This window comes from Actinoplanes sp. NPDC049118 (genome assembly GCF_040648555.1).
Classification (GTDB): domain Bacteria; phylum Actinomycetota; class Actinomycetes; order Mycobacteriales; family Micromonosporaceae; genus Actinoplanes.
In genome coordinates, this window is the sequence record NZ_JBEZDY010000009.1 from 197,033 (window position 1) to 254,703 (window position 57,671).

Here is a 57,671-nt window from a genome sequence, read left to right on the forward strand (position 1 = left end):
GAGGCCACCACCCATGCGCCGCAAGCGAACGCTCCTCCTCTCCGTTGCCGCCGTGACGGCGGCCGCGGGGACAGCCTGGATCGCCCTGCCGGCGTCGGCGGCCGCGAACACCGCGGCCTTCACCGTGACGTCCGACTGGGGCTCCGGCTGGCAGGGCGAGGTAACCATCAGCAACGGCGGCCCCGCCGCGATGAAGTCCTGGAAGGTCGAGTTCGACCTGCCGGCGGGCGCCACGATCGGCAGCTTCTGGGACGCCGGCATGGTCGCCGACGGCGGGCACCGTACCTTCACCAACCGCCCGTGGAACGGCGCCGTGCCGGCCGACGGCAAGGTCAGGTTCGGTCTGGTCGGCTCCGGCGGCACGCCGGTGAACTGCCGGCTCAACGGCCGCCCCTGCGGCGCCGGGCCGACCGCGCCGACCTCCGCGGCGCCCCTCGCGGCGCCGGCCGGGACCCGGCCCGCCACCCCGCCGCGGACCGCGCCGGCCACCCGGGCGACCACCACGCCGCCGGCCACCGCGCGCACCACGCCGCCGGCCGGGAAGCAGCCCGTGCCGCCGGCCGGCAGCCTGCTGCCGCTCACCGTCACCAACAGAACCGGCCGCTCGGACGCCGTCCACCTGTACGTCCTCGGCGTCAACCTGACGACCGGCAAGCTCGGCCACGTCGACTCCGGCGGCCGCTTCACCGCCTGGACCGGCGGCGGGGCCGTGCCGACGCGGGCTCCCGACGTCTCGATACCCGGCCCGGCCAACGGCGCCGCCACCACCCTCAAGCTGCCGAAGAACCTCTCCGGCCGCATCTACATGTCGTTCGGCCGCAAGCTGGACTTCCGGCTCGCCAACGGCGGCCTGGTGCAGCCCGCGCCGTGGTCCGACTCGGACCCGAACCGCAACACCCTGTTCGACTGGAGCGAGTTCACCCTCGACGGCTCCGGCCTGTTCCTGAACAGCTCGCAGGTCGACATGTTCGCCGTGCCGCACGTCGTCTCGGTGCTCGGCGGCGACGGCGTCACGAGCAGGACCGGCGAGCTGCGGGCCGGCGGGCGCAAGCGGGTCATCGAAGCGATCAAGGCGCAGCCGGGCTACGCCCGCACGGTGCAGACCCGCTCGGACGGGACCGTACTGCGGGTGCTCGCGCCCGGAAAGGCCGCGGACGGCGGCCGGTTCAGCGCGACCTACCTGGACCCGTTCATCAACTCGGCGTGGAACGCGTACAAGAGCAAGACGCTGACCGTCGTCCCGTTCGGCGACCGGCCGAACACCAGGTTCTTCGGCAGGACCTCCGGCAACGTCATGAACTTCACCGACGCCGCGGGCCGGACCGTGGCCTCGTTCACCAAGCCCAGCACCGCCAACGTCTGGGGCTGCGACGGGGCGCTCGGCGCGCCGAACGACCAGGTCGTCGGGCCGATCGCCCGTACGCTCTGCGCCTCGATGCACCGCACCACGCTCGGCAGGCTGGACACCCAGCCGGCCGGCAAGGCCGCCGACTTCTACCGCGGCGGGCTGACCAACCACTACTCGCGGATCATCCACGAGCAGATGGCCGACGGTAAGGCGTACGGCTTCGCCTTCGACGACGTGCAGAACCAGGAGTCGCTCGTGCACTCCGGCGACCCGCGCCGGGCCGGGATCGTGATGACGCCTTTCTGACCCAAGTAACAGCCTGCACCAGACCCGGCACGTCAACCGGATTTCCACAATTCGGTGCGACGTGCCGGGCTTTTGCCGGACCGCGATATCGCGATTCCGATAGGTGTGACGGGCGGCACCAAATTGCTTTTCGGGGAATTCCGCCCGCGGCCCGGAACTTGTCGTACCCGTGTCGGACGCTGTATCGCGACCGACCCGGACGACGGATGGGACCCACCATGACGCAGGCGCCCGAACGCACCGAGGCACGAGCGGCGCCGACGCCCGGGGAGCTCATGTCCCCCCGCGAGCGGCTGCGGCTCGTGCTGGTGCTCGGCTTCCTCATCGCCCTCGGCCCGCTCACCATCGACATGTATCTGCCGTCCCTGCCGACGATCACGGACGACCTGCACACCACCGCCGCCGCGGTCCAGCTCACCCTCACCGGCACCCTGGCCGGTCTCGCGCTGGGCCAGCTGCTGATCGGCCCGGTCTCCGACGCCGTCGGCCGCCGGGCGCCGCTGCTCGCCGGCGTCGCCGTGCACATCGCGGCGTCGATCCTCTGCGTCATCGCGCCGAACCTCGCCGTCCTCGGCACGCTGCGGGTCCTGCAGGGCCTGGGCGCCGCCGCGGCCGCGGTCGTCGCGATGGCCGTCGTCCGCGACCTGTTCACCGGGCTCGCCGCCGCGAAGCTCCTGTCCCGCCTCATGCTCGTCATGGGCGCCGCGCCGATCCTCGCGCCGACGCTCGGCGGCATCACGCTGAACTGGACGTCCTGGCGCGGCGTCTTCGTGGTGCTGGCGCTCTTCGGCATCGCGATCCTCACGGTGACCGCGCTGGGGCTGCCCGACACCCTGCCCGCCGAGCGACGACGCAACGGCGGCGTGGTCGGCACGATCCGCGACTACGGCCGGCTCTTCACCGACCGGACCTATCTCGGACTGATCCTGGTGGCCGGGCTCGCGATGGCCGCCCTGTTCGCCTACGTCTCGGGCTCGTCGTTCGTCTTCCAGGAGCAGTACGGCCTGACCGAGCAGCAGTTCGGCTTCGTGTTCGGCGCCGGCGCGGTCGGCCTGATCACGGCCACCCAGCTCAACGTGCGGCTGCTGCGCCGCTGGTCGCCGTCCCAGGTGCTGATCTCCGCGCTCGCGGGCGGCGCCGTCGCGGGCCTGGTCCTGCTGCTCTTCGCCGCCACCGGCTTCGGCGGCCTGCCGGGGGTGCTCGTGCCGCTCTGGGCGGTGCTCGCCTCGGCCGGCCTGGCGCTGCCGAACGCCCCGGCGCTCGCGCTCTCGCGGCACGGCGAGGCGGCCGGCACCGCGGCGGCCCTGCTCGGCGCGGTCCAGTTCGGCGTCGGCGCGCTGGCGGCCCCGCTGGTCGGCGTCCTCGGCACCGGCGCGATCGGCATGGCGCTGGTGATCGCCGGCGGCATGCTCGCGGCGAACGTGGTGCTGCTGCTGGTCGTGCGCCCGTGGCGTCTTCCCGTCGAGGCCGTCGAGCCCGCGGCGGCCGCGGCGCACTGAGCGGCGGGCCGCGCCCGCAGCGCCGGAGACGACCCACAGATCACCGAAAGGTCGGTCACTAGCGTGCTGACCGAGCTTGCGGCGCCCGCGTGTCCTGCGACGCCCACCTGATCTGAAGGAGAATCTCCATGAGGCCACGTACGATCGCCTCCGCCGCGGGTGTGCTCTCGGCAGGGGTCGCGATGGCGTGCCTGACGACGACCGCTTTCGCCGCGGAGAACGGCAGCACCGCCCGCGTCAACGTTTCACACAACGGCACCCAGCCCGGCGGCGCGACCGCCTCGGCGATGAGTGCCGACGGCCGCCACATCGCGTTCACCTCGAAGGCGGGGAATCTCGTCGCGGGCGACACCAACCAGGCCGAGGACGTGTTCGTGCGCGACCTGGTCGCCCGCACGACGACCCGGGTCAGCGTGTCCGGCGCCGGGACGCAGGCCGACGGCCGCAGCTACGCGCCGTCCATCAGCGACGACGGCCGTTACGTCAGCTTCGCGTCGGACGCCGCCAACCTGGTCGACGGCGACACCAACGGCAAGCGTGACGTGTTCGTGCGCGACCTGATTGCCGGGACCACCACCCGGGTCAGCCTCGCGCAGTCCGGCGCGCAGGGCGCCGACGACAGCTCGAAGCTGTCCAAGATCAGCGCCGACGGTCGTCACGTGACGTTCCAGTCGATCCTGCCCCTCGCCGACGACGGCGACGGCGGCGACCGGGAGAACGTGTTCGTCCGCGACCTGACCGCGGGCACCACGGTCCGGGTGAACGTGACCGCCGACGGCCGGCGGGCGACCGTCACCTCCGGCGACTCCTACGAGGACATCGACGGCGGACTATCGCCCGTGGTCGGCGGCCGCTACGTCCCGTTCGAGGCGCTGACGCCGCAGAGCGGCTCGAGCCTGACGGCGGACGTGTACCTGCGTGACCTGGCCACCGGCACCACCACCCTGGTCAGCGTCCACCGGGTCGGCCCGCGGGGCACCCTGCACAGCGTGCACGCCTCGATGAGCGCGGACGGCCGCTACGTGGTGTTCTCCTCGTGGGCGCCGGACCTGGTCGAGGGCGACACCAACAGCCGGGAGGACGTGTTCCTCCGCGACCTGGCCGCCGGCACCACCACCCGGATCAGCGTCTCCGGCACGGGCGCACAGGGCAACCTCGCCAGCAACCGCCCGGTGATCAGCTCGGACGGCCGCTACGTCGCGTTCCTGTCGTGGGCGCGCAACCTGGTCGACGGCGACACCAACCGCGCGGAGGACGTGTTCGTGCGCGACCTGGTCTCCGGCACCACCACCCGGGCCAGCGTCTCCACCGCCGGCGAGCAGAGCGACGGCCCCAGCGCCAACCCGTCGATCAGCACCTTCGGCCGCCGCGTCGCCTTCGAGTCGACGGCGTCCAACCTGGTCCCCGGCGACGCGAACCTGGCGCGGGACGTGTTCGTCCGCACCCTGAAGGACTGACCCACCACCACCGCCCGCCGCTCCACGACGGGCCCGCACCACCGAGGCTCCGGCCGGGACACCCCCGGCCGGAGCATCGCCCTTCCGGGACACCCACGTGCCCAAGGCCGGCGTTAGCCCGCTCGACGACACGGGTGACCGCGCTCGTAGATGCCGGCACCTGCCGGTTGCCCGCGCCGAGGCGGCAGCGGCGGCAGCAGCGGCGGCGACCGCGGCAGCGGCGGCAGCGGCGGCAGCAGCGGCGGCGGCGGCAGCAGCAGCGGCGGTGACGGCAGCGGCGGCGGTCACTTCGCACGGGCGCTGCGACAAGCGCATGGGCGCCCTCACCGGCCAATATCCACGACAGCAGCGGAAATTGGGGAAGGGTGAGTGTGAAGGTGGCTAGTTGGGTCGGGCGCGGCCCTTCTTCCAGTAGCCCATGAAGGCCACCGCGCGGCGATCCCACGCCGCGCTCAGCCACCACCATGTACCGGCGCAAGGACACCACAGCGACGGCGACGGCGACGGCGACGGCGACGGCGATCGTCACATCGCATGGGCGCTACGGCAGGCGCTGGGCGCCCTCACCCGCCGATATCCACGACGGCAGCGGAATTAGGGGAAGGGGTCAGTGCGGGAGGTGGCTGGTACTCCAGCCGGGAATTGTGATCACGGCTCGATGAGGGCTTGTCGCGCGTAGTGGCTGCTCATAGCGCGGGCTTGGTGGCGTCGGCGGATCGACCAGAGCAGGGGGTCGGCGTGCCGGCGGGCAGGTTCGATGATCAGCTTGTTGAACAGGTGGCGTAGCTCGTTGACGGTCAGCGGAATTGGCCCGGCCGGGTCGGGCCGGTTGTGGTGAGCGGTGGCGGCGGCAAGGAAGGCGTGGGCAAGGATCGCGCGGGTGGTCGAGCGGTGCCAGGACGTCCAGCGACGGTGCTGGTCCAGGCCGAGTCCGGTCTTCGCGACTTGAAACGATTCCTCGACCTTCCAGCGGCGCCCGGCGACCATGACCAGCATGTGCAGCGCGGCGGGTTGCGGTGACCAGCAGCGGTAGAAGGCTGCCTCCGCTCATGCACCACATCGCGCTCACAGTCGGACGAGGATGGTTCAGTGAGTGAAATTCCGGATCTCGGTCCTGTGCCGCAGCGCGTCACCGTCGACGCGGAGCAGGCGCGCCGGCTCGTCTCCAGCCAATTCCCGAAATTGGCCGACTTCGTGGTTGAGCCGGTAGCCAACGGCGGCTGGGACAACTGGACCTTCCACCTCGGCCCCGACCGGCTGGTGCGTCTACCCAGCGCTGCCGAGTACGCGTTAGCGGTCGACAAGGAACATCAGTGGCTCCCGGCCCTCGCCGGTCAGCTGCCGCTTCCCATCCCGGCCCCACTGGCGAAAGGTAAGCCAGGTGCGGGCTACCCCTATCCCTGGTCGATCTACCGATGGCTCGACGGCGAGCCTGCAAGCGCAGACCGCATCGCCGACTCGGTGCGATTCGCGCTCGATCTGGCCGAGTTCCTAGCGGCCCTGCAGAGCATCGACACCGCTGGCGGTCCGCAGCCGGGCATTCACAACTGGTTCCGGGGCGGCACCCTGCGCACCTACGACAAGAAAGTTCACGATGCGCTCACGGAGTTGGGCGGCCACGTCGATGCCGATCTGGTTCGGGAGATCTGGGCGCGGGCACTCGACGCCCGCTGGGACGGCGTAGACCGCTGGTTCCATGGCGACATCGCCCAGGGAAATCTACTGCTTGCTGACGGCCAGTTGGCGGCCGTCATTGACTTCGGGACATGCGGCATCGGCGACCCGGCCTGCGACCTGGCGATCGCCTGGACATTGCTGACCTCCGAGGGCCGGCAGGCATTCCGCAAGCGGCTGGCGGTCGATGATGCGACGTGGGCGCGCGGACGTGGCTGGGCACTCTGGAAAACCCTCGCCACGTGCCCCGACACCCTTGAAGGCCCTGAGGATGCGATGGAATTCGCGAACGCGCAGCGCATCCTCGGCGAGATCTTCTCGGAATACACGGCCAACGCTGTCATCAAGTCTCGCCCATGACGTTGACTACGCCGTGGCACGCCCTCGTCCAGCGTGATCACGATCCCCGGCTGGAGTACTAGTTGGGTTGGGCGCGGCCCTTCTTCCAGTAGCCCATGAAGGCCACCGCGCGTCGGTCCACGCCGCGCTCGGCCACCAGGTGACGGCGCAGGGACACGACGGTTCCCGCCTCGCCGGCCAGCCAGGCGTAGAAGCCGCCCGCCGCCTCCTCGGGCACGTCCCAGACGTCGCCGTCCTCCTGCTCGACAACGTCGCCCGGCGTGCCGGCGGGTGCGGAGCGGTCCAGTTGCTCGCGGACGACCGGCTCGAGCCGCTCGCCCTCGCTGCGGACCAGCCAGGTGATCTCCGCCGGGCCGGCGATGGTCAGCCGGTCGTCGGGGAACGGCACCTCGATGAAGGCCCGCGCCGGGCGGTGCAGGGCCTCCAGGATCGACGCGGCGGCCGGCAGGGCCGTCTCGTCCGCGGCGAGCAGCAGGCGGCTCGCGTCCGCGGGCGGGCGCCAGGCGACGTCCGTGATCGGGTGGCCGGGTGCGGCGCTGATCATGACGATCCCGTCGCCCGCCTTGGCCGTGCTCGCCCATCGCGAGGCCGGGCTGCCGACGCCGTGCAGCGCGAAGTCCACGTCGATCTCCCGCGCTTCCGGCCGGAAGGCGCGCACCGTGTACACGCGCAGCGGCGCCCACGACGACGGCGGCCCGGAGCGCCAGGCGGCCATCCAGTCGGGTTCCCGGGCGAACGCCTCGCAGTCGGTGCCCGGGGGCAGGAACAGCAGGCTCATCCGCTGGTCGAGGCCGTGATAGTCGAAGTCCACGAGGGACTCCCCCGCCAGCGTCACCCGGACGAAGGTGGTGCTCAGGCGCACGGAATTGGTGACCCGCAGCGCGAATGGCAGGTATGGCTCGGTGGCCGGACGGGTGGCGCGGACGGCGGCCGGGGCAGTCACGGTCATGACCGGGTGCACCGAGCGAAGCGAGGGCCAGGAGAGCATGCCAGAGGCGATGGAGTCATGACCGTCCGTTCGATGGGGGGCAACCTAGCTAAGGCTACCCTTACCTGAGCCTCGGCGCGAGACGGGGACGCCGCAGCCCAGAGGTTTCTCGCGGGCCATGGCACCGCAGGCGAGGCGGAAGCGCCGCAGGGCGAGGCGGAAGCTGGGCCCGGCGCGGGCCGCCATGACCCGCGCGACATCCTGCTGGCTGGTCGGATCAGGTGCTATGGGCGGGTCCGGCCGGCGAAGAGCGCGCGGGCCCGGGCCACCAGGGCCGGCGAGCCGCACTCCTGCGCCAGTTCCAGCCCGTCGCGCAGCACCCGGCGCGCCTGGGGCCGGCGGCGCGCGGCGTTGAGCAGGGCGCCGTAGTCGACCAGGGCCATCGCCAGTTCGAAGCGCCGCGGCGTGCCGCGCAGCACCCGGATCGACTCCTCGGCCGAGCAGGTGCCCTCGGCGCCGGGCCGCACCTGTCCCTGGATGCGCAGCGCCCGACCCAGGGCCGACGCCAGCCCGTGCCGCCGGGTCAGCGCCACCTCCTCGGCGACCAGCCGCTCCGCCGCCTCGCCGGCGCCGAGGCCGGCCAGCACGGCGGCGGCGGCCGAGCGCCACGGCAGCACGCCGGGATGGTCGGAGCGCCGCACGGCGAGGCGCTCGCCGCACCGGTACAGGTCGGCCAGGCCCTCGCCGGGCCGGGACGCCTCGGCATGCAGGCGGCCGCGGACGTAGCGGAGGAGCAGGAACTCGGGTTCGTCCGGCAGCACGCCGGCGAATCCGGACGGGGCGAGCAGTCCGTCGGCGCATTCGAGGTCGCCGAGGTCGAGCAGCACGGCGATGCGGCGCGACATCAGCAGCGCGGCGGCGGCTCCCGACGGGTCACCGCCGGTGACGGCGTGCAGCTCCGCGGCGGCGTCCGCGTCGCGGGCGGCCTCGGCCAGCCGGCCCAGGCGCCGGGCGACGGAACTGCGCTGCGAGTACGCCGTCACCAGGCCGGCCGCCGAGCCGTACCGACCGGCCACGTCGATGGCGAGGGTGCATCCCGAGTGCGCGGCCGCCAGGTCGTCGGCGTCGGCGAGCCGGCGCAGGGCATGGAGGTACCGCGGCAGGTCGTCGGCGTCGGCCGGCGGGGTCAGAGGCACCGGGCGGTGGTCCGGGAGAACGGTGCCGTTGCGAGGGGTGAGGTCCCGGTCGGGGTCCGCCAGTCCCGGCCGTTCGTCACTGACGGTCATGCAAGCGTGTCTACCCTTCCGGGCGCTCGAGACACCATCGGCCGGCGCTCGATCCTTCGTGGACCCTAAGGTTTTCGTAAGCGTGCGGGTTGCACAATGCGTCATGCGTAGTCCGACCCAACGCAACCTCGACAACTGCACGATCGACGCCCTGATCGCGCCGGCGCTGGGCGCGAATGTGGCCGATGCCGCCGAGTTGTCCGGTGGCGGATTCGCCGCCGGGTGGCAGGCTGCACCGGATCACCGGCGCGCATTCCGGCTACACCGGCGAGCGGCGCCCCGGCTCGGCCTCGATGCGCCGGGGAGACGAGGTCCGGCACGGATCGCCCCAGCGGTGACAGCGGGGCTACGCGCCGCGACCGGCCTGCGAGGCTGTGACGCAGATGCGAGGCCAGGCGGCTCGACGTCATCGCATCTGCGGTCCTAGGCTGGCCGGGTGACGACGTACCGGATCGGCGAGGCGGCGGAGCTGCTCGGCGTCAGCGTGGACACCGTGCGACGCTGGATCGACGCGGGCCGGCTCGCCGCCGAGCGCGACGACAACGGGCACCGCAGCGTGGCCGGCGCGGATCTGGCCGCCTTCGCCCGTTCCCTGGCCGACGAGCCCGACACGGGATCTCGCCGCTCGTCGGCCCGCAACCGGCTGCGGGGCATCGTCACCGCGATCGCCCGCGACTCGGTGATGGCGCAGGTCGACATCCAGGCCGGGCCGTTCCGGCTGGTGTCGCTGATGAGCCGCGAGGCCGTCGACGATCTCGGCCTCGAGGTCGGTTCGACGGCGCTGGCAGTGATCAAGTCGACCACGGTGGTCGTGGAGCGGGGGGACGACAGATGAGGGCACGGCGGACGCGCACCGACGCAGGGTCACCGAAGCCCTGAGCAGGGCACCGTCGCGGGCACCGCTGGCCCTGGTGATCCCGGCGCTCATCGCGCTCGCGTTCCTCGTGCTTCCGCTGGCCGGGCTGCTGATCCGGGCGCCCTGGTCGACGCTGCCGCAGCGGCTCACCGAGCCGGGTGTGCTGGCGGCGCTGCGGCTGTCCCTGCTGACCGCGACCCTGGCCACCGTCGCCTGCCTGCTGTTCGGCGTTCCGCTCGCCTGGCTGCTGGCCCGCAGCGACTTCCCGGGACGCCGTCTCCTCCGCGCGCTGGTGACCGTGCCGCTCGTGCTGCCGCCGGTCGTCGGCGGCGTGGCGCTGCTGCTGGTCTTCGGCCGGCGCGGCCTGATCGGCGGCTGGCTCGACGCCACGTTCGGCTTCAGCCTGCCGTTCACCACGGCCGGCGTGGTCGTGGCCGAGGCGTTCGTGGCGATGCCGTTCCTGGTGATCAGCGTGGAGGGGGCGTTGCGCGGCGCGGACGCCCGCTACGAGGAGGCCGCGGCGACGCTCGGCGCGAGCCGTTGGACGGCTTTCCGCCGGGTCACGCTGCCGCTCATCGGGCCCGGCATCGCGGCCGGCGCGGTGCTGTGCTGGGCCCGGGCGCTGGGCGAGTTCGGCGCGACGATCACCTTCGCGGGCAACTTTCCCGGGCGCACGCAGACCATGCCGCTCGCCGTCTACCTGGCACTGGAGCAGGACCTGGACGCGGCGATCGTCCTGAGCCTCGTGCTGCTCGTGGTCTCGGTGGGGATCCTGGTCGCGTTGCGCGACCGATGGCTGGGCGCGGCGTGAACGGGCCGGCGGGTCTCGACGCCCACCTGGTCGTCCGGCGACCCGGATTCACCCTCGACGCGGCGCTCTCCGCGGACGCCGGCGAGGTCGTCGCGCTGCTCGGCCCGAACGGTGCCGGCAAGACGACCGCGCTGCGCGCGCTGGCCGGGCTGATCGCCCTCGACGACGGGCGGATCCTGCTCGACGGGCGGCGGCTGGACGACGCCTCGACCCGGCGGTTCGTTCCGCCCGAGCAGCGGCGCATCGGCGTGGTCTTCCAGGACTATCTGCTCTTCCCGCACCTGTCGGCGCTGGAGAACGTCGCCTTCGGGCCGCGCTGCCGCGGGGTGCAGCGGGGCGCCGCCCGGGCGCGGGCCGCGGAGCTGCTCGACCGCGTCGGCCTCGCCGAACATGCCCGCAAGAAGCCCCGGCAGCTCTCCGGCGGCCAGGCGCAACGGGTCGCGCTGGCCCGGGCGCTGGCGACCGACCCCCAGCTGCTTCTGCTGGACGAGCCGCTCGCCGCGCTGGACGCCCGGACCCGCCTCGACACGCGGGCCCATCTGCGTGGGCACCTGAGCGGGCACCGCGGCCCGACCGTGCTGGTCACCCACGACCCGCTGGACGCGATGATGCTCGCCGACCGGCTCGTCATCCTGGAGGAGGGCCGGGTGGTGCAGACCGGCGACGCGGCCACGATCACCTCGCGTCCGCGCACCGACTACGTGGCCCGGCTGGTGGGGCTCAACCTCTACCGCGGCCACGCCGACGGCGACCTGGTCCGGCTCACCGACGACTTCGCCCTGACCACGGCGTCGCCGCAGCGGGGCGACGTGTTCGTGGCGTTCCCGCCCGCCGCGGTGGCGCTGTACGCCGCGCGGCCCGACGGAAGCCCGCGCAACACGTGGCGGGCGACGGTCGCCGCGGTGTCCCGCCACGGGGACGCGGTCCGGATCGAGCTGACCGGGCCGATAACGGCGGCGGCCGACGTCACCCAGGGCGCCGCCGCGCAGCTTGGGCTGGAACCCGGACGGCAGGTCTGGGCCAGCCTCAAGGCCACGGAGGCGACGAGCTACCCGGCCTGAGCCGGAACCGGGGACGGGGCCCGGCCGCCGAACGCGACGGCCGGGCCCCGGGCCGGGCTCAGCCGGCGGTGAACGTGTAGCTGCCCGACGCGAGGGCGTAGGACGCGACGCCGTTCGCGTAGCCCTGCGGCACCGCCTCCGCCGGCGGGGTCACCGCCGCGGCGGAGGAGGCCGGCACCCGTACGGTGGCCGTCGCGTTCGGCGGCACCACGACCCTCAGCGTCAGCGTGGAGCCGGCGCGGGTCCACTCCGAGCGCGTCTGCCCGTACGCGGTGAGCAGCGACGCGGTCGCGGCCGTGAGCGTGCCGCCGGGTTTCGGGGCGATCAGCACCTGCTTGTAGCCCGGTGCGGCCGGGCCGACGCCGCCGACCGTGCGGTAGAGCCAGTCGCCCACGGAGCCGAGGCCGTAGTGGTTGAACGAGTTCATGCCGACGTCCTGCAGCGTGCCGTCCGTCCTGATCCCGTCCCAGCGCTCCCAGATCGTGGTCGCGCCGCGCGAGTTCATGTAGCCCCAGCCGGGGTAGTCCGGCTGCTGCAGGATCTGGTACGCGGTGGCCGCGTGCCCGTGCTCGGCGAGCACCGGCAGGAGGTTCTCCACGCCCATGAAGCCGACGGAGAGGTGACCGCCGCGCGACGCGACCTTGGCGGCGAGCCGGTCCGCGACCGCCTGCGTGCGGTTCGCCGGCACGAGGCCGAACGCGAGCGCGAGCACGTACCCGGTCTGGCTGTTGCCGGACACGGTCCCGTCGGCGGCGACGAACCGGCCGGCGAAGGCGGCCGCGATCTGGTCCGCGAGCGTCCCGTACCTGCCGGCCTCGGCCGTACGCCCGGTCGCCGCGGCCATCCGCGAGAGCAGCCGGGCCGACCAGCCGAAGAACGCCGTGCTGGTCAGGTCGTTGGCGGTGTTGTCATCGACGTTGAGCCAGTCGCCGAAGGTCTCGTGGTTGCGGATCAGGTCCGCGCCCGAGGTCGACCGGAGGTAGTCGACATACCTGGCCATTGCCGCGAAGTTGCGGTCCACGACGGACAGGTCGCCGTAGCGCTGCCAGATCGTGTACGGCACGATGACGCCGGCGTCAGCCCAGCCAGCCTTGCCCGCGCCGTCGATGACGGCCGGCGCGACGTCGGTGAACGCCCCGTCGGCGCGCTGCGCGTCCACCAGGTCGTCGGCGAACTTGGCGAGCAGCCCGTGCGTGTCGAAGTTGAACGTCGACGTCGCCCCGAAGGCGGCGATGTCCCCGGTCCAGCCGAGCCGCTCGTCGCGCTGCGGGCAGTCGGTCGGTATCGACAGCATGTTCGAGCGCGCGCCCCAGACGATGTTGTGCTGCAGCTGGTTGACGAGCGCGTCGCTGCTGCTGAAGGTGCCGGTCTCGGCGCCGTCGGTCCAGGCCGCGAGCCCGGTGAGGCTGTCCGCGGTCGGCGTGCCCGGGAAGCCGGTCAGCTCGACGTAGCGGTAGCCGTGCACGGTGAAGTGCGGCTCGAAGACCTCCGTCGCGCCGGTGCCGGCGAGCGTGAACGTGTCGGTGGCCTGCGCGGCGCGCAGATTCGCGGTGTACAGGGTGCCGTCGGCGTTCAGGATCTCGCCGTGCCGCAGCGTGATGCGGGTGCCGGCCGGCCCGGTCGCCCGCAGCCGGTTCCAGCCCGCGAAGTTCTGCCCCAGGTCGGCGATCCACACCCCGGGCCGGGGCTGCGTGATCGACCTCGGCCGCAGCTCCTGCCGCACGGTCACGCCGGGGTCCACCTGCGCGACCAGCCGCGGCTTCGCGGCGGTCCGTACCGTCACTGCCGTGCCGGCCTCGGACGAGATCCGGGCGTCCTGATCCTCGCCGTGGTACAGGTCGTCGGCGACGATCACGCTGGGTGCCGCGGACCACGAGCCGTCGGTACGGATGTCGGCACGCGTCCCGTCGGTGTACTCGATGGCGAGCTGCGCGGAGTACCACGGCGAGGTTCCGTACCGCTGGCTGCCGGCGAAGCCGATGTTGCCCGCGTACCAGCCGTTGCCGAGGAGGGCGCCGAGCGTGTTGGCGCCCTGCTTGATGCCCGCCGTCACGTCGTAGCCGCGGTACTGCAGGCGCTTGTTGTAGTCGGTCCAGCCCGGTGCCAGCCGCTCGGCGCCGACCTTCGCGCCGTTGAGGTAGGTGTCGTGCAGCCCCAGCGCGGTGGCGAAGAGCCGGGCGCGCGCGACCGGCTTCCCGACGGTGAAACCCTTGCTCAGGTACGGCGTGGGGTTGGGCACCGTGACCTGCGTGCCCCACGGGCCCGAGCCGTACGCGGCCGTCGCCCGGGCGGCGGGCCAGGCGCCGTCGTCGAAGCCCGGCTGCTGCCAGCCCGACGGCGCGCTCTGTGCCGCCTTCCACGCGCCGCCGGTGGCCACGGTCGTCGTGCCGACGGTCAGCTTCGCGATCATGCCGGCCGGGCCGGCGCTCGTGTTAACCGCGGCGACGGCGATCGTGTTCGCGCCGGTGCGCACCTGCGCGGAGACGTCCACAGTGGTGGCGCGCTTCCAGGCGTCGGTGACCCGCCGCGAGGAGCTCACCCGCGCGCCGTTGAGCCAGACGTCGGCGGTGTCGTCGCCGGTGACGACGAGCGTCGCCTTGCCGGTGGCCGCCAGGTCGAAGGTGCGGCGGAAGAACCGCTCGGCGGCCGGTGCGGTGCTCGCCGGGTCTCCCTCGGGGTACCAGATCCACTCGGCGCCGGCGAGGCTCGCGCCGCCGGGTGCGCCGATGAAGCCGGCCTGCCACTCGGTGCCCGGGTCGAGGTACCCGGTGTCGAAGCGGGCCGACGGGCTCCACGGGCTGGGCCGGCCCTGCGCGTCCCAGACCCGCACCCGCCAGTGGTAGGTCCGGTTGCTGGCCAGCGCGGGTCCGCCGTACGCGACGTCGACGCTGGCCGCCGACGCGACCTCGCCGCTGTCCCAGACGTCCGCGCCGCCCGGCGTGGTGCCCACGGCGACCTGGTAGCGGCCCTGTACCTGGCCGTTGGCGGTGGCGACCAGCCGCCAGCCGAAGCGCGGCCTGCGCGCGTCGATGCCGACCGGGTCCGTGCGGCGCTCGGTGGTCAGGCCGGCGGGCGTCACCGGCGAGGCGGCGGCGTTGTCGGCGGCGGCGACGTCCTGGCGCCAGGGCCCGGCGCCGTACGCGCCGAGGTCCAGGGCCGCGGCCCAGCTCTCGGGCACGGAGTTCGCGGCCTGCCAGGAGCCGTCGGTGACGAGGTCGACCGTGCCGGCGGGGGCGGCGACGCGGACGCGGCCGAGGACGCCGGCCGGCCCGGCGCTGGTGTTGCGCGCGGCGATCTGGAGGGTGTTGGCGCCGGGCCGCAGCGCCGCGGCCAGGTCGACGTACCGGGCCTGCTTCCAGGCGTCGGCGACGCGGGGCGAGCCGGCCAGGTAGGTGCCGTTGAGCCAGACGTCGACGGTGTCGTCGCCGGCGACGACGAGCTGGGCGTCGGTGTACGGGCCGGCCGGCGCGGTGAACGTGCGGCGCAGGTAGCGGGTGGCGGCCGGGGCGCTCTGCACGGGGTCGCCCTCGGGATACCAGATCCAGTGCGCGGCGGCGAGGCTGACCGGGGTCGTCACCAGGGCCTGCCGCTGGGGCGGCGGTGCGGCGCTCGCCGGATTGCCGACGGTGACGAGGGCGGTGACGACCGAGGTAGCCAGGACGACTACCCGCCGGACGTGTTTCCGGGCAGCAGGGGGTACGGACGGGGCCATGCGGTTCTCCTCGGTGGGGGGAGGTGCGCGGGGCGGGGATCCAGGCATTTAAACGTTTCAATGTCTGGCCCTTATGACTGTAGGACGAACTGCAAGATCCACTCAAGGCCCGCGGGATACGGTGATCGTTGTGCAGGCACTCCAACTCGCCGACTACCGCGCCGCGGTGGCCCGCATCTACCTGACCGCGACCGACCTCGCCGACTTCCGCGACCGGCGCGACCGGCTCTTCTCGAGCCACCCGCAGTCGCCGATCCCGCGCCTGGACGACTTCACGGGCATCCGCTACTTCCCTCCGAGCGAGGAGTTCATCGCCGAGGTGACCCTGCGGGAGGCGCCGGGCGAGATCGAGATCGACACGGCCGGCCCGGACGGCGTCTGCCGCTACGACCGTGTCGGCATCCTGGACACCCCGTGGGGCGAGCTGTCCCTGTGGTGGCTGGCCGCGTACGGCGGCGGGCTCTTCCTGCCGGTGCGCGACACGACCTGCGGCAACCAGTCGTACGGCGGCGGCCGGTACCTGACGGACACGGTGAAGGGCACGCACGGCCGCGGCGTGGAGATGCTGTCGCCGACCCGGGTCCGGCTGGACTTCAACTACCTCTACAACCCGAGCTGCGCGTACGACGACCGGTGGCTGTGCCCGCTCGCGCCACCGGAGAACCGCCTGGACGTACCCGTGCACGCGGGTGAGCTCCGCTACCGCTGAATTGCAACGTTCCAGATCAGCGGTCGCGGTGCCGTCCGATTCCTTCAAGACGGCGGGGTGCCGGAGTTCCTAGCCTGAGGCCATGAGCGAATCCTTCTCCGCCGCGGTGCGGTTCCTGCGGTCCGAGGCCCGCCTGCTGGAGCAGCGCCTCTTCGCGACGCTGTTCCTCGGCGAGTCCCCGGCCGGCGTCGTCGCCGCCCTGCGCGGCTACCAGAACGACGACGGCGGTTTCGGGCACGGGCTCGAACCGGACAAGCGCTGCCCCGCCAGCCTGCCGATCGACGTCGAGATCGCGCTGCAGGCGTACGCGTCGGCCGAGGCCGACGACCCGGAGCTGCTGCGCCGGGCCTGCGACTTCCTGGGCCGCAACTCGGTCGGCGGCGCCGTCGCGCTGGCCTGCGACGTCATCGAGGCGTACCCGCGCGCCGAGCACTGGTCCGACTGGACCTACGCGCCGGGCCTGAACCCGACCGCCGGGCTGGCCGGCCTGCTGCACCGGATCGGTTTCGCGCACCCGTGGCGCGACGAGGCCACCCGGTACTGCTGGCGTGCCCTCGAGTCCGGCCCGCTGCCCGACGAGGTGCACGCGCTCGCCGAGGTCCTGGCGTTCCTGGAGCACGTCGGCGACGCCGACCGCGCCGGGCGGCATGCCGCGGCCGTGGTCGAGCGGCTGACCTCCTCGGCGATGTTCCACCTGGATCCCGCGGCCGAGGGCTACGGGCTGACGCCGCTGACCGTGGCGCCGTTCGCGGACTCGCGCTGGCGCTCGCTGTTCACCGAGGCGCAGATCGACGGGCACCTCGACCACCTCGCCCGGGCACAGGAGGCGGACGGCGGCTGGCCGATCACCTGGGAGCCGCCGAGCGCCGCCTCCCGCCTCGAATGGCGCGGCGTCGTCACCCTGGCCGCGCTGCGGACCCTCACCTCGTACGGCCGCCTGGCACCATCGGCGGATGCGCGCGGTGAGCTACGAACGGTTCGGTGAACTGCCCCGGGTCCGTGACCTGCCCGACCCGGAGCCACCGGAGGGCGGCGTCGTGGTCGCCGTGCGGGCGACGGGGCTGTGCCGCAGCGACTGGCACGGCTGGCGCGGCCACGATCCGGACATCCGCCTGCCGCACGTGCCGGGCCACGAGTTCGCGGGGGTGATCGCCGCGGTCGGGCCGGGCGTCGAGGGCTGGCGCCCGGGCGACCGGGTGACCGCGCCGTTCGTCTGCGCCTGCGGCACGTGCCCGGCCTGCCGCACCGGCGACCAGCAGGTGTGCCACCGGCAGCGGCAACCCGGCTTCACCGACTGGGGCTCGTTCGCCGAACTCGTCGTGGTGCCGCACGCCATGACCAACCTCGTCCGCCTGGGCGACCTCGACTTCCGCACGGCGGCCGTGCTGGGCTGCCGGTTCGCCACCTCGTTCCGGGCGGTGGCGCACCAGGGCCGGGTCCGCGCCGGCGAGTGGGTGGCGGTGCACGGCTGCGGCGGCGTCGGCCTCTCAGCGGTGATGATCGCGGCTGCGGCGGGCGCCCGGGTGGTCGCGATCGACGTGTCCGCCGCCGCCCTGGAGCTGGCCGCGAGGTGCGGCGCCGCGGTGACGCTCGACGCCGCGCGGGCCGCCGAGCTCCGGGAGGTCACCGGGGGCGGCGCGCACGTCTCCATCGACGCGCTGGGCAGCCAGGCCACGCTGACGGCGTCGATCGAGGGGCTGCGGCGGCGGGGCCGGCACGTCCAGGTCGGGCTGTTGCCGGCCGCGACCGGGCGCGGAAGCGTGCCGATGGACCTGGTGGTCGCGCACGAGCTGGAGATCCTGGGCAGCCATGGGATGCCGGCGCACGCGTATGCCGGGCTGCTGCCCCTGGTGGAGTCCGGCCGGCTGCGCCCCGCGGAACTGATCACCGGAGAGCTCACCCTGGAGGCCGCACCGGCGGCGCTGGCGACGATGGACGGCCCGGTTCCGCCGGGCATCCGGGTCATCGTGCCCTGACCCGGCCGGTACCTGGCATTTCGCCTCGTACTTTGGGTCGATCTGGCGGGGATGCCGCTCTCGTACCATCAGCAGGTGCACGAACTTCTACGCTCCGTATGGGACGAACCCGCTCCCCCGCATCCGCCGGCGCGGGTGTGGCGGGACTGGGCGCTCGTCGGCGCGCTCGTGCCCCTCGCGGTGATCGAGGGCGTGCTCCGGCCCGGCCTGCCGTGGCGGGTGCTGTCGGTCGTGATCGTCGTCGCCGTGGTGCCGACCCTGCTGTGGCGGCGCACCCGGCCGCTGCCGATGCTCGCGATCGCCTTCGGTGTCACGGGACTCGCGCCGCTGGTGATGGGCGGCACCGAGCTGAAGACGTACACCGTCGCCTTTGTCTTGATCTTGCTATATGCCCTGATCCGGTGGGGATCCGGGCGCGCGATCCTGCTCGGCCTGGCCATCGTGTCCGGCAAGATCGGCGTGGCCGCGGCCGTCGGGGAGCTCAGCCTGGGCGACATGCTCTCCGGGTTCGTGGTGACGTCGTCGGCGATCGCGCCGGGCGTGGCCCTGCGCTACCGGGCCCGGGCCCGGCTCCGCGAGCTCGAGGGCGCCCGGCTGCTCGAACGCGAGCGGCTGGCCCGGGACCTGCACGACACCGTCGCGCACCACGTGTCGGCGATGGCGATCCGGGCGCAGGCCGGCCTCGCCACCGCCGCGTCGCATCCGGACGCCGCGACCGACGCGCTCCGGGTGATCGAGGCCGAGGCGTCCCGGGCCCTCGCCGAGATGCGCGGCATGGTCCGGATCCTGCGCCGGGACGAGCCGGCCGAGCTCGCGCCCGGCCCGCGCATCGCCGACCTGGAGAGCCTCGCCGGCCGCGCCCGCTCCGGCCCGGCCGTGGACGTCGGCATCGCCGGCGACCTCGACGACATTCCCCCGGCGATCGGCTCCGCGATCTTCCGGCTCGCCCAGGAGTCGGTCACCAACGCCCGGCGGCACGCGCGGCACGCGACCCGGATCCAGGTCCGCGTCTCGGCGGACCCCGATTCGATACGCCTGCAGGTGAGCGACGACGGCGAGCCCGGCACCGGCACACCGTCCGCCGGGTACGGGCTGATCGGCATGAGCGAGCGCGCCGTCCTGCTCGGCGGCACCTGCGACGCCGGCCCCGCGCCCGGCCGCGGCTGGACCGTGACCGCGGTGCTTCCCCGCGGCGAGGGCACGCCGAAGGTTGGCGCCGCGTGACGGTCCGGGTGGTGGTCGCCGACGATCAGGAGATCGTCCGCACCGGCCTCACGATGATCCTCAACTCGCAGCCGGACATCCAGGTCGTCGGCGAGGCCGCCAACGGGCACCGCGCCGTCGAGCTGGCCCGGCACCTCCGCCCCGACGTGTGCCTCTTCGACATCCGGATGCCCGGCCTCGACGGCATCGAGGCCACCCGCGCGCTGGCCGGACCCGAGGTGCGGGATCCGCTCGCCGTGGTGGTCATCACGACCTTCGACCTCGACGAGTACGTCTACGCCGCGCTGCGCGCCGGCGCCCGCGGTTTCCTGCTCAAGGACGCCGGCACCGCCATGCTCGCCCAGGCGATGCACGCCGCCGCCGAGGGGGACGCGCTGATCGCGCCGAGCGTGACCGCGCGGCTGCTCAAGACCTTCGCCGCGGGCGGCCCGGCCGGCACGGTGCAGCCCGTCGATCCGCTGACCGACCGCGAGGAGCAGGTGCTCGCCGCGGTGGCGAGCGGGCGGACCAACAACGAGATCGCCGCGGAGCTCTTCATCACGCTCAGCACCGTGAAGACGCACATCACCAGCCTGATGACGAAGATTCCGGCACGCAACCGCGTCGAGATCGCCATGTGGGCCTACGAGACCAACCGCGTCCGTCGCTGAGTCTCGCCGCCCGGCGCCGAAAGTACGGCTCGCGTGCCGTACCTCGGTACGAGCCGGCCCCGGCCTGATTTCCGATGAGCCGGTGCCGCCCCGATCGGCACGATCGAAGCCATGACGATCTCCCCAACCTGGACCGCCCGGCTCTCGACCGCGGGGCTGCTCCTGCTCAGCGCCGTGCCGGTCGTGGCCGGCGCCTCCCGCGTGGCTGGCCTGGCCGCGGGCGCGCAGAGCACGCCGGACACCGCGCGCTTCGTCGAGGCACCGGCGCCCGTGGTGGCGCACATCATCGGCGCGACGCTGTTCTGCGTCCTCGGTGCCTTCCAGTTCCACCGCGGCTTCCGGCGCCGCCGGCCCGGATGGCACCGCATCACGGGGCGGGTGCTGGTCCCCTGTGGACTGGCGGCGGCGCTCTCGGGCATCTGGATGACCCTCTTCTACCCGCTGCCCGAGCACGACGGCGCGCGTTTCGGCATCCTCGGCATCGAGCGGCTGGTCCTCGGCGCGGTCATGGCCGCGGCGATCGTCATCAGCTTGCGGGCGATCCTGCGCCGCGACATCGTCCGGCACCGCGCCTGGATGATCCGCGGTTACGCCATCGGCTTGGGCGCGGGCACCCAGGTGCTGACCCTCATGCCGTGGATGCTGACGGTCGGCGAGCCGGGCGCCTTCGGCCGGTCGATGCTGATGGGCGCCGGCTGGTTGATCAACATCGTGGTGGCCGAGTGGATCATCCGCAGGCCCGCCGCGGCGAGGGCGCGGCGGGCGCGCCCGGTCCTCACCGGTGGGACAGCGGGGGCCAGTCCGGGGCGATGAGCGACCAGACCTCGGTGTCGTAGCGGACCCCCTTGTAGAGGTACTCCCCGCGCAGCACGCCGTCGACCCGCATGCCCAGCCGGCGGGCGACGTTCGCGCTCGCCGTGTTGTCCGGGCGGCAGTGCCACTGCACGCGGTAGATGCCGCGCTCCACGATCGCCCAGTCGATCAGCCGGGCCACCGCCTTGGTGATCAGGCCACGGCCGGTGCCCGCCGGCTCCAGCCAGCAGCCGATCTCGCAGTTGCCGCCCTCGACGTTGAAGTCGACGAACATCGTGCCGCCGACCAGCGTGCCGCCGAGCCAGATGCCGTAGAGCCGGCCGGCGTCGCGGGCCATCATGTCGGCGTAGCGCTGCAGAGTGGCGGACGCGGTCGTCAGGTCGGTGCTCACGCCCGCCCACGGGATCCACGGGTCGACGCTTTCCCGCGCGCGGTCCATGTGTGCGAGGAACTCGGGCCCCTGCCACGGCTCCAGCGGGCGCAGTTCGGCGCCTTCACCAAGATCAATAGCGAACATGACCGGCAGCCTATCGAGATTCGGCCGTCGGGCCGGGCCCCGCGCACCGATCTCCCCCGCGTACCCCGGGACCCGGCGGCGCGCTCAGGCGTACTTGCAGCCGTCACCCAGCCAATTCACATCCGAAGGCCGCATAGTTAGTAGCGCCCCGTTCGACTCTGGAGGTCTTCATGGGTCTGGTCCTGGCCATCGTGAGCCTGGTGCTGCTGCTGGTGCAGGTGTTGCTGATCGCCCGTGCGGTGCTCGACTGGAGCGTGGCGCTCGCCGGACCCGCCGCGTACGGGTCCGTCCGGTCGCGGCTGACGGCCGGCGTGCACGCGGTCACCGAACCGCTGCTCGCGCCGGTCCGCCGCGTCCTGCCTCCGCTGCGAATGGGGGGCGTCGCCATCGACCTGGCGTTCATCGTGGTGTTCCTGGCGATCGTGATCATCCGCTACCTGATCGGCTGACCCACCCCGCCCCACACCTAGGCCGGTTCGGGGACGTTGCCCGGGTCGTCCGGGCCCGGCATCGGTTCCACCGGGGGCGGCGGCAGCGTCTCCGGGGTGTCCGGGGAGAGCTCGCCCGGGTCGTCGGGTACCGGCTCGTTCGGATCGATCGGCGGGTAGTTGTCCGGGTCGGGACCTGGCAGCACCATGGCTTTCAGTCTGCCCGACCGACGGGCCCAGCCGAGGACCCCGGGGATTCCCGGCGCGGCGGAAAGCCGTCAGGCGCCGACGGTGCCGTCGATGCCCTCGCGGAGGAAGTCGGCGTGGCCGTTGTGCCGGGCGTACTCGTGGATCAGGTGCAGCATCACCAGGCGCAGCGAGACGTTCTCGCCCCACCGCGCCTGGTATCCCGTCACGTCGAGTGACTCCGCCTCCCGCTCGATGCGGCGCGCGTGCTCGACCTCCGCATGCCACGCGGCGAACGCCTCCGCGCGGGTGGACCCCGAGGCGTCGTACGCGGCCTGGTAGTCGCCCTCGCCCGACCAGAGCAGCGGGATGTCCTCGCCGGCGATCACCCGGCGGAACCAGGTCCGCTCGACCTCGGCCATGTGCCGCACCAGGCCGAGCAGCGTCAGCGTCGACGGCGGCATCGAGCGCCGCCGCAGCTCCTCGTCGGACAGCCCCGCGCACTTCATCGCCAGTGTGGCCCGGTGGTAGTCGAGGAACGCGCGCACTGTCTCGCGTTCCCCGCCGAGCAGGGGCGGTCCGATCCGATCGTCTGTCACGGCATCCTCGAATGTTCCGGGCCGCCCCCGGGCGGAGGCGACGACGCCGCGCGGCGCCGCGATCCCGGCCACCACGATGACACAGGGTGACGCATACAACTGTTTGGTTGTGCAACTGTCTAGTTGTGGATAGGGTCGTCCCATGCCCGTCGCCGAGGATGAACTGAGCCTGGTGTTCGCCGCGCTCGCCGATCCCACCCGGCGGGCGATCCTGGCGCGGCTCGCCCGCGGCGACGCGACCGTCAACCAGCTCGCCGAGCCGTTCGCCATGAGCCAGCAGGCGGTCTCCAAGCACCTCAAGGTCCTGGAACACGCCCGCCTCATCTCGCGGACCCGGACCGCCCAGTCGCGCCCCTGCGTCCTGGAGACCGTGCGCCTCGACGCCGCGGTCGACTGGGTCGCCGAGCACCGGCAGATCTGGGCCGACCGTCACGACCGACTCGAGCAGCACCTGGCCGCTCTGCGAGTGGAGGAGAAACCCCGATGACCGAGACCGGCGAGCTCGTCTTCCGGCGCGTGCACCGGGGCTCACCCGAGCTGCTCTTCGACTGCATGACCCGGCCCGAGCATCTCACCCACTTCTGGGGCCCCGAGGGCACGACGACACCGATCGCGAACATCGTCGTCGACCTGCGCCCGGGCGGCGCCTTCGAGACCACGATGGTCAACGACGCCGACGGCGGCACCTACACGATGCGCGCGGTCTACGTCGAGGTCAGCCGGCCGGACCTGCTGGTGTGGGTCGACGGCGGCATGCGCACCACGATCACCTTCGTCGACCTGGGTGACGGTCACACCGAGGTCGTCACCCGGCAGCGCAACGTGCCGGCCGCCTACCTCAGCCCGCAGGCGCAGGCGGGCTTCGTCACCAGCCTCGACCGCTGCGCGAAATACGTGGCCGGCCTAGCCTAGGGAGCACCGCGATGCCCACGATCACCTCCGGAGACGGCACCCGGATCGCGTACGAGCGCGCCGGCGACGGGCCGGCGCTCATCCTCATCGACGGCGCGATGTGCCACCGCGCCGCGGGTCCCATGCGACCGCTGGCCGCCCTGCTGCGGGAGAGCTTCACGGTCTACGCCTACGACCGGCGCGGCCGCGGGGAAAGCTCGGACACGAAGCCTTACGCGGTCGCCCGCGAGGTCGAGGACCTGCGGGCGCTCATCGCCGCCGCCGGCGGCACCGCCTACCTCTACGCGATGTCCTCGGGCGGCGCCCTCGCCCTGGCCACCGCGGCGGCCGACCCGGGCGTGGCCGGGATCGCGCTGTACGAGCCGCCGTTCCTGCACGGCTCGCCCGAATACAGCGCCGAGCTGCGGAAATTGCTCGACGCCGGCCGAAACGGCGACGCCGTGGCGCTGTTCATGACCTACGTCGGCATCCCCGCGCCGGTCGTGGCGGGCATGCGGAGCGGGCCGGGCTTCGCGGCCCTGGAGGCGATCGCGCCGACCCTCGCGTACGACGACGAGCTGCTCGGCGACGGCGAGGTGCCGAAGGAGCTGGAGATCACCGCGGGAATGCTGGTGCTCTCGGGCGGCGCCAGCCCCGAGGGCCTGCGGGCCGCCGCGCGGGCCACCGCGGACGCGTTCGCGACCGCCGGGCACCGCGAGCTCGACGGCGAGACCCACGACGTGCGGCCCGAGGCCCTCGCGGCGGCGCTGGAGGGGTTCTTCGCGAAGGCGTGACAAAAATCAGTGGCTGAGTGAGTGCTCGCTCAGTACTGTCGCCGTGTGAACTCCCCAGAGCAGGCCGAGCGGCGCCGCCGGGTGCCCGCCATGGCCCCCGAGGATCGGCGGGCGGCACTCATCGCCGCCACCGTTCCGCTGCTGCACGAGCACGGCCTCGATGTCAGCACGCGGCAGATCGCCCAGGCCGCCGGCGTCGCCGAGGGCACCATCTTCGGCGTCTTCAGCGACAAGAACTCGCTGATCATCGCGGCGCTCGGGCAGGCGCTCGACCCGCGGCCGACCCTCGACGCCCTGGCCGCGATCGACCCCGGCACCGGCCTGCGTGACCGGCTGACCGCCGCCGCCACGCTGATCAACGAGCGGTTCACCGGCAACGCGCACCTCATGTCGGCCGCACGCGTTCTCATGCTCGCGTCCGATGCCCCTCCGGAGGCGGCCGAGCGGATGGCCCGGTCCCGCCAGTCGCTGCTCGAGGCCCTCACCGCGGTCATCGAGCCCGACGCCGGCCTGCTGCGCCGCTCCCCCGGCGCCGTCGCCCGGCTGCTCCTGCTCTTCTGCGGAGCCAACACGTTCGGTCCGTTCGGCGACCCGCGGCGCTTCGACGGCGGGGAGATCGTCTCGCTGCTGCTCGACGGGCTGCTGGTCATCCCGGCCGGCCACGATCCGCCGGCGGTCCCGCTGATCGCCGCACACCAAGACCACACTCACGGGGGTGCCTGAACGGTGCTTGTCCGACTCCTACGTGCGCAGCTGCGGCCGTACGGGAGGTCGATCCTTCTGGTCGTGCTCTTCCAGTTCGTCGCCACGCTCGCCACCCTCTACCTGCCCGCCATGAACGCCGACATCATCGACAACGGCGTCGTGCCCGGCGACACCGGCTACGTGATGCGGGTCGGCGTGGAGATGCTCGGCGTCTCGCTGGTCCAGATCGCCGCGCAGATCGCGGCGGTCTACTTCGGCGCGCGGACCGCCATGGCCGTCGGCCGCGACATCCGGGCCGGCATCTTCGCCAAGGTGCTCTCCTACTCGGCCCGCGAGGTCGAGCAGTTCGGGGCGCCGTCGCTGATCACCCGGACCACCAACGACGTCCAGCAGGTACAGATGCTGGTCCTGATGACGTTCCTGTTGATGGTCGCCGCGCCGATCATGTGCGTCGGCGGCATCCTGCTCGCGCTGCGCCAGGACGTGCCGCTGTCGTCCCTGCTGCTCGTGATCGTGCCCGCGCTCGTCGCCGTGGTCGCGCTGATCATCGTCCGGATGCGGCCGCTTTTCCGGATCATGCAGGTGCGCATCGACAAGGTCAACCAGGTGATGCGCGAGCAGATCACCGGCATCCGGGTGATCCGCGCCTTCGTGCGCGACGACCGCGAGCGGGCCCGGTACACCGTCGCCAACGACGAACTCACCGACGTCTCGCTGCGCGTCGGCCGGCTGATGGCGCTGATGTTCCCGACCGTGATGCTGCTGGTGAACATCTCCAGCGTGGCCGTGTTGTGGTTCGGCGGGCACCGCATCGCCGACGACAGCATGCAGATCGGCGCGCTGACCGCGTTCCTCAGCTATCTCATGCAGATCCTGATGGCGATCATGATGGCGACGTTCATGTTCGTGATGATCCCCCGAGCCGAGGTCTGCGCCGAACGGATCGAGGAGGTGCTGGACACGCCGTCGAGCGTCGAGATCGATCCGGAGCCGGTGCGCGAGCTCAGCCGGCACGGCTTCCTGGAACTGCGGGACGTCGACTTCCGCTACCCGGGCGCCGAGGCGCCCGTGCTCTCCCGGATCAACCTGTCGGCCCGGCCGGGCGAGATCACCGCGGTCATCGGCAGCACGGGTGCCGGCAAGACCACGCTGCTCAATCTCGTACCCCGGCTGTTCGACGCGACCGGCGGCAGCGTGCTGGTCGACGGCGTTGACGTCCGCGCGCTCGACCCGGCGCTGCTGGCGAAGACGGTCGGCCTGGTGCCGCAGAAGCCCTACCTGTTCAGCGGCACGGTCGCCTCGAACCTGCGGTACGGCAACCCGGACGCGACGGACGCGGAGTTGTGGGCCGCGCTCGAGATCGCGCAGGCGCGCGACTTCGTCGAGCGGATGGACGGCGGCCTGGAGGCGCCGATCGCACAGGGCGGCACGAACGTCTCCGGCGGCCAGCGGCAGCGGCTCGCGATCGCCCGGCTGCTCGTGCACCGCCCGGAGATCTACCTCTTCGACGACTCGTTCTCGGCGCTCGACTACGCCACCGACGCGGCGCTGCGCGCCGCGCTGACCCAGCACATCGCGGACGCGACGGTGGTCATCGTCGCGCAGCGGGTCAGCACGATCCGCGAGGCCGACCGGATCGTCGTGCTCGACGAGGGCCTGGTGGTCGGCACCGGAACCCACACCGAACTCATGGACACGAACCCCACCTACCGGGAGATCGTCTTGTCGCAGCTCACCGAGCAGGAGGCAGCCGCGTGATCGACCGCACCGCAGCGAAGCGCAGGGCCGGGAGAGAACGCATCGGAGGCGCGGCATGACCGCGCCCGCACGCGGACCGGCCGGGCCGCCGATGGCCGGGCCGGGCCGGATGATGGCCGCCGGCATGCCGGCCGAGAAGTTGCAGGACTTCAAGGGCTCCACCAAGCGCCTGCTGGGCATGCTGCGCCCGCACCGGGTGCTGGTCGGGCTGGTGCTGCTGCTCGGCATCGCCAGCGTGACCCTGTCGGTGATCGGGCCGCGCCTGCTCGGCCACGCCACCGACATCATCTTCGCCGGCTTCATCGGCAAGCCGCTGCCCGCGGACCAGAGCCAGGCGGACATCGTCGCCCAGCTGCGCGCGCAGGGCGACACCAACCAGGCCGACATGCTCGCCTCGATGGACTTCGTCCCCGGCCAGGGCATCGACTTCACCCGGCTCGGGCACGTGCTGCTCTGGGTGCTGGCGATCTACCTGGCCGCCTGGGTGTTCGGGGTGCTACAGGGGCGGCTGACCGCGACGGTCGTGCAGGCGGCGGTGTTCCGGCTGCGCGAACAGGTCGAGGCGAAGCTGGCCCGGCTGCCGCTGTCCTACTTCGACCAGCAGCCCCGCGGCGAGGTGCTGAGCAGGGCGACCAACGACACCGACAACATCGCACAGACGCTGCAGCAGACCTTCGCCCAGCTGGTCACGGCCCTACTGACGATCGTGGGCGTCCTGGCGATGATGTTCTGGATCTCGCCGCTGCTGGCGATCATCGCGCTGGTCACCGTGCCGCTGTCGGTGCTCGTCACGACCGCGATCGGCAAGCGGTCGCAGCCTCAGTTCGTCGCGCAGTGGGCGACGACCGGCAAGCTGAACGGCCACATCGAGGAGATGTTCACCGGCCACTCGCTGGTCAAGGTCTTCGGCCGGCAGGGCGAGGCGGCCGAGACCTTCCGGACCCACAACGACCGGCTGTACGCGTCGAGCTTCCGCGCGCAGTTCATCTCGGGGCTGATCCAGCCGGCGATGATGTTCATCAGCAACGTCAACTACGTGCTGGTCGCCGTCGTCGGCGGCCTGCGGGTGGCGTCGGGCTCGCTGTCGCTCGGCGACGTGCAGGCCTTCATCCAGTACTCGCGGCAGTTCAGTCAGCCGCTGACCCAGGTCGCGAGCATGGCCAACCTGGTGCAGTCGGGGGTGGCGTCGGCCGAGCGGGTGTTCGCGCTGCTGGACGCGCCGGAGCAGTCCGCGGATCCGGCCGGGTCGCCGCGCACCGCGCCCGTGCGGGGACGGGTCGCGTTCGAGAACGTGTCCTTCCGGTACCTGCCGGACAAGCCGCTGATCGACGGCCTGTCGCTGGCGGTGGAGCCGGGCCAGACGGTGGCCATCGTGGGTCCGACCGGCGCGGGCAAGACGACGCTTGTCAACCTGCTGATGCGCTTCTACGACGCGACGGCCGGGCGGATCACCCTGGACGGGGTGGCCATCGCGGAGATGCCCCGCGAGGAGCTGCGCGAGCACATGGGCATGGTGCTGCAGGACACCTGGCTGTTCGGGGGCACGATCTACGACAACATCGCGTACGGTGCCGACGACCCCACGCCGGAGTCCGTGGCGGCGGCCGCGGAGGCGGCGCACGTGGACCGCTTCGTGCGCTCGCTGCCGGACGGCATGGACACGGTCATCGACGACGAGGGTTCGAACGTGTCGGCGGGCGAGAAGCAGCTGATCACGATCGCCCGGGCGTTCCTCGCGGAGCCGAGCATCCTGATCCTGGACGAGGCCACGAGCTCGGTGGACACCCGTACCGAGGTACTGATCCAGCGGGCGATGAACACGCTGCGGGTGGGCCGGACGTCGTTCGTGATCGCGCACCGGCTGTCGACGATCCGGGACGCGGACGTGATCCTGGTGATGGAGTCGGGGACGATCGTCGAGCAGGGCACCCACGACGACCTGATCGCGGCGGACGGCGCCTACGCCCGGCTGTACTCCGCGCAGTTCGCGCAGGCCGCGGTCGAGGTGGACTGACGGGTAGACCTCGGACAGCAGCGGGGGCGGTCCGCAATGGACCGCCCCCGCCTACCTTCGATCGATTACTTGACCACTACGCGCTTCGTGTACGCCGAGTAGCCGGTCAGGATGCCACGTGAGCCGTTGCCGACCACGTAGGCCTTGTAGGTGTACGCCGTGCCGGACTTCAGACCCGTGAGGGTCTTGGTGAAGGTGCCGGCCGCGGTCAGCCGGCCGGAGCCGACGCTGGTCCAGGTGCCGTTCGGGTTGGCCCGGAAGACCCGGGCCTCCAGCCCGGCGACCTTCGGGTCACCGGTGACCATGAGCCGGACGCTGCCCTTGCTGGGCGAGCTGGCGGCCAGGTCGGGGTCCTGCCGGATGAAGACCCGAACCGCGGCCGACTCCATGTCGCCGTCGCCGACCTTGAAGTACATGCCGTCGGTGCTCAGCGTCGGCTTGAACAGGAAGGCCCCGTTCGAGCCGGCCGTGGCCGTGCTGATCACCGCGTAGTCGGACTCCTCGGAGTTGACCGTCCGGCCCCACAGCGTGACCGTCGAGCCCGCCGTGGCCGTACCGCTGAGGTTGACCGGGCCGGCGCCGGGCCGCTCGGTGGCCTGGGCCGTCAGCGTGGGAGCGCCGACCTCCGGCCCGGTGCCGCCGTCGCTGGCCACGATGGTCAGCACGCCGTCCTTGACCGTGCCGGTGCCGCCGAACCCGGTGCCCGAGACGAGGATCCGCTCGGCCGGCTCCGCGGCCGTGTCGTCGGCGATGGTGACGTTGCCGACGGTGATCGTGGATCCCGAGGGCGTTCCGCCCGGGATCTCGACCTGGAACGCCGCGGGGCTGAAGTCGTTGGACGAGGCGGCCGCCACCCCGTCGCCGGCCTTGCCGGTGAGGGTGATGTTCAGGATCGTGCCGTTCTCCGCCTCACCGGTCACCACGCCCTCGATGGCGGCGGTCTCGCCCTCGGTCACCTCGTCGGAGGTGATCTCCAGCTCCGGCGCATCGTCGTCGTTGGTGATGGTGAACGCCGCCGTCAGCGGGCCGCCGGTCGCGGCGGTGTCGCCGGGGTCGCGCTCGATCGTGTAGCGGGCGGTCTCGTTGGTCTCGTAGACCTCGTCGCCGTTGACGACGAAGAGCACGTAGCCCGACGTCTGTCCCGCGGGGATGGTGCCGGTGCCCGGCGGGATGGCCGGGGCCAGCACGTCGAAGTCGACACCCTCGGTCGCCGTGCCGGGGTTCGCCCCCGCCCGGCTGACGACCCAGTCGACGGGGTCGGCGCTCGGGTTGGAGAGCTTCAGCTCGAACAAAACGGGAATGGGAGCGTCGGACTCCGACACGGTGATGTCGGACTTGACGAGGCTCAGCACCGGCTTGGCGTCGTCATCGGTGATGGTCACCGTGGTGACGCCCAGCGACAGGCCACCCTCGAGGCCACCGGCCGGCGTCCCGACGTCGCTGAGGGTGACGTCGATGGTCTCGCCGTCGCCCTCGTCGGTGTTGTCGCCGGTGATGTTGACCATGAAGGTCTTCTTCGTCTCGCCCGGCGCGAACGTGAGCGTGCCCGGCGTCGGCGTCGTGAAGTCCTCACCGGCGACGGCGGTGCCGCCGGCGACGGAGTAACCGACCTTCTGCTCGCGGCCGGAGGGCTTCGTCAGCGTGACCGTGAAGGTACGCGCCTTGGCGGTGTTCGGACCACCCTCGACGATCTCGGTCGGCGCGAGCTGCACCTGCGGGCCGGGGGTGGTGCCGGCGTCCGTGATGGTGCCGGCCGCCGCCGCGGGGGTGCCGAGGGTGCCGTTGACCGGCGAGCTCAGCGTGACGTGCAGCTCCTCGTCGGTCTCGTCGAGGTCGTCGTACAGGGTCGTGACGGAGATCGGCGTCGTCGGGCTCGAGGCGAGCGGCGCGAAGGTCACCGTGCCGTTGGAGACGGCCGTGTAGTCCTCGCCGGCCTTGGCGCTGCCGACGCCCGGGGTCGGGTCGCCGACCGGGCCGTCCGCCGTGTCCCACCGGGCCGTGACGGTCTCCTCGGACAGACCGGTCAGGATGGCGTTGAACTCGAGCGGCCCACCCTCCTCGACGCTGCCGGCCGAGGCAATGGTGATCACGGGCGGCAGGTCGTTGTCGGCGATGTTGACCGAGACGGAGTGCGTACCCTCGACGTTCGTGCCCTCGGACGAGTCGACCGTGAAGGTCTGCACGGCGGCCTCGTCGATGTTGTCGTCCGAGATCTGCACGTTGACGAAGCCGGTGGTCTCGCCGACGTCGATGACGATCGCGTCTTCCAGGGCGTCGTAGTCCTGTCCCGCCTTCGCCGTGCCGTCCTTCGTGGCCACCGGGATCGTGACCTGCTCCTGCGCGGGCTTCGACAGCGTCGCGGTGATCTTCGCTACACGCTGCGCCTGTGCGGTTCCCTCGTTGACCGTCGTGGGCGACGAGACCAGCGTGTAGGTCGGGTTGTCGTCGTCGATGATCGTGCCCGTCGCCGTGACCGGCGCCCCGGGCGCGGGCGGGGTGACAGTGACCTCGAAGTCCTCGGCGTCCACCTCGTCCGCGGTGTCCTGCAGCGTGTTGACGGTGATGGTCTTGGTCTGAGCCACGCTGGTGTTGGACCAGGCGGGGAAGGCGACGGAGCCGTTCGTCACGGCGGTGTAGTCGGTGCCGGCGGTGGCCGTACCGTTCGCGGTCGCCCAGGTCACCGTCTCCGAGGGCAGCGGGGTGCCGACAGCGGCGGGGCCACGCCTGATCGTGAAGGTGAGGGTGCCCCCCTCGGTGGCCGAGACGTCGGCGATCGAATAGTCCTCGGGCGCGGCATTTGCGGGCGACGCGACAAGGACTGCCGGCACCAGGCCGATGATGCCGGCGACCACGGCCGACATGGCCATCCGGAACGGCTTGGGACCACGCAGCATGAACGGAACCGAGCCGCTCTTGGCCGCATGGGCTGGTGAATAGCGCATGTGTTTCTGTCTCCTTCGGCGGCTGGGCCGCCTCCCACTCCGGGAGGTCCCTGGCTTTGCGTCCCCGCCTCTCGACGGGTTTGCCTTTCTCGGGTGCCGCACGCGACGGCTTGTGGTGCACCGGCCATTCCGGCCGGTCGGCGCGGGCACCTAGCGCGGGGACAAAGCTCGCACTGGGGAGTTGCGCCGTCCGTACTGTAACCAGCGAAATGCCGGACTGTTGGGGAATTGGACTTTTAGGCCTGATAGCCCCGACAGCGCGGTCTTGTGATGATTTCTTATCTACCCGACCACCCGGCCACAAGCGCTCTACCTGCGGAAATACATCCCAACGACGTAGTCGGACATCAATCTTGACAACGAAAAGTATCCACTGGTAACTTCGCGCACATGGCCGGTTATCACCACGGGAATCTGCGCGACGCGATCCTGGCCGGCGCCGTCTCGGTCATTACCCGCGACGGTGTCGCAGCGCTCAGTCTGCGGGCCGTCGCCGCCGACATCGGTGTCAGCCACACCGCTTTCCGGCGCCATTTCGGCAGCCGCGAGGGCGTGCTCAATGCGCTCGCCGTGCAGGGCAATCTGATGCTCGCCGAGCAGTTGCGCGGCGCCGCCGCGGCGGGCGAGTTCATCGATGTCGGCGTCGCCTACGTGCGGTTCGCGCTCACCAATCCCGGCCACTTCGCCGTGATGTTCCGCTCCGACCTGCTCGACAACGACGATCCCGAACTAATTTCCGCGCGCGCGGAGTCTTTGGCGCCGCTGCGCGACGGCGTGCGCACGCTGGGGGCCGCCGACGTGACCGCCGCCGAGGTCGCCGCCTGGGGCGTCGTGCACGGCGTGGCCACGCTCGCCCTCAACGGCACCCTCGCCGGCGCCCTGGACGGCCCGCTGAACGCGCGCGACCAGGCCGCCGACGTCGAGGCCCTCGCCCGGCGGGCGCTCTCCCTGCTACAGCCCCCGACAAACCCCTGAGGTAAGGACCCCCGAATGCTCGACAACGTCCACCAGATCATCGCCGGCGTCGTGCTGCTGTCCATCGTCGGCATCGCCTACGGCGGCACGTTCCTGCTCAAGGTGACCCGCGGCGGCGTGCCCGCCAACGAGCTGCAGCAGCGTTTCTTCCGGGCCGGCCACGCGCACGCCGGCGTGCTGGTCATCCTCGGCCTGCTCGTCATGCTGCTGGGCCAGCTCAACGACGTCGGCGGGCTCTGGCAGGCGCTATCGCTCGGCGTGCTGCTCGCCGCGATCCTCATGCCCGGCGGCTTCTTCCTCTCCGTGATCGGCCGGGATCCCCAGCGGCCCAACGGGTTCATCGCCCTGCTCTGGGCGGGCGCGGCCCTGCTCGTCACCGGCCTGGCCGCGGCGGGCATCGGCCTCATCGCCGCCGGAACCAGCTGACCGGGCCGCCCGGCCGCGGCGGCGGGCCCCTCAGCCGCAAAGGGCGGCGGCCCGCCGGCGGATGAGCGGCAGCCAGGCGAGCAGCGCGGCGAGCGCCAGCGCCGCGAGAAACGGCAGCCGCCACCACCGGGTGAGATCCGGTGGGGGCGGCGCCGGGGCGGCGGCCACCCACGGCCGCGCGGTCTTCGACCACGCCACGAAGGCGTCGCCGATCGGGAGCAGGCCCGCGGCATACCGTTTGGACCACGGCGTCGACACGGGTACGCCCAGCAGCTCCCCATAGTTGGCCAGCGCCCGGGCCAGCCGGCGGTCCCCCGCGACGGCCGCCGCGCCCAGCGTCACCGCGGTCGCCGACAGGCTCACCCCGAGCGGCAGCGGCCCCGAGTCCACGTCGGCGGGACCGTCCATGCCCGCCGGATACTCCCGGACCGCCGGGCCCAGCCGCAGCGGCCGCACCACGAACAGCGAGCGGAAGCCCAGGTACTGCGACCGCGCGAACGCCGGGTCGATGTCGACCAGGAAGCGCTGGATGATGCTCTGCGAGGTGCCCCGGGCCGTCGAGGTGGGTGCGCCGGTCGCCGGGTCGACGGTATGCGGCAGCAGACCCGTCGCCGGGTCTAGCCGCTGCCGGACGCCGGTCAGCCAGCGGTGCACCGTGCCGGCGTACCGCGGCGGCAGCAGGGTGTCGTGCAGGCGCAGCGAGGCGATCGCGACCGTGGAGTCGACCGGCCACGCCTGACCGGGATAGGCCGCGAGGTACGGCGACGGCGACGCGTCGAAGGCCGCCGCCAGCGCCGCCGACGCCGCCTCGAAGTCGCGGCGCAGCGCCGGGTCGGGCCGCAGCGAGAGCACGCCGCCGCGCAGCCAGTTGGTCCAGCCCTGGTAGAAGACCCCGTATGCCGGGGTCAGGTCCGCGCTGAACGGCGCACGCCCGGCCGGCGCCTCAAGCCGGGACAGGGCCCACCGCGCCTCGCGCACCTGCTCCGCCGGATCGGCGGCGCCCCGGCCCCGCTCGACCTGGGCGAGGCCGTACAGGGCGTACAGGAAGAGGTAGCCCTCCGGAAACTGTCCCTGCGCCTGCTCGGCGGCCCCGGCGTCCAGCTCGGCACGCAGGAACGCGAGCTGGCCCGCCACCCCGCCGCGGTCCGCCGGCGCCACCAGGCGCCAGCCCGCCACCAGGGCGAGCAGGGTGACGGCGACGGCGGCGATCCGGCGGAGCATGGCCGCCAGCCTAGGAACCGCACGCCACCAAATGATTTCGGCGCCGCATTCGGGCAGCCCGGCGAGCGTATGTGCCAATTGCCGGCGGCAAGGTCTGTTCCATTTGGATAACGCCACCGCGCGGCCCCGGACTCGCGCCGACATGTAGCGACAAGACCGATTTGGACAATGCAAAATATGCGGCCCCACATTAACGGATTCTTAAGGTGGGATTAGGCTCACTTTCGCCGGGCTGCGATCTTCGTACGGTTCCCGCTACGCTCTGCCATCGACCAGCCACAAGAGACTCGACGCTTCAGACACCGGACGGAAGAAGACAGTTGATGTTGCGCAGGGCGTATTCACCGGCTCATGCTCCGCAGCCGCGACGGGGGATCCGCAGCACCCGGTCGCTCGCGCTGATCGCCACGGCGGCGGTGACGGCCATGGCGACGACACTCGTGCCCGTCTTCGCCGGCGACGACAACGGCCTGACCTTGCGCCCGGTCGCCGACACCACCGTCACCCAGGTGCCGCAGGACGGCGACAACGGCGTCAAGACAACCCTGGCGAGCTGCCCGTCCTTGTGCGACGGCAACCCGAAGGGCCGCCGGGACGCGACCCTCCAGTTCGCCGTCGACAAGCTGCCGGCCAACGCCGTCAAGGTGAAGGCCAAGCTGCGGGTGTACGCGTGGCAGGACTTCGCCGCCCGCGTACTGGCCCGGACCCTGCCGGGCGACCTGAGCGCCGCGGGCAGCCCGGCCCAGCTCGTCGCCGCCGCCGACGTGCAGGCCGTCGACCGGGTCACGAAGGGGTTCAACGAGTTCGACGTCTCCGGCTCGGTGCAGCGCAACGGCACCTACACGTTCGCGCTCTCCCAGGAAAACCACCACACCCGCATCTACTGGGCGTCGCGGGAGAACTCGAAGGAGAGCCTGCACCCCGAGCTGATCCTGTCCTACGAGACCCGTACCAAGCCGTCGGCGACGACGTCCGCGCCGAGCACCGCCCTGCCGCCGCCGACGACCCGGCCGACCACGGCACCGGCGACGACCGCACCCACCAAGGCGCCGACGACCACGACGGCGCCGACGGCCGCGCCGACCAGCCGGCCACCGGCCACGACCGCGCCGGCCGACGGCTGGCGGCTCGTCTGGGGCGACGACTTCACCTCCGGCGGCATCGACAGGTCGAAGTGGAACCTGCGCGACGCCGAGGGCCGCGACATCGACCTCGGCTGCAACGTCGACGACCCGAAGAACACATTCGTCAGCAACGGAAACCTGACCCTGCGGGCGCTGAAGCAGACCTCGACCTGCAGCTCGCAGACCCGCCGGTACACGCAGTCATACCTGGACACGATGGGCAAGGCCTCGTTCAAGTACGGCCGCTTCGAGATCCGCGCCAAGTCGCCGAACAAGCCGGAGACCTCAAAGGGCCTGTGGCCGGCGTTCTGGCTGCGCCCCGACGACGGCGGCAACGGCGAGATCGACGTCACCGAGCTGCCCGGCGGCACCGGCTGGTACTCCAAGTCGACCGCGGCCATCTTCTGGGACTACAGCCCGGTCAAGCAGGACACCCGCATCGCCCTGCCCAGCGGCGGCTACCCGGCCGACGGCTACCACACGTACGCCACGGAGTGGGACGCCAACGCGCTCAAGTGGTACATCGACGGCAAGCTGGTCTGGACCCGGGACCGCACCACGACGCCCTGGTACGACAAGGCGTTCAACAAGCCGTACAACATCCGGCTGAACTTCCAGGTCGGCGGCTGGCTGGGCGACCCGGACGCGAGCACCGCGTTCCCGGCGGACTTCGTCGTCGACTACGTCCGGGTCTACCAACGTTGACGCGACGACGACCGGGGTCGCCCCGCGCGATCGGCGTTCGCCTATCGTCTAGGCCGTGCTGAACGAGTCGAGGCGGGCGTCGATCCCCGGCCAGCGGAGCCCCTCCGACCCCCTGGTCGCCGAGGCCGACCCGCGCGACCGGCGCGACGGCCTCGGCTGGGTCACCCGGGCCGTCTTCGGCGACCCCGCCATCCGCGTCGCGGTCGGCGACGACCCGGCGGCCACCGCGCGGTACGCGGTCATCCCCTCCCTCGACAACGCCCGATTCCTGCTCCCGCTGGCATCGCGACGGGTGACGGCGGCCTCGCTGCTCGCCTACAACGCGCTGCGCCCGCCCAGGGTGCGCGCCGGGCGGGCCGCGATCGGCCTCCTCGCCCGCGCCGGGGCGCTCGGCCTGACCCGCGCACCGATCCTGTCCGTGCACGCCGCCGCACCCGAGCTGCTCCTCGCCGGCTTCCTCGCCGGCGAACTGGGCGAGGCGGAACTGCACGCCGCCATCGGAATCCGGCCACCGGACCCGCACCACAAGCCCACCCTCCAGCTCTTCGACGGCCGCGGACGCCCCCGCGGGTACGCGAAGATCGGCTGGAACGACGGCACCCGCGCGATGGTCCGCGCGGAGGCCGCCACCCTCGCCGACCTGCCGGTGGGCAACGGCTTCCCGCCCGCGCCGCGGCTCATGCTGCACACCCGGTGGAACGGCCGCGAGATCGCCGTCATCGAGCCGATGCCGCGCCGCGTGCGCCGCATCCGCAGGCCCGGCCGCCCCCGCCTGGAGGCGATGCTGGCCGTCGCCCGGCGCGGTGGCCCGCCGGCGCGGCCACGGCCGGCGAGCGACCTCGTCGCGGGCTGGCGCAGCCGGGCCCAGGGCGGCGACCCGCGCATCCACGCCGCAATCGCCCGGCTGGACCGGGACCTCCCGCTCGAGCTCGGCGACTGGCACGGCGACTGGGTGCCGTGGAACATGGCCCGGCACCGGCGCGGCCTGCTGGTCTGGGACTGGGAGAACAGCGCGCCCGGCGTACCCGTCGGCTTCGACCTGGCACACCAGGCATTCCAGACCGCCCTGTCCACACACGGGCGGCCCGCCGCCGAGTGCGCGACGGCCGTCGACGAGGCGCTGCGGCGCCACGGCGCGGCGCTGGGCCTGGACCCGGCCCGGCAGCGGTTCGTCGCCGACGCGTACCTGGTCGAGCTCTGGCTGCGCACCTACGAGCTGTCGGGCGGGGGCGCGGGCTGGAACCCGAAGCTGCACCCCGCCCTGCTCGACGTCCTCGACCAGCGGCAGGGCACGCCCTAAGACCAGTCGAACGACATGCCCAGGCGCGAAGCCAGCGCCGCATTGTGCGGCCGGTAATACTCGGTCAGCTCGGCCCGGACGGCGTCGTCCATGCCCCGGCTGGGCCGGTCGTTGAAGACGTCGTATTTGGGCAGCTCATACGGGGGAAGCCCGATGAAATCGAGGATCCGCGCATAGGTGGCGGCCGGCTCCCGGTACAGCGTCTCGCTGGCCACGAAGCACAGCTGGCCGCGGTCGAAGTGGTCCAGCCAGGGCGTCAGGTGGTCGAGGTAGCGGCCCCGGGCCCGGTACGAATACCAGTCGTACGCCTCGCTGTGATAGTCATCCTCGGCGAGCAGCCTGTCCCGCTCCCCCGCCGTCCGGGACTCCTCGGCGGCGAGCGCCGCGGCGAAGTCGAGCGGCTCGACACCCTCGGTTCGGCGCTCCTTCCAGTGCGAGTACGCCCGCTCGACCGGGTCGCGCAACAGCACGACCATCCGGGCCCGCGGCATCAGGTCGGCCACCCGGGCCGCCACCAGCGGATGGAACATGTAGAGCGGCGCGGCCTCGCCCACCCTCGGCGGCGCACCGTGCCGGCGCTCCAGCGCCGCCCGCTGCCTCACCGTCGGGAAGTGCGAGCGGTACCACGCCTCGCCGCGCGACCAGTTCTCCTCGAAGTAGTGCGAGGTCTTCGTGTTCCATGCGGGGAACAGCCGCGGCACGAGCGGGTGCTGGATCAGGTAGCGCCACAGCGATGTCGTGCCGCCGCGCTTCGTGCCGATCACCAGGAAGTCGGGCAGCGGCCGTCGATCGCTGGTTCGCTCGCCGTAGCGGACCATCAGCTCCCGGACCTGTTCCCTGGCGGCCCGCGGTGCGACGCCCTTGATCCGGTCCTTCACGGTCACGACGGGACCTCCTGGGTCTGTGCTGGCATGGTCTGAGCGGGCCGGAGCTGAGTCCGGACGTTCCTGAGGGCCGCGCGGACGCGCCGGTCGGCGAGCAGGGCGAGCAGGCCGGCGGCGAGGACGCCAAGGCAGACGGCCAGGCCCGGCAGCCCCCGCCCGGCGACCAGGACACCGATCCCGGCCGCGACGCCGGACGCGGCCAGCGTCGCGCCGGCGGACAACACGAGGGTCCGGCCGAAGAGCGGCTCGCCCAGCGCCCACCGGGCGAGGACCGCGGCCAGCACGTTCTCGCAGACGATGCCGAGGGACCAGGCGACGGCCGCGCCCAGGGCCCCGTGCCGCGGAATGAGCACGAAGCAGGCGGCCACGTTCAGCGCGAGCCCGGCGACGGTGGCGAGCAGATGGCCACGGCTGTTGCCGCTCATCAGCAGCACGGTCTGCACGAGGCCGACCCCGACATTGACGAGCATCGCGACGGCCAGCACCGTCATGCCGGCAGCACCCGAGTCGAACTCCGCGCCGAAGAGCCGCAGGAACGCCGGCGCGAACACGGCCAGCACCAGATAGGCGGGCCAGGAGAGCAGGACGATCCAGAGGGTGGTGCGCCGGTAGACCCGGGCCGCCTCGCCGCGCTGGCCGGCGCCGAGCAGGCGGGACAACTGCGGCGCGATCGCAACCCGCAGGCCCTGCATGATTAGCAGGCCGGCGAGCGCATAGCGGCCGACCGCCGCGAAGACGCCGGCCTCGGCCTGGGTCGCCAGCGCGCCGGTGAGCAAGACGCCGACCCACATGCTGCTGGCATCGACGGCCACCGACCCGGCGCGCGGCAGGGCGAAGCCCCAGAACGCCCGCCAGTCGGCCCGGTCCGGGCGCAGCGACGCACCGGCGAACAGGCCGAGCGGGCGCACGACCAGCGCCAGCGCGAACAGCACCGCGGCGGCGAGCGGCAGCAGCCAGCCGGCGAAGCCCAGCAGCACACCCCCGCCGGCGGACACCGCGGCGATCATCAGAATCGGCCGTGCGATCGGCACGAGCAGGAACTGCACCCCCACGTACGCCGACACGGACCGGGTCGCGCGCACGGCCGCGAGCAGCACCGTCGACGCGACGATCAGCGGCACGCAGACGGCGGCGAGCCGGATGAGCGCGGTGCCGTCGGCGTCGTCGAGCAGGGTCCGCGCGACCGGCGCCGCGGCGGCGTAGCACACCGCCCCGACCGAACCCGCCAGCGCGAGCGTAGGCAGCACCGCGAGCGGGAGCAGCCGGGCCGCGTCGCCGTCGGGGCCGAGCCTGCGACGCGGGATCGCCCACATCAGACCGGTGTCCGCACCGAAACAGCAGATCGCGCCGGCGATGGTGACCAGGCCGATGACGCTGAACAGCGCTCCGGAGCCGTCCGCACCGAATGCGCGGACGATGACGGTGGTGAGCACGAAGCCAAAGGCACCGTTGACCGCGGCGCCGGCGAGGCCGACGGCGCCGCTGCGCGTGCTCCGCCGTACCTCGGTGTCGGGTGGGCCCTGCGCGGCTGTCACCGTCATGCCGGGGTCTCCTTGAGTTCGCGGTTGACCGGGCCGTCGACGGCCGCGAGCCCCAGTGCGACGACGAAGCAGAGGACCGACATGTTCGGGTCGATGTAGGCGTAGAACGGCGTCACGACGACCGCGATGACGGGCACCGCACTAAGCCACAGCCCTGCGGATGTCACCGCGGCCGCCAGCCGCCGGGCCAGGACCATCAGCAGGACGTAGAAGCAGATCGTCGCCGGAACGCCGTGGCTGTAGAGCAGCTGCCAGATCATGCCCTGGGTGCCGAGCGGCTCGGCGGCATGGGTCGTGTCGACCGAGTTCGGCTGCCCGAACCCGAACAGCGGCGATTGAGCGACCGCCGCCCACGTCTGCGCGTAGAGGTCGAAGCGGTCCGAGGTGGTGTCCGTGGTGGATGTCCGGTTCGTGATGAGATCGAAAACCGGGATGAAGAGCGTGACGATCCAGCCGAGGACCACGATGACCACGACCGGCACCAGCATCCGGATCCGGCCCTTGAGGGCCTCCCGGCCGAGCAGGTAGGCGACGCCGGCGCCGAGGCCGATGAACATGCCGCGGTTCAGCGTCAGGAACGCGGGGACGAGCGAGAGCGGCAGCGACACCAGCAAGGCGATCCGCATCGCGCCGCGGCGCACCGACATCAGGTACGCGAGCACGAACGGCACCAGGAAGCAGTACGCCGTGCCCCAGTTGTTGGTGTACGGGTACGGCGCGGCCGGCCGGTAGATCGGGTTGCTGCTGAGCTTGTTGAACTCGGTCGAGTCCAGGTGCGCCAGGTCCAGGATGAACCGCTCGGAGCGCACGCCGTGCGGCAGCGCCAGCTCGAATGGGCTCGGGAAGCTGAACTTCGGCATGAGCACGCCGAGCCAGCCGAGCGCGACGACGCCCAGCCAGAACAGGGCGAGTGGATTCGCGACGCGGGTCCACCGCACGCGGTCGCGGATCAGGTTGTAGACGTAGATCCCGACGACGAAGCCGGTGAGCAGGTGGCCCAGCCGCAGCCCGAAGACGATCAGCGAGGTGACCCGGTCGAGCCGGGTGGCGCTGATCGTGACCAGGCTGAGGAAGACCAGCCAGAAGACCGTGCCGGTGGGCAGCCGGATGCCGCCGCGGGTGCTCAGCAGGGCCAGCAGCAGCACCCCGAAGAACGGCCAGACGAAGTAGAAGACGCCGAGCACCCACCAGAGCGGCAGGAACGCGAACATGGCGTAGACGGGCCACACCGGCAGCTTCGCCGTCCGGATCATCCAGGCGCCGGGCTCGAGAACGCCGGGCTCGACCAGGGCGACCGCCCGGGCCCGGGCGGGCGCGGTCGCCCGCACCCGCCGGGCCCGAATTCCAGGCCTGGCCAATCTCAGATCCCCTTGCCGCGCTTCTGCGCCATCCGCAGCAGCCGCTCGCCGGTCATCAGGCCGAGGATCACCGGCACGGTGACCAGCACCCGCTTCTCCCGCGGGTTCAGCCGGATGACGGCCGCGAGCTCCCGCATCGCCTCGGTGCGACGGTTGCCGGACGCCAGGGCGAACGCGATCTGGCCGCGCAGGCGGGCCATGCCGGCGCGGCTGCGGGCCAGCTCGGGATGCTTGTCGATCAGGTACCGCTGCGCGTCGACGATGGTCGCCCAGCGGCCGAAGTAGAACGAGCCGCCGTGCCAGTCGACGATGACCAGCGCCTGCCGGACCACGGCGATCGGCGTGTGCGCGGAGACCCGCAGCAGCCACTCGTAGTCCTCGCTGTAGCCGCCCGGGATGTCCTCGTCGACCTCGCCGGCGGCGGCCCAGGTCGAGCGGCGCACCAGCATGGTGCTGGAGTGCACCTCCATGACCCGGTCGGCGAGCAGTTCGTCGAAGACGACGCGGTCGCGTCCGAGGACGCGCTCTTTGTCGATGCCGGGGCCGCGCAGCCGCAGCCCGCAGCTCACCGCGCCGATCGCCGGGTCGGCGAGCTGCTCCACCTGCCGGCTGAGCTTGGCGGCCAGCCAGATGTCGTCGTCGTCGCAGAACGCCAGCAGCTCGCCGGTCGCCGCGTCCACGCCGCTGTTGCGGCCGCCGGGCAGGCCGGGCCGGCGGCTGTTGTTGATCAGCTTCAGCGCCCGGTCCGGTCCGACGGGCACGCTCAGCTCGCGCACGTCGACGTGGTCGTAGACCACGACGCACTCGACGCGGCCGGGATAGTCCTGGCCGAGGATGCTGGCCACGGCCCGCTCCAGCAGGCCGGGGCGGTCGCGGGTGGCGACGATGACGCTGACGTCGGGGTAGGTCTCAGGCACTGCGTCCCCCGGTGAGAACGAAGCCGACCGTCTGCGCACCGGCCGAGCGCAGGCGGTCGACGAGGCGGGTCAGTTCGGCGTTGCGGGTCCGGTCCCGGGCGACGACCAGGACCGCGACACCGGACTGCGCGGCGCGGACGCCCCGCTCGTCGGTGTCGGACGGCGGCGCGTCGATCACGACCACGCCGCTGTCGGGCTCCTCGCCCAGCGTGCAGAGCCGCACCACGCCGCCGCCGATCAGCACGACCATCAGGCGGCTGTCGAGATCGGCCGCGGAGTTCACCGGCGCCGGGGCGGGCGAGGGTGCCTGCCGGACCGACGTCTCCATGATCAGGGTGGCCTCGGGGTCGTTGGACGACACCCGCATCTGGGTCGGCGCCAGGCGCGTGGACGGCGCGGAGAGCCGGCCCGCGCCGCTGCCGCCGGTGTTCCGGCCGAGCCGGTCCGCCGCCGGCGAGCCGTTCAGCCCCGCGGAACCGCCCGGCGCCAGCGTGCGGGGCCGCGGCGGGGTGCGCTTCTGCGCCGCGAACAGCACCCGCTTGAGCTCCTCCTGGCTCTCCGGCGGCCCGGCCAGCGTGACGTCCTGGCCGGCCTCGGCGAGCGCGACGGCGAGATTGCCGGTCACGACCGTGCGGCCCTCGTCGTTGCGGCTGGAGAGCACGACCAGCGCCCGGTCCGGGTGCCGGTCGATCCACTTGAGCACCGCGAGCGACACATAGCGGGCGTCTGCGGCGGCCGCGTCGTCGTGGTGCCGCCCGGCGGCCCGGACCACGCCGAGCGCGGGCAGGCCCACCAGGTCCGCGGCCTGCTCGATGGAGCGGACCCGACGGTCGAGCGCCTCGCGGGCGTGCGCGGTGACCATGCCGAGCAGCAGGCCGCCCAGCACCGCGCCGAGCAGGTAGATCGCGCCGGCGTCGTGGCTCGACGGGATCGGCGAGCGGGCCGCGGCGGTGATCGAGCCGGGGCTCAGGTCGGCCGAGGCCACCTTGGCGCGCGCGTTCGCGAGCTGGGCGATCTGGTCGTTGAGCGCGCTCACCTGGTCCAGCGTCGCCTGCGTACGCGGGGACGCCGTGTCCGAGCTGGACTGCCGCGAGGGCAGGTCCTTCTGCGCGGCGAGCCGCTGGCTGGTCACCGACTTGATGGTGTTGTCGTACGACAGGATCAGCGCGGCGCGCTGCTGCTTGTAGATGTCCTCGCGGACGCGCAGGTAGGTCTCCGCCGCGGTGTTCGCGCCGGTGATCGCGCTGTCCTCGCTGTCGCCCGCGTACTGGAAGCGGAGCACCTGGCCGCCGGTCGGCACCTCGGTGGACAGCGCCTCGCGGATCGCCTCCGAGTCCTGGTTCAGGATCCGGGCGGTCGTGTCGATCACGTCGTTGCCCAGGGCGATGCCGTTCTCGGCGGTCATGTTGATGGCCCGGTCGGCGCCGCTGGACGGCAGGGTGAACGGGTCGGTGACCACGGGGCGCAACACCACGACCGTCGTCGCCCGGAACGTCGCCGGAAAGAAGAGGAGGTACCCGAGCACGGCGAGCGTGACGGCACCGGCGACGGCCAGCACGATCCGCCAGCGGCGCAGCGGAATCCGTACGACATCCGCGAAGCCGATGACCCGTTGCCGGCTCGCGGCGACGGAATCAGTCACATCCATGAGTCGTCTCTCCCCGACAGGTTCTGCAGTTGTGTATCGATGCATCCAAGTGTGGCGAATCCTCCCCGGCCGCGCACCTTTGCACGGCCGGGAAGGTTACTCAATGGAGTCTCTTCGCTACATAGACGGTTTTGGTTACGAGGTTGCGAAGAACAGTGTCTGATTGGACCAGGTGGCCGCGGCACTCGGGGCCGCCACCACGGTGGCGGTGGATCCGACGACCGCCGGCGTCGCGGCCGGGTCGAAGGCGACCGTGCGAAGCGAGCCGTCCGTCGAACCGTAGACGAGCTTGCCGGACACCCAGGTCATACCGCGTACGGTGCGCCAGTCGATGCCCGAGGTGGGCAGCGTGAACGCGGTGCAGCCCACGACGTAGCCGTCCGGCGTCAGGTACCGGTAGAACAGCGAGTTGCTGGACGACGTCGTGAAGTACATCCGGCCCTGCAGGAAGAACGCGCCGGTCATGCTGGCGGCCGTGAACCAGGAGTTGTAGCCGCTGCCGACCCACGGTGCACCGATCGCGCCGCTGCCGCTGAGCATCGAGATGTTCAGCACACTGCCGCTCGGCGCCGAGAAGTCGGTCTTCGCCCAGTAGAGCTTGTTGGCCACCACGAACGCCGACCTGGCCGAGGTGAGCTGCGGCTGGCTGACCGTCGCCGGGGTGCCCAGCCCGGACACGCCGTACGGCACCTTGGTCACCTGGCCGTTGCCGGCGCCGAGGTAGAGGTAGCCGGAGGCGGCCTGCGGCGCGTCCTGGATCCCGATGGTGCGACCGCCGGACTCCGGGAAGTAGCCCATCCGCCCGTGGTACTCGTTGCCGAGGCCGTCGGCGTCGAAGCCGGCGAAGAGGCCGTTCGGGCCCTTCCAGAGCTCCCACATGATCGGACCCCAGTCGGTGCCGCCGGCCGGCAGCTGGCCGCCGGGCGAGCGGGTCGGGTTCCAGTTCAGCGGCACGCCGTTCTGCTGGTCCAGCGCGGCGATGCCATAGCGGCTGACGCCACCGGCGCCCTGCGCGTCGTTGCCGTTGGCGTTGTTCTGCCAGCGGAAGTGACCGCCGATGTAGACGACGCCGTCGGCGACCTCGAGCGAGGTGACCGAGTCGGCGCCGGTGAAGTCGACCCACGTGGCCTTGACGTTGGACCCGCGGTCCGCGGTCTCCCAGCGGGCGGTGGCGTCGCAGTACGCGTCGCCGCGGCCGCCGTCGCCGATGATGACGAAGTACTTGCTGTCGTCGCTGAAGTCGACGTCGCGCGCGTAGAACGGGAATGTGCCGCTGTAACAGGCGGCGACGTACCGGTCGGTGTTCCAGTCCGCGACCGTCGGCGCGCCGTCGGTCTCGATCATGACGACCTGGTTGCGGGCCGCCCCGTTCACGTCGGTGAAGTTGCCGACCGCCACGACGGTGTCGCCGTCGGGTGCGACCGCGAGGCCCCAGACCAGCTCGGTGCTGTTCGGGTACGGGCGGGCGCCGCTCGCGTCGATCTGGAAGCTCGGGTCGACGGCACCGGTGGTGGCGTTGAGCCGGGCGAGCAGCGAGTGCTCGGTGCCGTTGATCCAGTGGAAGGCGCCGGCGACGTAGAGGTGGTTGCCGTGCACGATCGCGCGGCGCACGACGCCGCCGTCGGCGCGTCCGGCCCAGCCGCCGACCGTGTCGCCGGTGGTCGGGTCGAGCTCGACCAGGTTCTTGCGGGCGACGCCGTTCACGGTGCCGAAGCTGCCGCCGACGATGAGCTTGCCGTCGGGGCTGACCGCGAGGGTCTGCACCGCGCCGTCGAGGACCGGGGTGAAGGCGGTCCGCAGCGCGCCGGTGCCGGCGTCGTAGGCGATCAGGTTGTCCGCGGGGGTCCACGCGGTGGCGCCGGCTGCCTTGACCCCGGCGAACGAGCCGCCGGCGTAGACCGTGTTGCCGATCTGCGCGAAGGCCCGCATGCTTCCGTTCTGCAGATGCGGCGTGTTGTCCGCCGGGTTGGCCGAGACCAGGGTCGCCGGGTCGTTCGGTGGTACGTATACGGCGCTCGCCGGGACGGCGGTCAGAGCGACCGTCAGACTCATCACCGCGACGGGCGCCAGGAACCTGGCGGCCTGCCGCGGCCGGAGTCGACGCTTCAGGGACACGAGCCCTCCTAATCAGAACTTAAAGATTGACGCAGCCTGGTGCGGGCCCGGCCGTGGCGCTATCGACCGTCCGGACGGAGAGCCGGTCTATCGGACGGAGATCTGTGCACAGGGGACGCGACGAAACCGTGCATTCACGACGGAGCCAGCCGGAACGGCACGACACCCGCGCTGGCCCGCACCGACCAGGCGGCCGCCCTCTCGATGTCAACGAGACCGACCTCCTCCGCCTCCCGGGCCACGACCAGCCGCCTGCCTTCCAACTCCCGCGCCATCTCGACCTGATGGTCGTCGACGTGCTCGCCGAACGCCTTGCGCCGCGGCACGTACAGCGCCCGCTTGCCGGCCTGCATCGCCGCCAGCGCGGAGCCGACCCCGGCGTGCGAGATGACGACGTCCGCCTCGGCGAGCGCCTGGCGCATCTCGGAGACGGGCACCTGTTTACGGGCGCCGGCGGGCATTCTATCGATAACGGTCGAACCAACCTGCCACAGGACGTCCCAATCCGGCGGCAGGAGGGTAACGAGATGATTGAGGAGCCGCGGGAAGGTGTAGCGCTCATGGGTTCCGAGCGTCACCACGACCTTGCGGACCGGGCGGGGGTCGGCGACCGGCTCGGCCTCGAACGCGTCGAAGATGGATCCGCCGTAGCGCCAGGTGTCGTCGGCCCACGCCGGATACTGCGTGTAGAGGCGGGCGCGCGGCACCCGGGCGGCGAGCCGGCCGGTCAGCGACGGCCCCCGGGTGCGGGTCGCACTCTCGATGTAGGAGCACGGCACCCCGGCCGTCGTAGCGGGCACGAAGAACGCCATCGCGACGCTCGCCCCGGTGCTGATCACCTGCTCGTAACGCTCGGACCGGAACATCTTGCGGGCGACGACCAGGTCGCGGACCGCACCGACCAGGTCCCGGCTGGTCGCCGGCGGAACGTAGACGACGTCCTCGCCCTCGAGCAGGGAGCGGCTCTGCGGGCTGTCGAAGGTGACCCAGCGGCGCTCGCCGACGCCGAGCCGCGGCCGGAGGTCGTGCAGCTCGGCCAGGTGGCCACCGGTGGAGGCGACGAGCAGCGTCGTCACGGCGCGGGCGCCGCCGCGGCCTGCGCCGCGGCGACGGACACGGTCGCATCCGGGACGCCGCCGGGCGCCGTCCCGGCCGCCTCCGGTCCGGCGGCGGCGGACTCCCGCAGTTCCGGCTCCGGCGGTGCCTGCCGCGGATAGCGGCCCGCCAGGACGCAGACGGCCACGGCGTAGCCCAGGAACAGCGCGGGCCCGAAGACGAGGCCGCTGATCACGTCGGTGATCCAGTGCTTCTGCACGTAGATCCGGGAGTAGCCCTCGTAGGTGGCCATGACCAGCACGACCGTGCCCAGGACCACGTGCCAGCGCCGGCTCATCCGCCAGGTCAACGCGGCGAAGAGCGCGATCGCCCCGAAGGTCATCACGATCCGGGCGATGCCACCGGACGGGTACGAGCCGAGCCCGGTCGGCGGGTGCCCCCGGTTCACCATCCCGCTGAGGATGGCCTGCACGTACTGCTCGAGCGGGAAGCTGGCCAGGATCGCGACGAGCGGGATCCAGAAGCGCCTGCGCCAGAAGGGTGCGAAGAACACCGCGGCCACCACGACCACGATCTTCAGCGGGTCGCGGTCGCCGAGCGCGGTGTACACCCAGTTGAAGTCCTCGAAGCCGGGGTTGCGCCGGTCGGTGACCCACAGCAGGACGGGCCAGTCCACCGCCTCCTCGAGGCTGTGGGCCAGGAGGCCGACCGGCCAGAACACGGCGACGATGAGCGCGGCCCAGAAGAGCACGAAGGCGAGCGCCGTCGCCGGCCGCCCAAGCGTCGTGACCAGGCCCGCCACGGACTCGCGGGTCTTCGCCGCGAGGCGGCCGCGGGCGAGCCGCCGGACCGGCCCGTACGCGAGCAGCGGCCCGACGACCGCCGGCACGACGACCGAGAACGCGGCGACAAAGTAGAGCAGTACCACCGAACAGTCCCCATCCTGCGGCATCCCGACCGCATGACAAACAAACCCCGAACCGGCGCCCCACGCGCCGGTCAGTAGGCGCCCGCGCCTCGCATGACCACCGTGGCGGTCCGCATGAGAATCACCAGGTCGACCGTGAGCGACCAGTTCTCCACGTATCGCAGGTCCAGCCGGATCGAGTCCTCCCAGGACAGATCCGAGCGCCCGCTCACCTGCCAGAGCCCGGTCATGCCGGGCTTGACCACCAGCCGCCGCCGCATGTCCTGCGGATACTGCTCGACCTCGCTCGGCAGCGGCGGGCGCGGCCCGACGAGCGACATCTCACCCAGCAGCACGTTGATCAGCTGGGGCAGCTCGTCGAGCGAGTACCGGCGCAGGACGCGCCCGGACCGGGTGACCCGCGGGTCGTCACGGATCTTGAACAGCACCCCGGCGAACTCGTTCTGCCGGCGCACCGCCTCGAAGCGCGCCTCGGCGTCCGTGTGCATCGTCCGGAACTTGTACATCCGGAAGGGCTCGCCGCCGCGGCCGACCCGGACCTGGCGGAAGAACACCGGCCCGCCCGTGTCCAGCCGAATGACGAGCGCGACCAGCAGGAACAGCGGCGCGAGCAGCATCAGCAGCAACGCGGCCACCGACAGGTCGAACACCGACTTGATGAGCCGCCGCCCGCCGGAGAGCCGGGGGTGCTCGATGTGCATCATCGGCAGCCCGTCGACCGGACGGACGGTGATGCGGTCGCCCGCGGTGTCCACGAGCGACGACGAGACGATCAGGTCGATGTCGTCGCGTTCGAGCTCCCAGGCGAGGCGGCGCAGCATCGGGCCGTCGAGCTCCGGGCAGGACAGCACCATGACCGTGTCCGCGCCGGCCGCCGCCGCGGAGTTCGCGGCCGCGCCCAGGGCGCCGAAGACCGGCACGTCGACGATCCGCGCCGCGTCGCCGAGCTGGCAGGCGGGCAGGCAGGCGCCGACGACCTGCAGGCCGTGGTGCGAACGGCGGTGCAGCTGGCTGGTCATCTGCGCTACGGCCGAGGCGTGGCCGAGCACGAGCACCCGGTGCATGCAGGCACCGCGCCGGCGGGCATGATGCAGCACCTTGCGCAGCGCGAAGCGGCCGGTCAGCGAGAACACCGTGGTCAGCACGAGCGCGATCGACAGATAGCCGCGCGCGAGGTCCGCGTTGGCCACGTAGGACGCCAGCGCGATGCCGAGCGTCAGCCGTACGCCGGCGCGCAGCACCCGCTGGTACTCCTCGCCGCCGACGAAGAGCACCCGCCGCTCGTAGGCGTGCGTCAGCGCCAGCAGCCCCACCCACATCGGCGGGATGAGCGCGGAGAGCACCAGGTACCAGTCCGCGTACGGCGCGCCCTGGAAGCGCAGCACGAACGCGGCGAGCGTAGCGATCAGCGTCGCCCCGAAGTCGATGACCAGGAGCAGCTTGACGTAGCGGGCCTCCCACACCCAGCGGTCGGCGTGCCCGCGGTCGCCGGAGACACCGAGATCCCGTTCGGTGAATCCTGAATACGGTGATGTTGGAACCGGTCCGGTCGCGGCGTTGTCCGCCGCCGTTTCCGTCGTTGTCACGACGCCCCTGCCTCCAGTGAGACCCCACGCCCACTCGGCAATTTCACGCACACTGTTGCCACGCCCCCCAACCCTTGGCCCCGAACAACAAAGCGCAAGGATGCTCAGGCGGTGAACGCTAGACGAGGTTCAGGAGAATACCGACCCCCCGGCCGCAAATGTTTAACGACGGTCTTCCTTGTTTTCGGATGCCGGATCGGGCGGCATCAACGTGCATTGCAGGTTAACTCAGGTCTACAGCGGACAAAATAGCAGGCGTGCCAAAGATGGCGGAAGTCCGCGGCCGCGCACGAACCATTGTCCGATTCCTCACGCATTGGCGCCCGTGATTTGTCCGGTAGATGAACCCGCGGCATCGCACGGTAACATGACGGACTCGGAGCGCGTCCACGGGGTAGCCAGGATCATCGATGTCAGCTCCCCCGCCACCGACCCTCCGGGTTGGACGAAAGTGGCCGGATGTGAGACACGCCCATCGATCGGACCACTTGACAGTGGACGACCGACCGGATCCGCCCGTCGGCCTCAGATGAGGCCGAGGCCCATCGCCCTCGTCACCGCGGCGGTGCGGTCCGCCACCTCCAGCTTGGCGAAGGCCCGCAGCAGGTGCGTCTTCACCGTGGCCTCCGTGATGAACAGCGCACGGCCGATGTCGGCGTTGGTCAGACCCTGCGCCACCAGGCCCAGCACCTGCGCCTCACGCGCGGACAGGGCCGGCGGAGCCGGGCCGCGGACCTGCCGGACCAGCGTGGAGGCCACGCTGGGCGCGAGCACGGTCTCACCCCGGGCCGCCGCCCGGACGGCGGCGGCCAGCTCGGCCGGCGAGGCGTCCTTCAACAGGTATCCCCCGGCCCCGGCCTCGATCGCGCGCAGGATGTCGCGATCCGACTCGTAGGTGGTCAGCACCAGCACGCGTACGCCGGGGACGGTCGCGTGGATCCGCGCGGTGGCCTCGACGCCGTCCCCGCCGGGCATCCGGAGGTCCATCAGCACGATGTCGGGCCGCAGCCCGGCCGCCAGCGCGACACCGCCGGGCCCGGAGGCCGCCTCGCCGACCACGGTCAGATCCGGCTCGGCCTCGAGCATGCCGCGCAGCCCGTGCCGGACCACGGGGTGGTCGTCGACCAGGATGAGCCGGATCATGCCGGCACCTCCACCTCGACGAGCGTGCCCGTGCCCGGGTCGCTGCGCACCGCCACCGTGCCGTCCACCCGCTCGGCCCTGGCCCGCATGCCGGGCACCCCGAAGCCGTGCGCCCCGGCGGGTTCGAAGCCACGGCCGTCGTCGCGGACCACGAGCCGGACGCTGTCCGCGCCGAACGCCAGCAGCACCGCCACGTTCGCCGCGGCCGAGTGCCGGCGGGCGTTGGCCAGCGCCTCCTGCGCGGCGCGCAGCAGCACGACCTCGACCGCGGTCGGCAGGGGCCGGGCCGTTCCGGAGACCCGGCACGTCGCCGGGGTCCCGGTCTCCTCGGTGAAACGGGCCGCCTCCCGGCGTATGGCGTCGGGCAGCGAACCGGCGGCCAGCGCGGACGGCGCCAGGGCCGCGATCAGGGACCGCGACTCGGCCAGGTTCTCCCGGGCGGTCCGCACGGCCAGCGCGATCCGCTCGTCGGCGAGCCCGGGGTCGGCGGCCTGCAGCAGCGTGATGATGCTGGTGAAGCCCTGCGCGAGGGTGTCATGGATCTCGCCGGCCAACCGGGTCCGCTCGGCGGCGACGCCGGCCTCGTGTGACAGCCGCGCGATCTCGGCGCGGCTGCTCTCCAGCTCCGCGATGAATGCGGCCCGCTCGATGCTCTGCTCGATCACCCGGTTGATCCAGATGCCGAGCCAGACCGCGACCGCGGCCGACATCACGAAGATCGGCCCGAGATGGGTGAGGAAGCCGGCGCCGGAGCGCACCGAGCCGGCGGCCAGCGGCAGCAGGTTGGCACAGACGACCGCCACGACGGCCGGGCGGGCGTCGAGGGCCATGAAGATCAGCGGAGAGAGGGCGAAGAGCAGGTAGCTGACGGTCGATACCGCGAACGTGCCGGCCGCGAAGGCCACCAGGATCGCGAGGACGAACGCGGGGCCGGAGTCCCGCCGCCGGCCCCAGAACGCGTACAGGACGGCGATGACCGCGACCGCGGCGACCGCGACGGCCCGGTCGCGGGCCGGGGTCCCGGACTGGGCGAGCACCGCCGCCACCACCGCGAGGGCGACGACGGCATAGCAGAGATCCCAGAGGTACGGGTACCGCGCGACGGCCTCCTGGTGCCCCGGTCGCGGCAGCGTCATGCGTCGCGCCGGTTCGTCCAGCGGAAGGTCAGCAGGCACAGCACCAATCCGACCACACACCAGCCGCACAGGACCAACGCGATCCAGCCCCGCTCCCAGGCGCCCCCGGCCTCGAGGCCGACCGCGGTCTCCGGAAGGAAGACCGAGCGGAAGCCCTGCGCCATCCACTTCACCGGGAAGATCGACGCCACCGTGATCATCCACTCCGGGAGCCGCGTTATCGGGTGGATGAAGACGCCGGAGAGGAACTGCAGGACGACCACCGGCACGTTGAGCACGGCGCCGGCCGTCCGGGCCGAGCGGACCAACGAGCTGGCGGCGATTCCTAGCAGCCCGCAGGCGATCACGGAGAGCAGGAAGAGCCAGCCGAAGGTGAGCCACCGGCCGGCGTCCGACGGCAGCGGAACATCGAAGATGACCACCCCGACGGCCAGCAGGGCGATCACCTCGCCGGCGCTCAGGACCGCGACCAGGATGAGCTTGCCCAGGAAGTACGCGGTGGCCGTGACCGGCGTGCCACGCAGCCGCTTGAGCGTGCCGTCCTCCCGGTCGGTGGCGATGCCGACACCCATGGTGATGAACGCGGTGGAGACGATCCCGTACGCGATCATGCTGGCGGAGAAGACCCGGGCGGCGCCGAGGCCGGGGTGGTCGTAATCGCCGGAGAAGATCGTCCCGAACAGCAGCAGGAGCAGCGCAGGGAAGAGAAAGCTGAAGATCAGCGCGGTCCGGTCCCGGACGAACTGGAGGAGCTCGATCCCGCCCCGGCGCAGCCCGGTCCGGGCGGTGGACGGCAGGGTGCCGGCGGTCATCGGGCCTCTCCGATCAGGGTCAGGTAGGTGTCCTCGAGGCTGGGGCGCGTGACGGCGAGGGTACGCAGGTCGGTGCCCGCCGCGGCGAGCCGGGCGATCAGCTCGGTCGGGTCGTCGGTGTGCTCGACCCGCCTGCCGTCCGGACCGTCCCAGGTGACGACGGTGCCCGCGGTGGCCCGGCCGCCGAACGTCGCCGGGGTGCCCTCGGCGACGATGACCCCACCGGCGATGACCGCCAGCCGGTCAGCGAGCGCCTCGGCCTCGTCGAGGTAGTGGGTGGTGAGCAGGATCGTGGTGCCCTCGGCGGCCAGCACCCGGACCAGGTCCCAGAACTGCCGTCGCGCCTGCGGGTCGAAGCCCGTGGTGGGCTCGTCGAGGAAGACGACCTCGGGGCGCCCGACGATGCCGAGCGCGACGTCGAGGCGGCGGCGCTGACCGCCGGAGAGCGTCCGTACCCGGGCTCCCGCCGTGTCCGCCAGACCGACCAGGTCGATGACCTCGGCGGCGCGCCGGTGGCGGGGATAGAAGCCGGCGACGTGCCGGACGGTCTCGGCGACGGTGAGGTCGGCGGCGTCGGTGGCCGACTGCGCCACGATGCCGATCCGGGCGCGCCAGGCCCGGCCGGCACCGGCCGGATCGGTACCGAGGACCCGGACCTCGCCGGCGTCGCGCCGGCGGTGCCCCTCGAGGATCTCGACGGTGGTGGTCTTTCCGGCCCCGTTCGGCCCGAGCAGGGCGAAGACCTCACCGTCCGGGATGGAGAGATCGACGCCGGCGACGGCCTCGTGCCCGCCGTAGGCCTTGCGAAGACCGCGTACCTCGATGGCTGTCATGCCGGAAAGCGTCGCGTGCGGCGGGGGTCCGCCGGGACGACCGCGTGGTTGTCAGCGGGTGTCAACCGTTCGACGGACAGGACCGCCGGCGGCGGCGCGGAGCGTCACTCCCAGCGGAACCGGCGCGCGGCCGCGGTGAGCGCGACCGTGGCCCAGGCGGTGAGGCTGAGCCAGATGCTCCCCGGCACGGAGGCGCCGTCGGTCAGGGTGGCGCGCAGGGCCTCGGCGTGCGCGGCGAGCGGGAGCAGGAAGTGACCCGCGGGACCGAGATCGGGTGCGGCGAACATGATCCCGCCGGCCGCCAGCATGAGCACGTAGATCAGGGTCGCCGCCGCCGTGGTCGTCTCGGGCCGCAGCACGCTGGCGATCAGCAGCGCCAGGCCGCAGTAGGCGGCCGTGGCCAGCACGGTCACGGCGAGCGCGGCCGGCAGGTGCGAGAGCTCCGGGCGCCAGCCGGCGATGACGCCGACCACCGCGAGCGCGACGACCTGCAGGCCGACCAGGCACAGGATCGCCACGGTCTTGGCGAAGAGCAGGCCGGGGCGGGTGAGCGGGGACGCACCGAGGCGCTTGAGGACGCCGTAGCCGCGCTCGTAGCCGGTGGTGATCGCCTGGCCGGTGAAGGCCGTCGACATCACCGTCAGGGCGAGGACTCCGGGTACGACATAGCCCAGGCGGTCGTCGGTCGGCAGGTTGGTCGCGCGCGTCAGGCCCGCGCCGAGCAGGACCAGCAGGGGTACGCCCATCGCGAGCACCACGGCCTCGCCCCGGCGCGCGGTGAGTAGCAGCTCCATGCGGATCTGCCGCAGCAGGACGACCCGCATCGGCGCCCGTCCCGGCGCGGGGGTGAAGATGCCGGCGTTCGCACTCATCGCGCTGCTCCCGCGGTCAGGGCCAGATAGACGTCTTCGAGGGTGCGGCGCCGGGTGTCCACCGCGGTGACCTGGGCGCCCTCGGCGGCGAACCAGCCGAGCGCCGCCGCGATCGCTGAAGTGTCCAGCGCGCCGGCGATCTCGTACTCGCCCGGCGACCGCTCGGTGACCTTCGCGGAGAGGCACGCGGCGAGCTCGCCGATCGCGAGGCCGGCGTCGGCGCGTACCCGGAGGAGGTCGATCCCGGCCGCGGCCGTCAGCTCGGCCGGCGTGCCGGTCGCCGCGACCACGCCGCCGTCCATGATGACCACGTGGTCGGCGAGGCTCTCGGCCTCGTCGAGCAGGTGGGTGGTGAGCAGCACCGAGACGCCGTCCCCGCGGAGGGCCTCGACCAGTTCCCAGGTGGTCTGCCGGGCGCCGACGTCCATGCCCGCGGTCGGCTCGTCGAGGAAGACCAGCTCGGGCCGGCCGACCAGCGCGAGGGCCAGCGAGAGCCGCTGCTGCTCGCCGCCGGAGAGCCGGCGGAACGTGGTCTTGGCGAACTTCCGCAGGCCCAGCCGGTCCAGCAGCATGTCGGTGTCGAGCGGGTTCGCGGCGAAGGAGGCGAAGAGGCGAAGGATCTCGCCGGCAGTGGCCCAGGGATAGATGCCGCCGGACTGCAGCATGATGCCGAGCCGCGGCATGAGCTCGTCGTGGTCGGCGACGGGGTCGAGGCCGAGCACCCGGGCCGAGCCGGCGTCGGGGGCGCGGAAGCCCTCGCAGACCTGCAGCAGGCTGGTCTTGCCGGCGCCGTTGTTGCCGAGCAGGGCGAGAATCGACCCGCGCGCCACGGTGAGCGACACGCCGTCGACGGCGACGACGCCGCCGTATCTGACGACGACGTCCTGCACCTCGACGGCTGCTTCGCGCATGGCCGAAACTGTACTGGCTGGGACGGACACCGCTCGGACGGCTCCGAGCGGTGTGGCCTTGCACCCACGCTTTGCCGACCCGCGAGAGTTCGCTACCCTGTCGTTGGGAGCGCTCCCAACCGCTCCCGGTATTGCGGGGGCAGGCCGCCGGTCCGGTACCGGTTCCCCCCGGACGAAGCCTGCGGCGTCACGCAGGCCCCCGGACCGGCGGCCTGACACCACCGGTCGGTTCAGTAGGGTGCTGGCATGACAGCCCCCGCCACTTCGGTGGAGATCTACACCGACGGTGCGTGCATCCCCAACCCCGGCCCCGGCGGCTGGGGCGCCGTCCTGCGCTGGGGCACGACCGAGAAGGACCTCTGCGGCGGCGAGGCCGGCTCGACGACGAACAACCGGATGGAACTCATGGCGCCGATCAAGGCCCTCGAGAGCCTGACCCGTGCGCCGCTGTCCGTCCTGCTCTACACCGACAGCATCTACGTGCGCGACGGCATCACGAAGTGGATGCCCCGGTGGAAGGCGAACGGCTGGCAGACCTCGGCGAGGCAGCCGGTCAAGAACGTCGACCTGTGGCAGCGCCTCGACGCCGCGGTACGCAGGCACGACGTGCAGTGGCACTGGGTCAAGGGCCACGCCGGTCACCCGGAGAACGAGCGCGCCGACCGGCTCGCGGCCCGGGGCCTGCAGGAGGCGCTCGCCGCGCGCTGAAACACCCGGGGATCCCCTACATACGGACCCGGATCCGCAAAGCCGGCCGCGCCAGCACGATGGGCGCGTGCCCGAGAACAGACCCGCCCGGCGGTGGCCCATCGTCGTCGTCCGTACGCTCACCGTGATCCTGCTGCTACAGGTCCTGATCCAGGCGGCCCTGGCCGGCGGCTTCATCACCGGCAACGTGAAACTGCTGGGCCTGCACAGCGCGAACGCGATCCTGCTCGTGCTCACCTCCGCGGCGCTGCTGCCCGCGACGATCCTGCTGGTGCGCCCGGGCCGCGGACCGTGGTGGCCGATCGCCTTCAGCGTCGGGCTCTGGTGTGCGATCGTCATGCAGGTCGGCCTCGGCTTCGCCCGCCTGGTCGGGCTGCACATCCCGCTCGGCATGGCCGTCATGGGCCTGACCGCGGCGCTGACCTGGTGGGCGTTCGCTTACCGCACCGCGGCACCCGTCCTCGCCGCGGGAGGCCCGTCGTGACGGTGCCGGTTTCGCGGCGCGGGCTGCTCGCCCTGGCCGGAGCCGCCGGCGTGGCCGCGCTCGCCGGCTGCGGGCGGCCCGCGGACGGCCCCGGCACCGGATCGCTGCTGACCAGCGCGGCGCCCCTGCCGGAACGCTTCCGCACGCCGCTGGCGATCCCGCCCGTCGCCCGGCCGGTTCTGAGCGGCTCCGCCGGTGACCACGTCGTCATCACCCAGCGCGTGGCCGACGCCCGCCTGCTGCCGGACCGCACCTCGAGGATCTGGGGCTACGACGGCATCTTCCCCGGCCCGACGATCCGCGCCCGCCGCGGCCGCCCGCTCACCGTGACCATGCGCAACGAGCTGCCCGTGCCGACCTCCACCCACCTGCACGGCGGGGTCACCCCGGCGGACTCCGACGGCTTCCCGCTGGACCTGACCACCCCGGCCGGCTACTCGCCCGGCCCGCCGCACGCGCACGGCGCCGGCGCGCGGGTGCACGAGGTCAGCCGCGACTACCGCTACCCGATGGAGCAGCGGGCGGCGACGCTCTGGTACCACGACCACCGGATGGACTTCACCGCGCCGCAGGTGTGGCGCGGCCTCGCCGGGATGATGATCATCTCGGACGACGAGGAGGACGCGCTGCCGCTGCCGCGCGGCGACCGGGACCTGCCGCTGTTGATCTGCGACCGGGCGTTCGAGGCCGACGGCTCGCTGCGCTACCCGATGCGGGACATGTCGATGGCGTCCCCGGGCGCCGACGGCGCCTTCCGCTCCGGGCTCTTCGGCGACGTGATCCTGGTCAACGGGGTCGCCTGGCCGCGCCACGAGGTGGCGAACGTGCGGTACCGCCTGCGGCTGGTGAACGGGTCGAACGCCCGCCGCTACCGGCTCGGGCTCTCCTCCGGCGCGGAGCTCATCCAGATCGGCACCGACGACGGCCTGCTGGCGGCGCCGGTCGCGCACCGGGAGATCGTCCTGTCGCCGGGAGAACGCTGCGACGTGCTCGTCGACTTCTCCGCGTGCCCGCCCGGTACCGAGGTGACGCTGCTCAACGGCTTCGGTACGGGTCCGGCCGGTGAGGTCATGCGCTTCGTCGTCACGCGTACGGCGAAGGACGACACCCGGATTCCCGCGCGGCTCGCGGACGTGCCGGTGCTGACCCGGGCGGACGCGGCGCAGGTGCGCCGATTCGACTTCCGCTTCGGCGGCGGGCGCTGGCAGATCAACAACCGGCCGTACGACCCGGCCGGCTCGCTCGCGGCGCCCCGCCTCGGCACCGTCGAGTTGTGGCGCTTCACCAGCGACTTCCACCATCCGGTGCACGTGCATCTCGGGCACTTCCAGGTGCTGTCGCGCAGCGGGCGGGACCCGGAGCCCTGGGAGGGCGGCTGGAAGGACACCGTCGACGTGCGGCCGTACGAGGCGGTCGAGGTGCTGGTGCGGTTCGCCGGGCACCGCGGCCGGTACATGCTGCACTGCCACAACCTCGAGCACGAG

50 protein-coding genes, 1 pseudogene and 1 riboswitch (1 of these 52 cut by a window edge) are annotated in these 57,671 nt (G+C 72.4%); of the genes and pseudogenes, 27 read left to right on the top strand and 24 right to left on the bottom strand.

Annotation, left to right across the window (positions count from 1 at the left end; translation table 11 throughout):
• Nucleotides 1–13: 13 nt before the first annotated feature.
• The 3 genes from AB0B58_RS16410 (at nt 14) to AB0B58_RS16420 (ending at nt 4,610) form a co-directional block, all read left to right on the top strand.
• Nucleotides 14–1,654 carry a beta-1,3-glucanase family protein gene (locus AB0B58_RS16410; RefSeq protein WP_360224002.1) on the top strand — a complete coding sequence of 547 codons (1,641 nt, stop codon included), beginning with the start codon at nt 14–16 and terminating at the stop codon, nt 1,652–1,654.
• 218 nt (nt 1,655–1,872) lie between these two features.
• Entirely contained in the window at nt 1,873–3,153 is a 1,281-nt protein-coding gene (locus tag AB0B58_RS16415; RefSeq protein ID WP_360224004.1) for a multidrug effflux MFS transporter, read from the top strand.
• 128 nt (nt 3,154–3,281) lie between these two features.
• Entirely contained in the window at nt 3,282–4,610 is a 1,329-nt protein-coding gene (locus AB0B58_RS16420; protein WP_360224006.1) for a hypothetical protein, read from the top strand.
• A gap of 648 nt (nt 4,611–5,258) precedes the next feature.
• On the opposite strand, the pseudogene AB0B58_RS16425 reads toward AB0B58_RS16420, so the two are convergent.
• Nucleotides 5,259–5,654 (bottom strand): annotated as a pseudogene (locus AB0B58_RS16425) (IS701 family transposase); the annotation flags it as partial.
• 45 nt (nt 5,655–5,699) lie between these two features.
• Here AB0B58_RS16425 and AB0B58_RS16430 point away from each other — a divergent pair.
• Complete coding sequence (locus tag AB0B58_RS16430; RefSeq protein ID WP_360224008.1) at nt 5,700–6,644, top strand: aminoglycoside phosphotransferase family protein; 945 nt, start codon at nt 5,700–5,702, stop codon at nt 6,642–6,644.
• Between the two features lie 58 nt (nt 6,645–6,702).
• Here the strand turns inward: AB0B58_RS16430 and AB0B58_RS16435 are convergent, their stop codons facing one another.
• A complete protein-coding gene (locus AB0B58_RS16435; RefSeq protein ID WP_360224010.1) occupies nt 6,703–7,593 on the bottom strand; it encodes a siderophore-interacting protein in 891 nt (296 codons plus the stop codon).
• A 263-nt stretch (nt 7,594–7,856) separates the two neighbouring features.
• On the bottom strand, nt 7,857–8,858 hold the full coding sequence (locus tag AB0B58_RS16440; RefSeq protein ID WP_360224012.1) for a hypothetical protein: 1,002 nt from the start codon (nt 8,856–8,858) through the stop codon (nt 7,857–7,859).
• Between the two features lie 436 nt (nt 8,859–9,294).
• Between AB0B58_RS16440 and AB0B58_RS16445 the strand changes: the two genes are divergently transcribed.
• Genes AB0B58_RS16445 through AB0B58_RS16455 form a run of 3 tightly spaced genes read left to right on the top strand, consistent with a single transcriptional unit; the run spans nt 9,295 to nt 11,586 of the window.
• Complete coding sequence (locus AB0B58_RS16445) at nt 9,295–9,693, top strand: TOBE domain-containing protein (RefSeq protein ID WP_360224014.1); 399 nt, start codon at nt 9,295–9,297, stop codon at nt 9,691–9,693.
• 40 nt (nt 9,694–9,733) lie between these two features.
• Nucleotides 9,734–10,525 (top strand): ABC transporter permease, encoded by a 792-nt coding sequence (locus AB0B58_RS16450; RefSeq protein WP_360224237.1) that lies wholly within the window; start codon nt 9,734–9,736, stop codon nt 10,523–10,525.
• Entirely contained in the window at nt 10,507–11,586 is a 1,080-nt protein-coding gene (locus tag AB0B58_RS16455; RefSeq protein WP_360224015.1) for an ABC transporter ATP-binding protein, read from the top strand. Before AB0B58_RS16450 ends, AB0B58_RS16455 begins: the two co-directional genes overlap by 19 nt.
• A 58-nt stretch (nt 11,587–11,644) precedes the next feature.
• Here AB0B58_RS16455 and AB0B58_RS16460 read toward each other — a convergent pair whose 3' ends face one another.
• Nucleotides 11,645–15,298, bottom strand: coding sequence for a family 78 glycoside hydrolase catalytic domain (locus tag AB0B58_RS16460; RefSeq protein WP_360224017.1), 3,654 nt, complete (start codon nt 15,296–15,298; stop codon nt 11,645–11,647).
• A 130-nt stretch (nt 15,299–15,428) separates the two neighbouring features.
• Between AB0B58_RS16460 and AB0B58_RS16465 the strand changes: the two genes are divergently transcribed.
• From AB0B58_RS16465 to AB0B58_RS16490, 6 genes are all read left to right on the top strand, one after another.
• Nucleotides 15,429–16,007 (top strand): DUF1684 domain-containing protein, encoded by a 579-nt coding sequence (locus AB0B58_RS16465; RefSeq protein ID WP_360224019.1) that lies wholly within the window; start codon nt 15,429–15,431, stop codon nt 16,005–16,007.
• Nucleotides 16,008–16,089: 82 nt separating this feature from the next.
• The gene (locus AB0B58_RS16470; RefSeq protein WP_360224021.1) at nt 16,090–16,992 is read left to right on the top strand and encodes a hypothetical protein; all 903 of its coding nucleotides are present in this window, start codon (nt 16,090–16,092) and stop codon (nt 16,990–16,992) included.
• Nucleotides 16,961–17,983, top strand: a complete 1,023-nt coding sequence (locus tag AB0B58_RS16475; protein WP_360224023.1) for a zinc-dependent alcohol dehydrogenase family protein — start codon at nt 16,961–16,963, stop codon at nt 17,981–17,983. The genes AB0B58_RS16470 and AB0B58_RS16475 overlap by 32 nt, the downstream gene beginning before the upstream one ends.
• Before the next feature lie 75 nt (nt 17,984–18,058).
• Nucleotides 18,059–19,207, top strand: coding sequence for a sensor histidine kinase (locus tag AB0B58_RS16480; RefSeq protein WP_360224025.1), 1,149 nt, complete (start codon nt 18,059–18,061; stop codon nt 19,205–19,207).
• Nucleotides 19,204–19,857, top strand: coding sequence for a response regulator transcription factor (locus AB0B58_RS16485; RefSeq protein ID WP_360224027.1), 654 nt, complete (start codon nt 19,204–19,206; stop codon nt 19,855–19,857). Before AB0B58_RS16480 ends, AB0B58_RS16485 begins: the two co-directional genes overlap by 4 nt.
• 111 nt (nt 19,858–19,968) lie before the next feature.
• The gene (locus tag AB0B58_RS16490) at nt 19,969–20,670 is read left to right on the top strand and encodes a DUF2306 domain-containing protein (RefSeq protein WP_360224029.1); all 702 of its coding nucleotides are present in this window, start codon (nt 19,969–19,971) and stop codon (nt 20,668–20,670) included.
• Here the strand turns inward: AB0B58_RS16490 and AB0B58_RS16495 are convergent.
• Nucleotides 20,633–21,187 carry a GNAT family protein gene (locus AB0B58_RS16495; protein WP_360224031.1) on the bottom strand — a complete coding sequence of 185 codons (555 nt, stop codon included), beginning with the start codon at nt 21,185–21,187 and terminating at the stop codon, nt 20,633–20,635. The two genes, AB0B58_RS16490 and AB0B58_RS16495, sit on opposite strands and share 38 nt — an antisense overlap.
• A gap of 170 nt (nt 21,188–21,357) precedes the next feature.
• Here AB0B58_RS16495 and AB0B58_RS16500 point away from each other — a divergent pair, with 170 nt between their 5' ends.
• A complete protein-coding gene (locus AB0B58_RS16500; RefSeq protein WP_360224033.1) occupies nt 21,358–21,636 on the top strand; it encodes a YggT family protein in 279 nt (92 codons plus the stop codon).
• Between the two features lie 17 nt (nt 21,637–21,653).
• Here the strand turns inward: AB0B58_RS16500 and AB0B58_RS16505 are convergent, their stop codons facing one another.
• Nucleotides 21,654–21,824, bottom strand: coding sequence for a hypothetical protein (locus tag AB0B58_RS16505; RefSeq protein WP_360224035.1), 171 nt, complete (start codon nt 21,822–21,824; stop codon nt 21,654–21,656).
• A gap of 69 nt (nt 21,825–21,893) precedes the next feature.
• Nucleotides 21,894–22,400, bottom strand: coding sequence for a DinB family protein (locus AB0B58_RS16510; protein WP_360224037.1), 507 nt, complete (start codon nt 22,398–22,400; stop codon nt 21,894–21,896).
• Nucleotides 22,401–22,542: 142 nt separating this feature from the next.
• Between AB0B58_RS16510 and AB0B58_RS16515 the strand changes: the two genes are divergently transcribed.
• Genes AB0B58_RS16515 through AB0B58_RS16540 form a run of 6 tightly spaced genes read left to right on the top strand, consistent with a single transcriptional unit; the run spans nt 22,543 to nt 28,562 of the window.
• Complete coding sequence (locus tag AB0B58_RS16515; RefSeq protein WP_360224039.1) at nt 22,543–22,887, top strand: metalloregulator ArsR/SmtB family transcription factor; 345 nt, start codon at nt 22,543–22,545, stop codon at nt 22,885–22,887.
• Nucleotides 22,884–23,312: an SRPBCC domain-containing protein gene (locus tag AB0B58_RS16520; protein WP_360224041.1), complete on the top strand. Its 429-nt coding sequence runs from the start codon at nt 22,884–22,886 to the stop codon at nt 23,310–23,312. Before AB0B58_RS16515 ends, AB0B58_RS16520 begins: the two co-directional genes overlap by 4 nt.
• 11 nt (nt 23,313–23,323) lie before the next feature.
• A complete protein-coding gene (locus AB0B58_RS16525; RefSeq protein ID WP_360224043.1) occupies nt 23,324–24,085 on the top strand; it encodes an alpha/beta fold hydrolase in 762 nt (253 codons plus the stop codon).
• A 45-nt stretch (nt 24,086–24,130) separates the two neighbouring features.
• Nucleotides 24,131–24,808, top strand: coding sequence for a TetR/AcrR family transcriptional regulator (locus tag AB0B58_RS16530; protein ID WP_360224045.1), 678 nt, complete (start codon nt 24,131–24,133; stop codon nt 24,806–24,808).
• A 3-nt stretch (nt 24,809–24,811) separates the two neighbouring features.
• The gene (locus AB0B58_RS16535) at nt 24,812–26,548 is read left to right on the top strand and encodes an ABC transporter ATP-binding protein (protein ID WP_360224047.1); all 1,737 of its coding nucleotides are present in this window, start codon (nt 24,812–24,814) and stop codon (nt 26,546–26,548) included.
• 55 nt (nt 26,549–26,603) lie between these two features.
• Nucleotides 26,604–28,562, top strand: coding sequence for an ABC transporter ATP-binding protein (locus AB0B58_RS16540; protein ID WP_360224049.1), 1,959 nt, complete (start codon nt 26,604–26,606; stop codon nt 28,560–28,562).
• A 65-nt stretch (nt 28,563–28,627) separates the two neighbouring features.
• Here the strand turns inward: AB0B58_RS16540 and AB0B58_RS16545 are convergent, their stop codons facing one another.
• Nucleotides 28,628–31,504, bottom strand: a complete 2,877-nt coding sequence (locus AB0B58_RS16545) for a Calx-beta domain-containing protein (protein WP_360224051.1) — start codon at nt 31,502–31,504, stop codon at nt 28,628–28,630.
• Between the two features lie 14 nt (nt 31,505–31,518).
• A riboswitch (cyclic di-GMP riboswitch) is annotated at nt 31,519–31,599 on the bottom strand.
• A gap of 295 nt (nt 31,600–31,894) precedes the next feature.
• On the opposite strand from AB0B58_RS16545, the gene AB0B58_RS16550 reads away from it, so the two are divergent.
• Both AB0B58_RS16550 and AB0B58_RS16555 read left to right on the top strand, forming a co-directional pair.
• On the top strand, nt 31,895–32,479 hold the full coding sequence (locus AB0B58_RS16550; protein WP_360224053.1) for a TetR/AcrR family transcriptional regulator: 585 nt from the start codon (nt 31,895–31,897) through the stop codon (nt 32,477–32,479).
• A gap of 15 nt (nt 32,480–32,494) precedes the next feature.
• Nucleotides 32,495–32,905: a hypothetical protein gene (locus AB0B58_RS16555; protein ID WP_360224055.1), complete on the top strand. Its 411-nt coding sequence runs from the start codon at nt 32,495–32,497 to the stop codon at nt 32,903–32,905.
• Between the two features lie 30 nt (nt 32,906–32,935).
• Here the strand turns inward: AB0B58_RS16555 and AB0B58_RS16560 are convergent, their stop codons facing one another.
• Nucleotides 32,936–34,126, bottom strand: a complete 1,191-nt coding sequence (locus AB0B58_RS16560; RefSeq protein ID WP_360224057.1) for a hypothetical protein — start codon at nt 34,124–34,126, stop codon at nt 32,936–32,938.
• 425 nt (nt 34,127–34,551) lie between these two features.
• Here AB0B58_RS16560 and AB0B58_RS16565 point away from each other — a divergent pair, with 425 nt between their 5' ends.
• Both AB0B58_RS16565 and AB0B58_RS16570 read left to right on the top strand, forming a co-directional pair.
• On the top strand, nt 34,552–35,955 hold the full coding sequence (locus AB0B58_RS16565) for a family 16 glycosylhydrolase (protein WP_360224059.1): 1,404 nt from the start codon (nt 34,552–34,554) through the stop codon (nt 35,953–35,955).
• 58 nt (nt 35,956–36,013) lie between these two features.
• Nucleotides 36,014–37,255: a hypothetical protein gene (locus tag AB0B58_RS16570; protein WP_360224239.1), complete on the top strand. Its 1,242-nt coding sequence runs from the start codon at nt 36,014–36,016 to the stop codon at nt 37,253–37,255.
• Here the strand turns inward: AB0B58_RS16570 and AB0B58_RS16575 are convergent.
• The 15 genes from AB0B58_RS16575 to AB0B58_RS16645 form a co-directional block, all read right to left on the bottom strand.
• Nucleotides 37,252–38,133, bottom strand: coding sequence for a sulfotransferase domain-containing protein (locus tag AB0B58_RS16575; RefSeq protein ID WP_360224241.1), 882 nt, complete (start codon nt 38,131–38,133; stop codon nt 37,252–37,254). The two genes, AB0B58_RS16570 and AB0B58_RS16575, sit on opposite strands and share 4 nt — an antisense overlap.
• A gap of 2 nt (nt 38,134–38,135) precedes the next feature.
• Nucleotides 38,136–39,680 (bottom strand): polysaccharide biosynthesis C-terminal domain-containing protein, encoded by a 1,545-nt coding sequence (locus AB0B58_RS16580; RefSeq protein ID WP_360224061.1) that lies wholly within the window; start codon nt 39,678–39,680, stop codon nt 38,136–38,138.
• Nucleotides 39,677–41,038: an O-antigen ligase family protein gene (locus AB0B58_RS16585; RefSeq protein ID WP_360224063.1), complete on the bottom strand. Its 1,362-nt coding sequence runs from the start codon at nt 41,036–41,038 to the stop codon at nt 39,677–39,679. Before AB0B58_RS16585 ends, AB0B58_RS16580 begins: the two co-directional genes overlap by 4 nt.
• Before the next feature lie 2 nt (nt 41,039–41,040).
• The gene (locus tag AB0B58_RS16590) at nt 41,041–41,955 is read right to left on the bottom strand and encodes a glycosyltransferase family A protein (protein WP_360224065.1); all 915 of its coding nucleotides are present in this window, start codon (nt 41,953–41,955) and stop codon (nt 41,041–41,043) included.
• On the bottom strand, nt 41,948–43,603 hold the full coding sequence (locus AB0B58_RS16595) for a hypothetical protein (RefSeq protein ID WP_360224067.1): 1,656 nt from the start codon (nt 43,601–43,603) through the stop codon (nt 41,948–41,950). Before AB0B58_RS16595 ends, AB0B58_RS16590 begins: the two co-directional genes overlap by 8 nt.
• A 135-nt stretch (nt 43,604–43,738) precedes the next feature.
• Complete coding sequence (locus AB0B58_RS16600; RefSeq protein ID WP_360224243.1) at nt 43,739–45,673, bottom strand: delta-60 repeat domain-containing protein; 1,935 nt, start codon at nt 45,671–45,673, stop codon at nt 43,739–43,741.
• Between the two features lie 179 nt (nt 45,674–45,852).
• Nucleotides 45,853–46,794, bottom strand: a complete 942-nt coding sequence (locus AB0B58_RS16605; protein WP_360224069.1) for a glycosyltransferase — start codon at nt 46,792–46,794, stop codon at nt 45,853–45,855.
• On the bottom strand, nt 46,791–47,702 hold the full coding sequence (locus tag AB0B58_RS16610) for a phosphatase PAP2 family protein (RefSeq protein WP_360224071.1): 912 nt from the start codon (nt 47,700–47,702) through the stop codon (nt 46,791–46,793). Before AB0B58_RS16610 ends, AB0B58_RS16605 begins: the two co-directional genes overlap by 4 nt.
• A 71-nt stretch (nt 47,703–47,773) precedes the next feature.
• Nucleotides 47,774–49,288, bottom strand: coding sequence for a sugar transferase (locus AB0B58_RS16615; protein WP_360224073.1), 1,515 nt, complete (start codon nt 49,286–49,288; stop codon nt 47,774–47,776).
• A gap of 525 nt (nt 49,289–49,813) precedes the next feature.
• Nucleotides 49,814–50,431, bottom strand: a complete 618-nt coding sequence (locus AB0B58_RS16620; protein WP_360224075.1) for a response regulator transcription factor — start codon at nt 50,429–50,431, stop codon at nt 49,814–49,816.
• Nucleotides 50,428–51,567, bottom strand: coding sequence for a sensor histidine kinase (locus tag AB0B58_RS16625; protein WP_360224077.1), 1,140 nt, complete (start codon nt 51,565–51,567; stop codon nt 50,428–50,430). Before AB0B58_RS16625 ends, AB0B58_RS16620 begins: the two co-directional genes overlap by 4 nt.
• Nucleotides 51,564–52,379, bottom strand: coding sequence for an ABC transporter permease (locus tag AB0B58_RS16630; protein ID WP_360224079.1), 816 nt, complete (start codon nt 52,377–52,379; stop codon nt 51,564–51,566). Before AB0B58_RS16630 ends, AB0B58_RS16625 begins: the two co-directional genes overlap by 4 nt.
• Complete coding sequence (locus tag AB0B58_RS16635) at nt 52,376–53,212, bottom strand: ABC transporter ATP-binding protein (protein WP_360224081.1); 837 nt, start codon at nt 53,210–53,212, stop codon at nt 52,376–52,378. Before AB0B58_RS16635 ends, AB0B58_RS16630 begins: the two co-directional genes overlap by 4 nt.
• 104 nt (nt 53,213–53,316) lie before the next feature.
• Complete coding sequence (locus tag AB0B58_RS16640) at nt 53,317–54,084, bottom strand: ABC transporter permease (protein ID WP_360224083.1); 768 nt, start codon at nt 54,082–54,084, stop codon at nt 53,317–53,319.
• Complete coding sequence (locus AB0B58_RS16645) at nt 54,081–54,995, bottom strand: ABC transporter ATP-binding protein (protein ID WP_360224085.1); 915 nt, start codon at nt 54,993–54,995, stop codon at nt 54,081–54,083. The genes AB0B58_RS16640 and AB0B58_RS16645 overlap by 4 nt, the downstream gene beginning before the upstream one ends.
• A gap of 246 nt (nt 54,996–55,241) precedes the next feature.
• Here AB0B58_RS16645 and rnhA point away from each other — a divergent pair, with 246 nt between their 5' ends.
• The 3 genes from rnhA to AB0B58_RS16660 form a co-directional block, all read left to right on the top strand.
• Entirely contained in the window at nt 55,242–55,703 is a 462-nt protein-coding gene (gene rnhA / locus AB0B58_RS16650; RefSeq protein WP_360224087.1) for a ribonuclease HI, read from the top strand.
• 67 nt (nt 55,704–55,770) lie between these two features.
• On the top strand, nt 55,771–56,187 hold the full coding sequence (locus tag AB0B58_RS16655) for a hypothetical protein (RefSeq protein ID WP_360224089.1): 417 nt from the start codon (nt 55,771–55,773) through the stop codon (nt 56,185–56,187).
• Nucleotides 56,184–57,671 carry the 5' portion of a multicopper oxidase domain-containing protein gene (locus AB0B58_RS16660; protein ID WP_360224091.1) on the top strand. The gene runs 36 nt beyond the window's last position, so 1,488 of the gene's 1,524 nt are visible here — the first part of the coding sequence; the start codon lies at nt 56,184–56,186; its stop codon lies off the right edge, out of view. The genes AB0B58_RS16655 and AB0B58_RS16660 overlap by 4 nt, the downstream gene beginning before the upstream one ends.

Coding starts and splice junctions, on each gene's coding strand:
- AB0B58_RS16620 (WP_360224075.1), bottom strand. CDS start 50,431: ATGATCCGGCTCATCCTGGTCGACGACCACCCCGTGGTCCGGCACGGG.
- AB0B58_RS16555 (WP_360224055.1), top strand. CDS start 32,495: ATGCTCGACAACGTCCACCAGATCATCGCCGGCGTCGTGCTGCTGTCC.
- AB0B58_RS16505 (WP_360224035.1), bottom strand. CDS start 21,824: ATGGTGCTGCCAGGTCCCGACCCGGACAACTACCCGCCGATCGATCCG.
- AB0B58_RS16515 (WP_360224039.1), top strand. CDS start 22,543: ATGCCCGTCGCCGAGGATGAACTGAGCCTGGTGTTCGCCGCGCTCGCC.
- AB0B58_RS16410 (WP_360224002.1), top strand. CDS start 14: ATGCGCCGCAAGCGAACGCTCCTCCTCTCCGTTGCCGCCGTGACGGCG.
- AB0B58_RS16595 (WP_360224067.1), bottom strand. CDS start 43,603: ATGGATGTGACTGATTCCGTCGCCGCGAGCCGGCAACGGGTCATCGGC.
- AB0B58_RS16495 (WP_360224031.1), bottom strand. CDS start 21,187: ATGTTCGCTATTGATCTTGGTGAAGGCGCCGAACTGCGCCCGCTGGAG.
- AB0B58_RS16625 (WP_360224077.1), bottom strand. CDS start 51,567: ATGACGCTGCCGCGACCGGGGCACCAGGAGGCCGTCGCGCGGTACCCG.
- AB0B58_RS16440 (WP_360224012.1), bottom strand. CDS start 8,858: ATGACCGTCAGTGACGAACGGCCGGGACTGGCGGACCCCGACCGGGAC.
- rnhA (WP_360224087.1), top strand. CDS start 55,242: ATGACAGCCCCCGCCACTTCGGTGGAGATCTACACCGACGGTGCGTGC.
- AB0B58_RS16550 (WP_360224053.1), top strand. CDS start 31,895: ATGGCCGGTTATCACCACGGGAATCTGCGCGACGCGATCCTGGCCGGC.
- AB0B58_RS16645 (WP_360224085.1), bottom strand. CDS start 54,995: ATGCGCGAAGCAGCCGTCGAGGTGCAGGACGTCGTCGTCAGATACGGC.
- AB0B58_RS16435 (WP_360224010.1), bottom strand. CDS start 7,593: ATGACCGTGACTGCCCCGGCCGCCGTCCGCGCCACCCGTCCGGCCACC.
- AB0B58_RS16475 (WP_360224023.1), top strand. CDS start 16,961: ATGCGCGCGGTGAGCTACGAACGGTTCGGTGAACTGCCCCGGGTCCGT.
- AB0B58_RS16455 (WP_360224015.1), top strand. CDS start 10,507: ATGGCTGGGCGCGGCGTGAACGGGCCGGCGGGTCTCGACGCCCACCTG.
- AB0B58_RS16540 (WP_360224049.1), top strand. CDS start 26,604: ATGACCGCGCCCGCACGCGGACCGGCCGGGCCGCCGATGGCCGGGCCG.
- AB0B58_RS16415 (WP_360224004.1), top strand. CDS start 1,873: ATGACGCAGGCGCCCGAACGCACCGAGGCACGAGCGGCGCCGACGCCC.
- AB0B58_RS16470 (WP_360224021.1), top strand. CDS start 16,090: ATGAGCGAATCCTTCTCCGCCGCGGTGCGGTTCCTGCGGTCCGAGGCC.
- AB0B58_RS16630 (WP_360224079.1), bottom strand. CDS start 52,379: ATGACCGCCGGCACCCTGCCGTCCACCGCCCGGACCGGGCTGCGCCGG.
- AB0B58_RS16420 (WP_360224006.1), top strand. CDS start 3,282: ATGAGGCCACGTACGATCGCCTCCGCCGCGGGTGTGCTCTCGGCAGGG.
- AB0B58_RS16525 (WP_360224043.1), top strand. CDS start 23,324: ATGCCCACGATCACCTCCGGAGACGGCACCCGGATCGCGTACGAGCGC.
- AB0B58_RS16490 (WP_360224029.1), top strand. CDS start 19,969: ATGACGATCTCCCCAACCTGGACCGCCCGGCTCTCGACCGCGGGGCTG.
- AB0B58_RS16500 (WP_360224033.1), top strand. CDS start 21,358: ATGGGTCTGGTCCTGGCCATCGTGAGCCTGGTGCTGCTGCTGGTGCAG.
- AB0B58_RS16460 (WP_360224017.1), bottom strand. CDS start 15,298: ATGGCCCCGTCCGTACCCCCTGCTGCCCGGAAACACGTCCGGCGGGTA.
- AB0B58_RS16545 (WP_360224051.1), bottom strand. CDS start 31,504: ATGCGCTATTCACCAGCCCATGCGGCCAAGAGCGGCTCGGTTCCGTTC.
- AB0B58_RS16560 (WP_360224057.1), bottom strand. CDS start 34,126: ATGCTCCGCCGGATCGCCGCCGTCGCCGTCACCCTGCTCGCCCTGGTG.
- AB0B58_RS16580 (WP_360224061.1), bottom strand. CDS start 39,680: ATGACGGTGACAGCCGCGCAGGGCCCACCCGACACCGAGGTACGGCGG.
- AB0B58_RS16565 (WP_360224059.1), top strand. CDS start 34,552: ATGGCGACGACACTCGTGCCCGTCTTCGCCGGCGACGACAACGGCCTG.
- AB0B58_RS16520 (WP_360224041.1), top strand. CDS start 22,884: ATGACCGAGACCGGCGAGCTCGTCTTCCGGCGCGTGCACCGGGGCTCA.
- AB0B58_RS16635 (WP_360224081.1), bottom strand. CDS start 53,212: ATGACAGCCATCGAGGTACGCGGTCTTCGCAAGGCCTACGGCGGGCAC.
- AB0B58_RS16640 (WP_360224083.1), bottom strand. CDS start 54,084: ATGAGTGCGAACGCCGGCATCTTCACCCCCGCGCCGGGACGGGCGCCG.